Source organism: Acidimicrobiia bacterium, assembly GCA_040878325.1.
GTDB lineage: Bacteria > Actinomycetota > Acidimicrobiia > Spongiisociales > UBA11373 > JAUYIV01.
This window is the reverse complement of sequence record JBBDMM010000016.1, coordinates 69,354-124,391: the sequence shown is the minus strand read 5'-3', so window position 1 is coordinate 124,391 and position 55,038 is coordinate 69,354. Positions and strand designations below refer to the sequence as shown.

Annotated in this window: 61 protein-coding genes and 1 pseudogene (1 of these 62 cut by a window edge); 36 read left to right on the top strand and 26 right to left on the bottom strand. The window is 66.8% G+C overall.

Features of this window, described 5'->3' with window-relative positions; all coding sequences use genetic code 11:
- On the top strand, positions 1 to 443 hold the 3' end of the coding sequence (gene prfA / locus WD184_09520) for a peptide chain release factor 1 (protein MEX0826971.1). 634 nt of this gene lie to the left of the window's left edge; the window shows 443 of its 1,077 coding nt (coding positions 635-1,077); its start codon lies off the left edge, out of view; its stop codon occupies positions 441 to 443.
- A gap of 30 nt (positions 444 to 473) precedes the next feature.
- Here the strand turns inward: prfA and WD184_09515 are convergent, their stop codons facing one another.
- Both WD184_09515 and WD184_09510 read right to left on the bottom strand, forming a co-directional pair.
- A complete protein-coding gene (locus WD184_09515; GenBank protein MEX0826970.1) occupies positions 474 to 3,362 on the bottom strand; it encodes an insulinase family protein in 2,889 nt (962 codons plus the stop codon).
- A 55-nt stretch (positions 3,363 to 3,417) separates the two neighbouring features.
- Positions 3,418 to 5,319, bottom strand: coding sequence for a prolyl oligopeptidase family serine peptidase (locus WD184_09510; protein MEX0826969.1), 1,902 nt, complete (start codon positions 5,317 to 5,319; stop codon positions 3,418 to 3,420).
- A 118-nt stretch (positions 5,320 to 5,437) separates the two neighbouring features.
- Here WD184_09510 and prmC point away from each other — a divergent pair, with 118 nt between their 5' ends.
- From prmC to WD184_09495, 3 genes are all read left to right on the top strand, one after another.
- Positions 5,438 to 6,229, top strand: a complete 792-nt coding sequence (gene prmC / locus WD184_09505; GenBank protein ID MEX0826968.1) for a peptide chain release factor N(5)-glutamine methyltransferase — start codon at positions 5,438 to 5,440, stop codon at positions 6,227 to 6,229.
- 117 nt (positions 6,230 to 6,346) lie between these two features.
- Positions 6,347 to 6,922 (top strand): L-threonylcarbamoyladenylate synthase, encoded by a 576-nt coding sequence (locus tag WD184_09500; protein MEX0826967.1) that lies wholly within the window; start codon positions 6,347 to 6,349, stop codon positions 6,920 to 6,922.
- Positions 6,919 to 7,560, top strand: a complete 642-nt coding sequence (locus WD184_09495) for a hypothetical protein (protein MEX0826966.1) — start codon at positions 6,919 to 6,921, stop codon at positions 7,558 to 7,560. The genes WD184_09500 and WD184_09495 overlap by 4 nt, the downstream gene beginning before the upstream one ends.
- 76 nt (positions 7,561 to 7,636) lie before the next feature.
- Here the strand turns inward: WD184_09495 and WD184_09490 are convergent, their stop codons facing one another.
- Positions 7,637 to 8,053, bottom strand: a complete 417-nt coding sequence (locus tag WD184_09490; protein MEX0826965.1) for a DUF1761 family protein — start codon at positions 8,051 to 8,053, stop codon at positions 7,637 to 7,639.
- A gap of 122 nt (positions 8,054 to 8,175) precedes the next feature.
- Between WD184_09490 and glyA the strand changes: the two genes are divergently transcribed.
- The 12 genes and pseudogenes from glyA (at position 8,176) to WD184_09430 (ending at position 17,500) form a co-directional block, all read left to right on the top strand.
- Positions 8,176 to 9,483, top strand: coding sequence for a serine hydroxymethyltransferase (gene glyA / locus WD184_09485; GenBank protein MEX0826964.1), 1,308 nt, complete (start codon positions 8,176 to 8,178; stop codon positions 9,481 to 9,483).
- A 67-nt stretch (positions 9,484 to 9,550) separates the two neighbouring features.
- A complete protein-coding gene (locus tag WD184_09480) occupies positions 9,551 to 9,757 on the top strand; it encodes a hypothetical protein (protein MEX0826963.1) in 207 nt (68 codons plus the stop codon).
- On the top strand, positions 9,747 to 10,148 hold the full coding sequence (locus WD184_09475; GenBank protein MEX0826962.1) for a hypothetical protein: 402 nt from the start codon (positions 9,747 to 9,749) through the stop codon (positions 10,146 to 10,148). Before WD184_09480 ends, WD184_09475 begins: the two co-directional genes overlap by 11 nt.
- Before the next feature lie 31 nt (positions 10,149 to 10,179).
- Complete coding sequence (gene atpB, locus WD184_09470) at positions 10,180 to 11,211, top strand: F0F1 ATP synthase subunit A (protein ID MEX0826961.1); 1,032 nt, start codon at positions 10,180 to 10,182, stop codon at positions 11,209 to 11,211.
- Between the two features lie 15 nt (positions 11,212 to 11,226).
- Positions 11,227 to 11,439 carry an ATP synthase F0 subunit C gene (gene atpE / locus WD184_09465; GenBank protein MEX0826960.1) on the top strand — a complete coding sequence of 71 codons (213 nt, stop codon included), beginning with the start codon at positions 11,227 to 11,229 and terminating at the stop codon, positions 11,437 to 11,439.
- Between the two features lie 13 nt (positions 11,440 to 11,452).
- Positions 11,453 to 12,019, top strand: a complete 567-nt coding sequence (atpF, locus tag WD184_09460; protein ID MEX0826959.1) for a F0F1 ATP synthase subunit B — start codon at positions 11,453 to 11,455, stop codon at positions 12,017 to 12,019.
- Positions 12,019 to 12,558 (top strand): ATP synthase F1 subunit delta, encoded by a 540-nt coding sequence (gene atpH / locus WD184_09455; GenBank protein ID MEX0826958.1) that lies wholly within the window; start codon positions 12,019 to 12,021, stop codon positions 12,556 to 12,558. The genes atpF and atpH overlap by 1 nt, the downstream gene beginning before the upstream one ends.
- A gap of 10 nt (positions 12,559 to 12,568) precedes the next feature.
- Positions 12,569 to 14,071, top strand: a pseudogene (atpA, locus tag WD184_09450) (F0F1 ATP synthase subunit alpha).
- 18 nt (positions 14,072 to 14,089) lie between these two features.
- Positions 14,090 to 14,968: a F0F1 ATP synthase subunit gamma gene (locus WD184_09445; GenBank protein ID MEX0826957.1), complete on the top strand. Its 879-nt coding sequence runs from the start codon at positions 14,090 to 14,092 to the stop codon at positions 14,966 to 14,968.
- A gap of 105 nt (positions 14,969 to 15,073) precedes the next feature.
- The gene (atpD, locus tag WD184_09440) at positions 15,074 to 16,495 is read left to right on the top strand and encodes a F0F1 ATP synthase subunit beta (protein MEX0826956.1); all 1,422 of its coding nucleotides are present in this window, start codon (positions 15,074 to 15,076) and stop codon (positions 16,493 to 16,495) included.
- A gap of 143 nt (positions 16,496 to 16,638) precedes the next feature.
- The gene (locus WD184_09435) at positions 16,639 to 16,959 is read left to right on the top strand and encodes a F0F1 ATP synthase subunit epsilon (GenBank protein MEX0826955.1); all 321 of its coding nucleotides are present in this window, start codon (positions 16,639 to 16,641) and stop codon (positions 16,957 to 16,959) included.
- A 118-nt stretch (positions 16,960 to 17,077) separates the two neighbouring features.
- Entirely contained in the window at positions 17,078 to 17,500 is a 423-nt protein-coding gene (locus tag WD184_09430; protein MEX0826954.1) for a cyclic nucleotide-binding domain-containing protein, read from the top strand.
- 81 nt (positions 17,501 to 17,581) lie between these two features.
- Here WD184_09430 and WD184_09425 read toward each other — a convergent pair whose 3' ends face one another.
- The 4 genes from WD184_09425 to WD184_09410 form a co-directional block, all read right to left on the bottom strand.
- Positions 17,582 to 18,010, bottom strand: a complete 429-nt coding sequence (locus WD184_09425) for an SRPBCC family protein (GenBank protein MEX0826953.1) — start codon at positions 18,008 to 18,010, stop codon at positions 17,582 to 17,584.
- A gap of 25 nt (positions 18,011 to 18,035) precedes the next feature.
- Entirely contained in the window at positions 18,036 to 18,413 is a 378-nt protein-coding gene (locus WD184_09420) for a hypothetical protein (protein ID MEX0826952.1), read from the bottom strand.
- 174 nt (positions 18,414 to 18,587) lie between these two features.
- Positions 18,588 to 19,721, bottom strand: a complete 1,134-nt coding sequence (locus WD184_09415) for a peptidoglycan-binding protein (GenBank protein MEX0826951.1) — start codon at positions 19,719 to 19,721, stop codon at positions 18,588 to 18,590.
- A gap of 194 nt (positions 19,722 to 19,915) precedes the next feature.
- On the bottom strand, positions 19,916 to 21,007 hold the full coding sequence (locus WD184_09410) for a CapA family protein (GenBank protein ID MEX0826950.1): 1,092 nt from the start codon (positions 21,005 to 21,007) through the stop codon (positions 19,916 to 19,918).
- 80 nt (positions 21,008 to 21,087) lie between these two features.
- Between WD184_09410 and WD184_09405 the strand changes: the two genes are divergently transcribed.
- The 4 genes from WD184_09405 to WD184_09390 all read left to right on the top strand — a co-directional run bounded on the left by WD184_09405 (position 21,088) and on the right by WD184_09390 (position 24,319).
- Positions 21,088 to 21,936: a PIG-L family deacetylase gene (locus WD184_09405; protein MEX0826949.1), complete on the top strand. Its 849-nt coding sequence runs from the start codon at positions 21,088 to 21,090 to the stop codon at positions 21,934 to 21,936.
- A complete protein-coding gene (locus WD184_09400; GenBank protein MEX0826948.1) occupies positions 21,929 to 22,600 on the top strand; it encodes a hypothetical protein in 672 nt (223 codons plus the stop codon). Before WD184_09405 ends, WD184_09400 begins: the two co-directional genes overlap by 8 nt.
- 126 nt (positions 22,601 to 22,726) lie before the next feature.
- On the top strand, positions 22,727 to 23,554 hold the full coding sequence (locus WD184_09395) for a class I SAM-dependent methyltransferase (protein MEX0826947.1): 828 nt from the start codon (positions 22,727 to 22,729) through the stop codon (positions 23,552 to 23,554).
- Between the two features lie 30 nt (positions 23,555 to 23,584).
- Entirely contained in the window at positions 23,585 to 24,319 is a 735-nt protein-coding gene (locus WD184_09390; protein MEX0826946.1) for a HisA/HisF-related TIM barrel protein, read from the top strand.
- Here WD184_09390 and WD184_09385 read toward each other — a convergent pair.
- The 6 genes from WD184_09385 to WD184_09360 all read right to left on the bottom strand — a co-directional run bounded on the left by WD184_09385 (position 24,316) and on the right by WD184_09360 (position 30,941).
- A complete protein-coding gene (locus WD184_09385) occupies positions 24,316 to 24,846 on the bottom strand; it encodes a DUF402 domain-containing protein (GenBank protein MEX0826945.1) in 531 nt (176 codons plus the stop codon). The two genes, WD184_09390 and WD184_09385, sit on opposite strands and share 4 nt — an antisense overlap.
- Positions 24,847 to 24,900: 54 nt before the next feature.
- A complete protein-coding gene (locus WD184_09380; protein ID MEX0826944.1) occupies positions 24,901 to 25,923 on the bottom strand; it encodes a 2-oxoacid:ferredoxin oxidoreductase subunit beta in 1,023 nt (340 codons plus the stop codon).
- The gene (locus WD184_09375) at positions 25,920 to 27,770 is read right to left on the bottom strand and encodes a 2-oxoacid:acceptor oxidoreductase subunit alpha (protein ID MEX0826943.1); all 1,851 of its coding nucleotides are present in this window, start codon (positions 27,768 to 27,770) and stop codon (positions 25,920 to 25,922) included. Before WD184_09375 ends, WD184_09380 begins: the two co-directional genes overlap by 4 nt.
- A gap of 236 nt (positions 27,771 to 28,006) precedes the next feature.
- Positions 28,007 to 29,386, bottom strand: a complete 1,380-nt coding sequence (locus WD184_09370) for an amidase (GenBank protein ID MEX0826942.1) — start codon at positions 29,384 to 29,386, stop codon at positions 28,007 to 28,009.
- The gene (locus WD184_09365) at positions 29,383 to 30,495 is read right to left on the bottom strand and encodes a DUF3048 domain-containing protein (protein ID MEX0826941.1); all 1,113 of its coding nucleotides are present in this window, start codon (positions 30,493 to 30,495) and stop codon (positions 29,383 to 29,385) included. The genes WD184_09370 and WD184_09365 overlap by 4 nt, the downstream gene beginning before the upstream one ends.
- Positions 30,496 to 30,569: 74 nt before the next feature.
- On the bottom strand, positions 30,570 to 30,941 hold the full coding sequence (locus tag WD184_09360; protein ID MEX0826940.1) for a S26 family signal peptidase: 372 nt from the start codon (positions 30,939 to 30,941) through the stop codon (positions 30,570 to 30,572).
- 70 nt (positions 30,942 to 31,011) lie between these two features.
- Between WD184_09360 and sodN the strand changes: the two genes are divergently transcribed.
- A complete protein-coding gene (sodN, locus tag WD184_09355) occupies positions 31,012 to 31,398 on the top strand; it encodes a superoxide dismutase, Ni (protein MEX0826939.1) in 387 nt (128 codons plus the stop codon).
- A 173-nt stretch (positions 31,399 to 31,571) separates the two neighbouring features.
- Here the strand turns inward: sodN and murJ are convergent, their stop codons facing one another.
- The 6 genes from murJ to WD184_09325 form a co-directional block, all read right to left on the bottom strand.
- The gene (gene murJ, locus WD184_09350) at positions 31,572 to 33,185 is read right to left on the bottom strand and encodes a murein biosynthesis integral membrane protein MurJ (GenBank protein ID MEX0826938.1); all 1,614 of its coding nucleotides are present in this window, start codon (positions 33,183 to 33,185) and stop codon (positions 31,572 to 31,574) included.
- Between the two features lie 37 nt (positions 33,186 to 33,222).
- Positions 33,223 to 33,984 carry an ABC transporter permease gene (locus tag WD184_09345; GenBank protein MEX0826937.1) on the bottom strand — a complete coding sequence of 254 codons (762 nt, stop codon included), beginning with the start codon at positions 33,982 to 33,984 and terminating at the stop codon, positions 33,223 to 33,225.
- A complete protein-coding gene (locus WD184_09340) occupies positions 33,981 to 34,919 on the bottom strand; it encodes an ABC transporter ATP-binding protein (protein MEX0826936.1) in 939 nt (312 codons plus the stop codon). The genes WD184_09345 and WD184_09340 overlap by 4 nt, the downstream gene beginning before the upstream one ends.
- The gene (locus tag WD184_09335) at positions 34,916 to 35,779 is read right to left on the bottom strand and encodes a hypothetical protein (protein MEX0826935.1); all 864 of its coding nucleotides are present in this window, start codon (positions 35,777 to 35,779) and stop codon (positions 34,916 to 34,918) included. The genes WD184_09340 and WD184_09335 overlap by 4 nt, the downstream gene beginning before the upstream one ends.
- Positions 35,772 to 36,683 (bottom strand): ABC transporter ATP-binding protein, encoded by a 912-nt coding sequence (locus WD184_09330; protein MEX0826934.1) that lies wholly within the window; start codon positions 36,681 to 36,683, stop codon positions 35,772 to 35,774. Before WD184_09330 ends, WD184_09335 begins: the two co-directional genes overlap by 8 nt.
- Positions 36,684 to 36,755: 72 nt before the next feature.
- Positions 36,756 to 37,388: a helix-turn-helix domain-containing protein gene (locus WD184_09325; GenBank protein ID MEX0826933.1), complete on the bottom strand. Its 633-nt coding sequence runs from the start codon at positions 37,386 to 37,388 to the stop codon at positions 36,756 to 36,758.
- 155 nt (positions 37,389 to 37,543) lie between these two features.
- On the opposite strand from WD184_09325, the gene rpiB (WD184_09320) reads away from it, so the two are divergent.
- The 10 genes from rpiB (WD184_09320) to WD184_09275 all read left to right on the top strand — a co-directional run bounded on the left by rpiB (WD184_09320) (position 37,544) and on the right by WD184_09275 (position 43,400).
- Positions 37,544 to 38,104: a ribose 5-phosphate isomerase B gene (gene rpiB, locus WD184_09320; GenBank protein ID MEX0826932.1), complete on the top strand. Its 561-nt coding sequence runs from the start codon at positions 37,544 to 37,546 to the stop codon at positions 38,102 to 38,104.
- A gap of 179 nt (positions 38,105 to 38,283) precedes the next feature.
- Positions 38,284 to 38,958 (top strand): deoxyribose-phosphate aldolase, encoded by a 675-nt coding sequence (gene deoC, locus WD184_09315; GenBank protein ID MEX0826931.1) that lies wholly within the window; start codon positions 38,284 to 38,286, stop codon positions 38,956 to 38,958.
- Positions 38,945 to 39,571, top strand: a complete 627-nt coding sequence (locus WD184_09310; GenBank protein MEX0826930.1) for a hypothetical protein — start codon at positions 38,945 to 38,947, stop codon at positions 39,569 to 39,571. The genes deoC and WD184_09310 overlap by 14 nt, the downstream gene beginning before the upstream one ends.
- Positions 39,572 to 39,605: 34 nt before the next feature.
- Entirely contained in the window at positions 39,606 to 39,908 is a 303-nt protein-coding gene (locus WD184_09305; protein MEX0826929.1) for a BMC domain-containing protein, read from the top strand.
- An 18-nt stretch (positions 39,909 to 39,926) separates the two neighbouring features.
- Positions 39,927 to 40,214 (top strand): EutN/CcmL family microcompartment protein, encoded by a 288-nt coding sequence (locus tag WD184_09300; protein MEX0826928.1) that lies wholly within the window; start codon positions 39,927 to 39,929, stop codon positions 40,212 to 40,214.
- Positions 40,211 to 41,662 carry an aldehyde dehydrogenase family protein gene (locus tag WD184_09295; GenBank protein MEX0826927.1) on the top strand — a complete coding sequence of 484 codons (1,452 nt, stop codon included), beginning with the start codon at positions 40,211 to 40,213 and terminating at the stop codon, positions 41,660 to 41,662. Before WD184_09300 ends, WD184_09295 begins: the two co-directional genes overlap by 4 nt.
- Before the next feature lie 2 nt (positions 41,663 to 41,664).
- The gene (locus WD184_09290) at positions 41,665 to 42,258 is read left to right on the top strand and encodes a BMC domain-containing protein (GenBank protein MEX0826926.1); all 594 of its coding nucleotides are present in this window, start codon (positions 41,665 to 41,667) and stop codon (positions 42,256 to 42,258) included.
- Positions 42,245 to 42,517 carry a EutN/CcmL family microcompartment protein gene (locus tag WD184_09285; protein MEX0826925.1) on the top strand — a complete coding sequence of 91 codons (273 nt, stop codon included), beginning with the start codon at positions 42,245 to 42,247 and terminating at the stop codon, positions 42,515 to 42,517. The genes WD184_09290 and WD184_09285 overlap by 14 nt, the downstream gene beginning before the upstream one ends.
- The gene (locus WD184_09280; GenBank protein ID MEX0826924.1) at positions 42,514 to 42,801 is read left to right on the top strand and encodes a EutN/CcmL family microcompartment protein; all 288 of its coding nucleotides are present in this window, start codon (positions 42,514 to 42,516) and stop codon (positions 42,799 to 42,801) included. Before WD184_09285 ends, WD184_09280 begins: the two co-directional genes overlap by 4 nt.
- 209 nt (positions 42,802 to 43,010) lie before the next feature.
- Positions 43,011 to 43,400 carry a hypothetical protein gene (locus tag WD184_09275; GenBank protein ID MEX0826923.1) on the top strand — a complete coding sequence of 130 codons (390 nt, stop codon included), beginning with the start codon at positions 43,011 to 43,013 and terminating at the stop codon, positions 43,398 to 43,400.
- A gap of 8 nt (positions 43,401 to 43,408) precedes the next feature.
- On the opposite strand, the gene pgl is transcribed toward WD184_09275, so the two are convergent.
- The gene (gene pgl, locus WD184_09270) at positions 43,409 to 44,104 is read right to left on the bottom strand and encodes a 6-phosphogluconolactonase (GenBank protein ID MEX0826922.1); all 696 of its coding nucleotides are present in this window, start codon (positions 44,102 to 44,104) and stop codon (positions 43,409 to 43,411) included.
- Positions 44,105 to 44,172: 68 nt separating this feature from the next.
- Here pgl and WD184_09265 point away from each other — a divergent pair, with 68 nt between their 5' ends.
- Together WD184_09265 and WD184_09260 are read left to right on the top strand one after the other, a co-directional pair.
- On the top strand, positions 44,173 to 45,861 hold the full coding sequence (locus WD184_09265) for an AMP-binding protein (protein MEX0826921.1): 1,689 nt from the start codon (positions 44,173 to 44,175) through the stop codon (positions 45,859 to 45,861).
- Entirely contained in the window at positions 45,855 to 46,517 is a 663-nt protein-coding gene (locus tag WD184_09260; protein ID MEX0826920.1) for an alpha/beta family hydrolase, read from the top strand. Before WD184_09265 ends, WD184_09260 begins: the two co-directional genes overlap by 7 nt.
- Here the strand turns inward: WD184_09260 and WD184_09255 are convergent.
- Genes WD184_09255 through rpiB (WD184_09245) form a run of 3 tightly spaced genes read right to left on the bottom strand, consistent with a single transcriptional unit; the run spans position 46,496 to position 49,937 of the window.
- A complete protein-coding gene (locus WD184_09255; protein MEX0826919.1) occupies positions 46,496 to 46,951 on the bottom strand; it encodes a phosphoglycerate mutase family protein in 456 nt (151 codons plus the stop codon). The genes WD184_09260 and WD184_09255 overlap by 22 nt on opposite strands.
- On the bottom strand, positions 46,948 to 49,431 hold the full coding sequence (gene ppk1 / locus WD184_09250; GenBank protein ID MEX0826918.1) for a polyphosphate kinase 1: 2,484 nt from the start codon (positions 49,429 to 49,431) through the stop codon (positions 46,948 to 46,950). The genes WD184_09255 and ppk1 overlap by 4 nt, the downstream gene beginning before the upstream one ends.
- 35 nt (positions 49,432 to 49,466) lie before the next feature.
- Positions 49,467 to 49,937, bottom strand: coding sequence for a ribose 5-phosphate isomerase B (gene rpiB / locus WD184_09245; protein ID MEX0826917.1), 471 nt, complete (start codon positions 49,935 to 49,937; stop codon positions 49,467 to 49,469).
- 65 nt (positions 49,938 to 50,002) lie between these two features.
- Here rpiB (WD184_09245) and murA point away from each other — a divergent pair, with 65 nt between their 5' ends.
- Entirely contained in the window at positions 50,003 to 51,259 is a 1,257-nt protein-coding gene (gene murA / locus WD184_09240; GenBank protein ID MEX0826916.1) for a UDP-N-acetylglucosamine 1-carboxyvinyltransferase, read from the top strand.
- Between the two features lie 116 nt (positions 51,260 to 51,375).
- Here murA and WD184_09235 read toward each other — a convergent pair whose 3' ends face one another.
- The gene (locus tag WD184_09235; GenBank protein MEX0826915.1) at positions 51,376 to 51,642 is read right to left on the bottom strand and encodes a NifU family protein; all 267 of its coding nucleotides are present in this window, start codon (positions 51,640 to 51,642) and stop codon (positions 51,376 to 51,378) included.
- Between the two features lie 192 nt (positions 51,643 to 51,834).
- Here WD184_09235 and meaB point away from each other — a divergent pair, with 192 nt between their 5' ends.
- A complete protein-coding gene (meaB, locus tag WD184_09230) occupies positions 51,835 to 52,773 on the top strand; it encodes a methylmalonyl Co-A mutase-associated GTPase MeaB (GenBank protein ID MEX0826914.1) in 939 nt (312 codons plus the stop codon).
- A gap of 80 nt (positions 52,774 to 52,853) precedes the next feature.
- A complete protein-coding gene (locus tag WD184_09225; protein ID MEX0826913.1) occupies positions 52,854 to 53,624 on the top strand; it encodes an enoyl-CoA hydratase-related protein in 771 nt (256 codons plus the stop codon).
- Here WD184_09225 and WD184_09220 read toward each other — a convergent pair.
- Positions 53,611 to 54,048, bottom strand: a complete 438-nt coding sequence (locus WD184_09220; protein MEX0826912.1) for an SRPBCC family protein — start codon at positions 54,046 to 54,048, stop codon at positions 53,611 to 53,613. The two genes, WD184_09225 and WD184_09220, sit on opposite strands and share 14 nt — an antisense overlap.
- Positions 54,045 to 55,004: a prolyl oligopeptidase family serine peptidase gene (locus WD184_09215; GenBank protein ID MEX0826911.1), complete on the bottom strand. Its 960-nt coding sequence runs from the start codon at positions 55,002 to 55,004 to the stop codon at positions 54,045 to 54,047. Before WD184_09215 ends, WD184_09220 begins: the two co-directional genes overlap by 4 nt.
- Positions 55,005 to 55,038: the final 34 nt, after the last annotated feature.

Below are 55,038 nucleotides of genomic sequence, written 5' to 3'. Positions count from 1 at the left end.
TGGCGGACGTCGAGATCCATGTGGACGAGAACGACCTGCAGATCGATGTGTTCCGATCATCCGGGCCCGGGGGCCAGTCGGTGAACACCACGGACTCGGCGGTGCGGATCACCCACAAGCCCACCGGGCTGGTGGTCATCTGCCAGGACGAGAAATCCCAGCTGCAGAACAAGGCCAAGGCGCTCAGGGTGCTCCGAGCGCGCCTCTATCAGATCGAGTTGGATCGGCAGCACGCCGAGTTGGCGGCGGATCGCAAAGGCCAGGTGGGGTCGGGTGACCGCTCGGAGAAGATCCGCACCTACAACTACAAGGACAACCGGGTTACCGACCACCGAATCGGGTTGAGCATCAAGCGGCTCCCCGAGGTCCTCGAAGGCGACCTCGACGACTTCATCGACGCCCTCGTCCTGGATGAGGAGGCGCGCAGGCTATCCGCGGGTTAGCTGGTGGCTGGTGGCTGGGATTTGCCGGCGTCAGCCGGTAAATCCCACGGGCACCAGCCGCAGTTCGATGTAGTCGTCGAGCGTGATCAGTTGGCCGGCCAGCGTGCGGACTGCATCGATCTCCATGGCCGCGACCCGATCGATCCGGCCGATGATCTCGCTGTAGAACTCGCCGGGGTTGAAGGCCGAGAAGATGATGGCTTGCGCCAATGAGGCGTTGTTGATCAGCTCGTAGTTGCGCAGCACCTGTTCCCTGCCCACCGTGAACTCCTCGTCGGTTGGTCCTTCGACTGCGAGATCGGTCAGGGTCTCGAGCACTGCCTCCGCGACGAGCCCGAGGTTCTCGGGATCGCCGTCGACTCTGATGATGATGTCGACCAGGTCTTCCGGATCCTCGACGACGGCGATCCGGACGGACGGCGAGTAGGAGGCCGAGAGTTCCTCACGGATCTTGGTGGTGAGGCGGTCCTGGATGATCGCTTCGAGGATGGCGGCAGCCACTCTCACATCCGGATCGAGTGTCAGCGGTGTGCTGAACAGGTAGACGATCCCGCCTCTCACTCCGGTGCCGGCCTCGACCACTTCCTCGACGACCCCGGCTGGGGACGCAGGGCGCACGTTCGTCTGGTCCTCGCGGCCCGGGGCCGCGGGCAGGGTGCCGATGTAGCGCCTGACCAGGTCTTCTGCCTCGGGCACCTGGAAGTCACCGACCAGGGCAAAGACGAAGTCCCCCGCGTTGCCGAAGCGGTCGGCGAACGCCGCGCGCACCTCCTCGAGATCGAGCGCGGCGAGCTCTTCGGGGCTCACCAGGTGTCCGAACCGCTGATCACCGGGGAATCGAATCTCCGCCAGTGCCACCGCCACGGCCCGATCGGGCACCGCGTATGGGTCGCTCACGATCGGTGCCCACCGCTTCTGCACGATGTCGATCGCGATCGGATCGAACCGGGGAGCACTCATCTGGAGGTGCAGCAACTGCATCAGGGTTTCGAGATCCTTGGTGGCCGCCTCACCAAAGAAGCCTTCCTCCACCTCGGACACGTAGGGCACGAGCGAGACGGTCTCGCCCTCGAGATGCCGTTCGAGGGCGACGGCGTCGAGGTCGGCGATGCCGCTCACCCCGATTATCGAGTCGATCAGCTTTGCCTCGGCGACCGCGCTCTCTGCCAGGGCGGCCCATCCGCCCGGGCTGCTGGCCAGCAGCGTGAGGTGGCCGGCATGGATCGTCGTCGGAAAGAGCACGACCGTCGCACCGTTCTCGAGCACGATCATCGGCAGGCCGGTATCGGAGAAAGTGCCGCGCGAAGTTGTCTCGGCGGGCTCCGGTCGAGCCATCAGCGGCCCTACCTCGATCACCTCGTCTGCACGGGGGAGGGCGGGGGTGGAGGCCACTTGTTCGATCAAGGCGAGGAGCTCCGCCTCACTGGGGAAGAGGTGTGCCGCGGACTCGGGTCCGGCGAGGATGACGAGCGGGTGCGTGCTCTCCACGGTGCCGGCGTACGCGGTCCAGACCTGGTCGACCGTCATCTCGTCGAGGATGCGCAGTTGGATGTCTCGCCACGCCTCCGCCGTCGGCGCGGGATGGTTGCCAAGGAAGTGCTCGGTGTAGGCCGCGGCATGCTGGCGGTCCTGGGTGGAATCGCGCTGGTCGTACTCGGCTTCGACGAGCGCCCGGTAGCGCTCGACGGCCCGGGAGACCTCGTCCTCGGTGAAACCGAGGGCACGAGCCCGCTCCACCTCGATCAGCAGCCACTCCGTCGTCGCGCCCAGGTCGGCGGGGTTGGTGTATGCCGCCACTCCAGGGCTCGCCTGGGTCCGCACCAGCGGGTTGGCAGCGAAGGAAGGGTCGAAAAATGGGGTGACGGTGCCCAAGGTGTCCTCATGGAGCCTCGTTGCGAGGATGTCGAAGGCGAGTTGGGAGGCCACCTCGCGGCGCACGGACCCGACGGTGCTCGGATCCCCGGCCACGGGCACCGGGTAGTTGAGTTCCACGAATGTCTCTGGCGACTCGGGATCGGCCATTATCAAGAAGGCAGGCTCGGTGAATGCCTCGGTCGGAACGATGGGCACGGGATCGAGGCCGCCTCGTGGCACCAGGTCGCCGAACCGGTCCTCGATAAGCACCTGGATGTCGTCCGCGTCGAAATCACCGACCGCGATGATCGCCATGTTGTCGGGCCGGTACCACCGGTCGTAGAAATCACGAAGGCCTTCGACTGTCGTCGTGTCGAGGAGTGCCGGTCCCGCTAGCGGATTGCGCTCGGCGTAAAGGGTGCCGGCGAGAAGGCGTTCGGTGACGCCCACGAAGTAACGGCCCCAGAACCCCTGGTCGCGGATGCGCCACTCCTCGAGGAGAACACCGCGCTCTAGATCCACCTCGCCTGGGTCGAGCGTCGCGGCGGAGGCCCACTCGAAGAGGACATCGAACCCCGCCTCGATCGTCGCCGGATCGTCGGTGGGGAGATCGAGGAAATAGACCGTCTCCTCATAGCTGGTGTACGCGTTGATATCGGCCCCGAATTCCGAGCCGAAACGCTGCAACACGCGAATCAGTTCGTTGGCCGGATAGCGCTCGGTTCCGTTGAACATCATGTGTTCGAGGTAGTGGGCGACTCCCCGCTGGTCTGCCGTCTCCTGCACCGACCCGGCCTTGACCGCAAGCCTCAGTTGGGCTCGCGCACCTGGCGCGGTGTTCTCACGGATGTAATAGGTGAGGCCGTTGCCAAGGACGCCCCGGCGGACCTCATCGTCGAGGGCGAGGAGTTCCTCGTCGCCGGGAAACTCGCCGTCCGGCGGAGGGATCGTCGGTGCGGTGGTGGTCCCTGGCCCGGCGGTGGTGCTGGAGCCGTCCGTCGCAGTGCCGCCGCAGGCCCCGCTCACGGCAGCGATGGTGAGGAGCAAGGCAAGGGTGCGCCGCATAGGCACGGGACTCTACGCCCTCACCGGTTGTCGGCATTTCGATCGTGGACCCGGGTCATACGGAGCCGCCGTCGTCTGTTCGGTCGTGGGGGTCGAAGCCGAGCACCCGGCCAAAGAACGCCAATTCCGCCTCGAGCGCACCGATGCGGGCCGAAGCCCCTCGGAAGCCGTGGGCCTCGCCGGTAAACTCGATGTATTCGACGTGTACGCCGTTGGCGAGCAACCGATCACGCATCGCATGGGCCTGGGAGGGTGGCACCACCTTGTCCTCGGAGCCCTGGAGCAGCAGTACCGGGGCGGTGATTCTGTCGCAATGGGTGACAGGGGAGCGCTCGATGTACCGGTCGCGGGTGGCCGGGTACGGTCCGACGAGGGTGTCGAGGTAGCGCGATTCGAACTTGTGGGTGTCGGCGGCGAGCGTCTCCAGATCAGTGACGGCGTATCTGGCCGCACCTCCGGCGAACTCGTGCCGATGAGCGAGCGCTGCCAGGACGGTGAACCCGCCAGCGCTCCCACCGCGAATCACCAGGCGCGAGGCGTCGGCAAGACCCCTTCGGGCGCACTCGGCCGCCGCCAGGGCGCAGTCGCGGACGTCGACGACACCCCATTGGCCACGGAGCCGCTCGCGGTACGCCCTTCCGTGGCCCGTCGACCCTCCGTGGTCGACGTCGATGATGGCGAAACCCCTGCTGGTCCAGAAGAGACGCTCGGGGTCGAGCCCCATCGAGAGACGTGAAGTCGGCCCGCCGTGGATGTTCACGATCGCCGGTGGCGCCGCATCCTCCGGACCGGTGTGGCTCGGATGCTGTGGTGGATAGCAGAGGGCATGGGCCGGGCCGTCGGGGGTGTCGAAGACGATCTGCTCGGGGATACTCGTGAATCCAGGGTCGATCGGCTGGCCGTCGGGGCTTCGGATCACCTCGACTTCACCCGTGTCCACATCGATTCTCACCACCGATGTGGGGCGATCGAATGCCGCCGCAACCGCGAAGACCGAAGAGCCTCGCGTCGCGATCGACGTGCCCAAGGACTGAAACGGCAAGTCGAGCTCCCGCGGCTGTGGCTCGACGACCACCAACCGGTCCCCGTCCACCGCCTCCTTGGCGACCACGAGTCGTCCGTCGCCGAGGAAGGCAAAGCGTCGTAGACCGAGATTCCACATTTCCTGGCTGTACTCGGCCTCGTCGATCAACACCGGCGTGACCGTCGAGTCGAACCTATAGAGGTTCCACCACCCGGTGCGGTCCGAAGCGAAGTACAGCGCACCGTCCGGTCCCCACTCGGGCTGCAGGACCGACTCGGCCGACCCGCCGGCGACATGAGTTGGTGCTCCGATTTCGAGTCCGGTGGCATCGATGTCCGCGACCCACAAGTCGGTGCCATCCCAGGGCATGTTCGGGTGATCCCACGTGAGCCAGGCAATGCGCCGTTGATCGGGCGAGAGCCGCGGAGTCGCGAAGAAGTCGTGGCCGGAGGCCACGACCGCGGGCGCACCCCCCCCGAGGTCGATCCGGGCAAGCGAATTCTCCGGCTCCCCTTCCGGCGAATGCCGCTCCTGAACCCCGATCGCCCATCCGGCCCCCACAGTGAGATCGGCGAATCGTGGTCCGGGCTCCTCTGGGGGAGTGATGGCGTCGGCGCGATCTTCCTCGAGGCGATACCAACGCTGATCGTCGAACCGGGCGGCATACACCACACCCCCAAAGGGGATGTAGGCCGCCCCGCCGTATTCGTGGACACGGCTCCGGGCGTCGAAGTCGGCGGGCCCGAAGTCGGCGATCGTGCCTGCGCCGTCGCGGCGCACCAACGCCGACCGGCCGCCCTCGTGTGGCCGGCTCTCGACCCAATAGAGATCGGCGCCGTCGACCCTGATGGCGTCCGTAAAACGGATACCGCTCCGGGTGGCCGCGTCGGCCGAGATCGGCGAAGGCCAGGAGCCGTAGGGGAGAGAGGGCATCCGGTGAAGATAGGCGATGCGCAAGGCGCAATGCGCAATGCGCAATGCGCAATGCGCAATGCGCGAAGTGATGGCGGGCAGCTGGCAGCGGCAGCGGTCAGCGGGATACCCTTTGTTTATGACCCTGCCTGCGCACGAGCTCGCCCGCCTTTGGGCTGCGGTCAGCGGCCGATCCGCGTCGGCGCTTGCCGTCGACTCCGGCTTGACCGTCGATGAGGCCCGACGATTGGACCGCCTGATCGCCCGTCGTGAGGCGGGCGAGCCTCTCCAGTACCTGGAGGGGACGGTCGACTTCGGGCCGCTCACCCTGAAGATCGACCCGCGGGCCTTGATCCCCCGCCCCGAGACCGAGCGGTTGTGGGAGGAGGCGGTGCGCTCGCTCGGCCGGGCTGGCCCCGGGACGGTGATCGCCGACCTGGGGACCGGGTCAGGGTGCCTGGCGCTGGCGTTGAAGCATGCGTTTCCGGAGGCGAGGGTCTTCGCCACCGACATCAGTGAGGGCGCGTTGTCGCTCGCCAAGGAGAACGCCGCGATCACCGGTCTCGAGGTCACCTTTCTGCATGGCGACCTCTTCGAGCCCCTACCGGACGAACTGCACGGCCGGATCGATTTGGTGGTGTCCAATCCGCCCTACGTGGCATCGGGCGACCACCTCCCCGCAGAAATCCGCGATCACGAACCGCACCAGGCCTTGTTCTCCGGTCCCCGCGGAACCGAGATCCTCGCCCGCATTGCCGACGATGCCCTTTGGGCGGTCGGAATCGGTGGGTGGGTCCTGTGCGAGATCGGCGACGGGCAGTCCGAAGAGGCAATGCAACTCTTCTCGGCGTTCGACCGAGAGATTCGCCAGGACCTCGCCGGCCGCGATCGAATCCTGGTCGCCCGCAAAGGAGCCAGCTGCTGTGGGTGAAACCCCGCGATGCGCAATGCGCAGTGCGCTACCCGATACGAGCTTGGCCCGTCAGCGCATAGCGCATCGCGCTTTGCGCTCCTCCTCCGCCTCGCTCGATGCGGCTTCGGGGGCCAAGTGACACGAGACGCGATCGCCGATGCACTCGATGCGCTTCAGCGGGGGCTTCTGGTCGGGGTGCCGACCGATACGGTCTACGGGGTCGGGGCGGATCCCTTCAACCGCGAGGCGGTAGCGCGCCTCTACGAGGTCAAGCAGCGGGATGCCGCAACGCCGATACCGGTGCTCGGGGCTGACGCCGACGCGTTCGCCGGGATCGCCGATCTCAGCGGTTTGGGAGCGGTCGACGCGGTGGGTCACTGGCCGGGCGCTCTCACGGTCGTGGTGCCGAAATCACCGGATGCTCCGGCGTGGATCGGCGACGACCGCGGGACCGTCGCGATCAGAGTGCCCGACCACCCTGTCGCCCTCGAGCTGCTCAAGGCGGCGGGTCCGCTTGCGGTGACGAGCGCCAATCGGAGCGGGGAGCCCCCGGCACGCACAGCCGACGAGGCGAGGTTCGCTCTCGGATACGGCGTGGCGGTGTACCTCGAAGGAGTCGCCCGGCTGGGAGAGGCCTCGACGGTGGTCGACCTGTCGGGGCCCGACCCCGTCGTACTCCGCCAGGGGCCGATACGGTTGAACCCGAAATGAGCCGCCAGAAGGGTTCGCGTCGGCCTCCGAAAGCCGAACGCGAGGCCTACATCGCCCGATACACCCGCGACAAGTCCGAACGCATCGTGGCCCGCGCCGAGCGGTTCCGTGACCCCAACGCCCGGCCGCGCCGGTGGCCGGCGATCGCATGGGCGACGGTGCTCCTTCTCTTCGCGTACTTCTCGGCGATCGGGGCGGCATTCGCGTTCGAGGACGGCGACAGCCGTAACGCCTGGGCCGGGGTGGCGACCGCGCTGATCATTGCTCCGCTATCGCTGGTGGTGCTCGGCCGCGTGTCCCGGGCGCCTACGCCGATCAAGACGGGCCTGGTGCTAGCTCCGGCTGCAATCGGGAGCTTCGTGCTGTTCTCGGTGTTGACCAGCGACCCCGGCAGCGCGGTCGTGCTCTGTTTCGGGGTCGCCGGCGCGCTGGCGCTCCGGGTCGATCCCGGAGTCCACTCGGTCTGGCGGCGGATCGGGACCGTCGGGTTCTTCCTCCTGGCCACGTTCCTCTTCGGTCTGCTCTCGGTCGACGGATCGGCGACGATCGCCCCCCTGTTCGCCTACACCGCCAGCGGCATCACCGACATGATCACCGAGCGAGAAGCGAGGCGACAGGTCCCCGGGAGGCCGGGCTAAGCGGATCGACCGCCAGCTCCCGGCCGTGACGCGGATGTGCTGGCCCGCGCGGGCCAGCACATCAAGACCTCACCGGTCAGGCGAACAGTCCCTGGACGTAGCCGCCCACTGCGAAGGCGCCGAAGATGTATGTGGTGTCGATCAGGGCCGTGGTCTTCGATCCCTTCGCCCATATGACGTCCCCGTACCTCACGGGCACGACGACGAACAGCGTCACGACGAGCGCGGTCACCAGCGAGTGCTCGATGTCGTCGAGGGCACCCAGGTAGGCGACGCCGATCTGGATGAGCAGGGCCAGGAGGAATCCCGGCAGATAGCGCTTGTCGACCTTCATGCTGAAGGGAACCCCGGCCGCCGTGGCCCACTTCTTGCCGATCGGCGTCGGGCCGTAGAAGATCGTGCCCACAGTCACGCCCACGACCACGACGGCCACGATGATGGCGAGCCAGTCGAGATTCCCGAAAGTCTCGAAGAACCCGTCGAAGGTTCCCATTTCCATCCTCCTTCGCTATGGGGTGCGCACCGGACGATAGTTTGCGAGCCACCAGCCTGCCGGCAGCAGGTCGACCGCCGGCCCCGCCCCCCGCCGGCGCCGGCCGGGGACGGGCGATGCGGGTGACCCACTACCCTCGGAGCCCCAACACCAGGACTCCGATGTTCGGCTCCCCGCTCCACGAAGTCGATCCAGAGATGGAAGCGTTGATCCAGAAGGACGCCGAACGGCAGCGCACCCACATCCAACTGATCGCCTCGGAGAACTTCGTGTCCCGGGCCGTCATGCAGGCATCCGGGTCGGTCTTCACGAACAAGTACTCGGAGGGCTATCCCGGGAAGCGCTACTACGAGGGCTGTGAGGTCGTCGACGAGATGGAATCTCTGGCGATCGAGCGAGCCAAGGGGCTGTTCGGGGCCGAGCACGCCAACGTCCAGGCGCACAGCGGCGCCCAGGCGAACATGGCGGTCTACTACGGCCTGCTGGAGCCCGGGGACAAGATCCTGGGGATGCGCCTCGATCAGGGCGGGCACCTCACCCACGGCTCGCCGGTGAACTTCTCGGGGATCCTGTTCGACTTCGCCGCCTACGGGGTCGACCCGCAGTCGGAGACCGTCGACATGGACGAGGTGCGCGCCGTGGCGCGGCGGGAGCGCCCCAAGCTGATCGTCGCCGGATATTCGGCGTACTCGCGGTTTCTCGATTGGCGGGCATTCCGCGAGATCGCCGACGAGGTAGGGGCGATCCTGATGGTCGACGCCGCCCATATCATCGGTTTGATCGCCGGAGGCGCCCATCCGAGCCCGGTGCCTTACGCCCACGTCGTCACCGCCACCACCCACAAGGCGATGCGGGGGCCGCGCGGGGGGTTGATCCTCTCGATTTCCGATCACGCGGCAGCGATCGACAAGGGAGTCTTTCCGAACGCTCAGGGCGGTCCCATCAACAACCACATCGCCGCCAAGGCGGTGTGCTTTTACGAGGCCGCCGGCGAGGACTACCGGACCTATGCGCGTCAGATCGTCGCCAATGCGGCGGCCATGGCCGAGGCCGTGGCGGGGGAGGGGGTGCGGGTGGTGTCCGGGGGCACGGACAACCACCTGTTCCTCATCGACCTCCGTTCGGTGGACGAGGACCTGACCGGCAAGGACGCTGCCCGTGCGGTCTACAAGGCGGGCATCACCCTGAACTTCAACACGATCCCCTTCGACCCCCGGCCGCCCTACCGGGCGTCGGGGCTGCGGATCGGGCTCCCCGCCGCCACCACCTGCGGGATGAAGGAAGACGAGGTGGCCGAAGTCGGGCGACTCCTCGCCGCTGCCCTCCATGGCCGTGACGACAAGGCGGCGATCTCGAAGGTACGGTCCCGGGTCGCCGCGCTCGCAGCAGAATTCCCTGCCTATCCGGCAGAATTTCCGGGGCACGTGTGATAACCGGTTGCGGGGGTGCCGGCCGCGCGGTAGATTGTGAAGGAATTCACAAGCGGTCGAGGGGGACATGAGCCGGCTGGAAGATCGGGGCCTCACCGCCCGCAGCGCCAACGACTCGATGGCGTTCTTCGGGTCGATCATGGCGGGCCTCCTCTTGGGTGCCATCGCCGACCGCCTCTTCGACACCTATCCGGTGCTGGTGGTGATCGGGATCATCGCCGGTTCGATCGTCGGTTTTGGGAGGATGTGGACGATTGCCAACCGTGACCAGTGACGTCGAGGCGGTCCTGGCGCGCCATACGGTGCGGCGGGCAGTGGTCGTGGGCCCCGCGGCCGTGCTTGCCATGTGGGCGGTCCGCGGGAGCGACGGTGCGGTTGCCGCCGCGATCGGGGTGACCATCGTGGTGGTCAACTTCCTGTTGTCGGGCCTCGTTCTTTCGGCGGCGGCACGGATCTCGCTCGGTCTCTATCATGCGGCCGCGCTGTTCGGCTTCGTGCTGCGACTTCTGCTGATCACGGTGGTGATGATGGTGGTTGCGCGGCAGTTCGACATCGATCGGCTCGCATTCGGGGTGGCCGCGGTGGCCGCATACCTGGTGTTGCTGGTACTGGAGGCGGTCGCGGTCGCCCGCGGCAAAGAGAAGGACCTGGAGTTGACGGCTTGAGGTACGGCAGACTCGTGAATGCGGAGAACCGATGACCTGGCGCGGCCGGATCATCATGCTTGCTCTGGCGGCGTTCGCCGTCGGGGTTGCGATCTATTCGACCTCGATTCCCGAGAGCCACCATTGCGACACTGCCGCCGAAATCATCTGCGCCCCGACGAACGTCGTCGAGTTGTTCGAGTTCAAAGAGGCGTTGTTCTCGATCGGGCCGTTCGACTTCACCCGGACGGTCTTCCTGATCTTCCTCGGCACCGCAGCAGTCGTCGCCGCCCTCTACTTCGCATTTCGCACTCCGAAGATCGTCCCCGGGAAGTTCGGCGTCGTGATGGAGTCGCTGGTGTCCTTCGTACGCGACGATGTCGCCAAGGGGACGATCGGCCCCGACGGCGGCAAGTACGCCCCATACCTGCTGGCGGTCTTCCTATTCGTGCTGGTCGGCAACATCTTCGAACTAGTGCCGCTCATCAACTTCCCCATCACCTCGCGGATGGCGCTTCCTCTGATGCTGGCGGTGTTCACCTGGGTCATCTTCATGTTCGTCGGCTTCGCCAAGAATGGGTTCTCGTACGTAGGGGCCATCATCTGGCCCAAGAGCGTTCCTGTTGGCCTCCGCTGGCTCGTCGGCCTCATCGAGTTCGTCTCGACATTCCTCTTGAGGCCGATCACCCTGGCGGTCCGGCTGTTCGCCAACCTCGTCGCCGGCCACCTCATGTTGACTCTGCTGTTGGGGAGCGGCTATCTGTTCATCACGCACACGGGCGGCGACCCCAACGAGACAATCGCCATGGCATCGCTGGCGGTAGTGGGCCTCGCGGTCGCGGGAACCGTCTTCCTGCTGACGAAGCGAAAGAAGCGGCTCGCCATGTACATGGCGCTGGTCGCCCTCGTTGCCTTCGTGGTCTATGGCGCCCAGTACGACTTCAGGCCCGTGATCGGAGCCCCCTGGCTCATCTTCGGGCTGGGGATCTTCGCCTTCGAGTTCGTGGTGATCGTGCTTCAGGCATATATCTTCACGCTCTTGTCGGCGGTGTACATCCAGACATCGGTGCATCCGGAGCACTGAGGAGGAAAGAGAGATATGGAAGAGATCAAAGGAGCCATAGCGCTCATCGGATATGGACTTGCCGCGATCGGTCCCGGCGTCGGGATCGGCATCATCGTGGGCAACGCCATTCAGGCGATGGCCCGGCAGCCCGAGGCTGCAGGCCAGGCCCGGACCACGATGTTCCTGGGCATCGCCTTCACCGAGGCGCTGGCGCTGATCGGATTCGTTCTGTTCTTCATCGCCTGAGGAGGGTGTAAACGTGTTGCAACTCACTGCAGCGATGCGGTTCTTCGGCGAGGTCGCCGAAGAACACGACGAGCCCAGCGGCATCGACCTGCTGCTCCCGGCGAGCTCTGAGTTGATCGCGGGCCTGATCGCCTTCGGGATCATCTTCGTGTTCGTGTGGAAATGGGTGCTGCCCATGGTCGACAAACGGCTCGAAGCGCGACAGGCGGCCATCATCGGCCAGCTCACCGCCGCCGAGAACACCAAGCACGAGGCCGAGAGCCTGCTCGCCGACTACAAGCAACAACTGGCCATGGCCCGTGACGAAGCCAACAAGATCGTCGAAGAGGCGAGGAAGTCCGCCGACGCCTTGCGGACCGACATGGTCGGCAAGGCCGAGACCGAGGCGCAGTTGATCGTTCGCAAGGCCAGGGAGTCGGCTGCATCCGAGCGCGAGCGCGCCGCGGCGTCGATTCGCGATGAAGTGGCCTCGCTGTCGCTCGACCTCGCCCGCCGTGTCGTGTCGGACTCGGTCGACGCGTCCGTGCAGAAGAAGCTGGTGGATCGATACATCGCCGAACTGGAAGAGCTGAAGGCCTGATGGCTGCCGACGACCGCATCGACGGCTACGCCGCCGCCATTCTCGAACTGGCCAAGGCCGAGGGCGAACTCGAGCGCATCGGCGACGAGCTTTTCCGGATCGCCCGTGCCTTCGAGTCATCGAACGAGCTTCGTGCCGCGTTGACGGATCCTCGCCTGCCCGTCGATCGCAAGAAGGCCGTCATCGACGACCTGCTCGGGGAGAAGACGTCGCCCCTGGCGATGAATCTCGTCAACTTCGTGGTCGGGCTGGGGCGTGGCGGCGACCTGCCAGCGATCGCCGATCGCCTCGCCGAGCGTGCCGCCGCGGGGCGCAACAAGGTGATCGCCGAGGTGCGTTCCGCCGGCGAGTTGGATAAGAAGACGATCGCCCGTCTGGCCGTGTCGCTCAGCAAGGCGACCGGCAGGGACGTGGAGGTCAAGACCGTCGTCGATCCGTCGGTGATCGGCGGCGTGGTTGCACGGGTGGGTGACGTCGTCATCGACGGCACGGTCAGCCACCGGCTGGAAGAGATTCGCGAAACGCTGATCAGGCGCTGAGGAGACCGTAATGGCCGAACTGACCATCAATGCCCACGAGATCGCCGAGGCGCTTCGGCGGAACCTCGACGGTTGGGAGCCGTCGCTCGAGGCGGCCACTGTCGGGTATGTGACTTCGATCGGCGACGGCGTCGCCCGTGTCGAAGGGCTTCCCAACGCCATGTCGAGTGAGCTGCTGGAGTTCCCCGGCGGTCTTCTCGGAGTGGCGCTGAACCTCGACGAGGACTCGATCGGCGCCGTGCTCATGGGAGAGGCTTCACACGTCCAAGAAGGCGATCCCGTCAGCCAGACCGGCCGGGTGCTCTCGGTCCCGGTGGGCGACGCTCTGCTCGGGCGAGTGATTGACCCCCTCGGCAACCCGATCGACGGTAAGGGGCCGATCCACACCACCGAGCGCCGCTTCCTCGAAGTACAGGCCCCATCGGTTGTCGAGCGCCAGCCGGTCCACGAGCCGCTCCAGACTGGAATCAAGGCGATCGACGCGATGACGCCGATCGGTCGGGGTCAGCGGCAGTTGATCATCGGCGACCGCGGCACCGGCAAGACCGCGGTGGTGGTCGACACCATCCTGAGTCAGAAGGACTCGGGCGTGAAGTGTGTCTATGTGGCCATCGGCCAAAAGGCCTCGACCGTTGCCGAAGTCGTCGAGGTCCTCGAGCGGCACGGGGCGATGGCGTACACGGTGGTTGTCAACGCGCCGGCTTCGGTCGCACCCGCTCTGCAGATGTATGCCCCCTACTCCGGCTCGGCCATCGGCCAGTACTACATGTACAAGGGAGAGCACTCCCTGGTGATTTTCGACGACCTGTCGAAGCAGGCAGTGGCCTATCGGGAGATCTCGTTGCTTCTCCGTCGGCCTCCGGGTCGTGAGGCCTACCCCGGCGACGTGTTCTACCTCCACAGCAGGCTCCTCGAGCGTTGCGCCAAGCTCTCCGACGAATTGGGGGGCGGGTCGATGACCGGACTCCCGATCGTCGAAACCAAGGCGAACGACGTGTCGGCCTACATCCCGACGAATGTGATCTCGATCACCGATGGCCAGATCTACCTCGAGACCGACCTCTTCTATTCCGGAGTCCGCCCGGCGATCAACGCCGGTATCTCGGTGTCGCGGGTGGGTGGCAACGCGCAGATCAAGGCGATGAAGAGCGTCGCCGGGCAGCTGCGCATCAATTTGGCGCAGTTTCGCGAGTTGGAGGCTTTTGCCGAGTTCGGCTCGGAGCTCGACTCAGCCTCGCAGGCCCAGCTCGCCAGAGGCCGCCGCGTCGTCGAAGTCCTCAAGCAGCCCCAGTTCCGGCCGGTGGCGGTCGAGGATCAGGTACTCGTCATCTACGCAGTGAGCAACGGGCTGATGGATCGGATACCGCCCGAGGATGTCCCCCGGTTCGAAACTGGGCTCATCGAGCACATGCGCACCCGGCACACGGCGATGCTGGACTCGATCGCATCGTCCGGGAAGCTGCCCGAGGGCGACGGGCTCAAGCAGGCGATCGAGGGGTACGTCGAGTCGTTCCTCGGCGGGTGAGGTTCCATGGCGAGCGCTGAGCTTCGGCACATCCAACGGCGGATCAAGAGCGTCGAATCGACGATGAAGATCACGCGCGCCATGGAGCTCATCGCCGCTTCGCGAATCGCCAAGGCGCAGCAGCGAGTCGCGGCCGCGCAGCCGTACAACCGCAAGATGGAGGAGGTCATCCGCAACGTCGCCGCCGCCTCTGGTGGCGCTCGCCACCCCCTCCTCGAGGCCCGGCCGGTGCGATCGGCGGGGGCGCTCGTGTTGACCAGCGACCGCGGCCTGGCGGGGGCTTACAACTCGAACGTGTTGAGGATGGCCGAAGCCCGCCTCATCGAACTCAAGCGGGCGGGGGCCGATCCGCGGCTCTTCGTCGTCGGCAAGAAGGCGCAGTCGTACTTTCGCTACCGGGGCTACCAGATCGAGCGAGCCTTTTTGGGGGTCACCGATACTCCGGGCTACGGCGATGCCCGCGCCATCGCCAATGTGATCATGAACGAATATGCCGAGCTGAAGGTCGACTCGGTCGAGGTATTCACCACCCTCTACGTCTCGGCTCTGACCCAACGGGCGAGCACCAGGCGGCTGTTGCCGATCGAACCGCCGGAGCGGTTGGACGACTCGGCGGTGCCGATCGGGTACGAGTACGAGCCGTCGGCCGAAGCGATCCTCGACCGGCTGCTTCCCCGCTATGTAGAGGCGTCGGTCTTCGGGTACTTGCTCGACGCGTCCGCATCGGAGCACGCCGCACGGCGCCGGGCGATGAAGGCGGCTACCGAGAACGGCGAGGAGTTGACCCGGCTTCTGAGCCGGGAGGCCAACCAGGCACGGCAGGCCGAGATCACTACCGAGATCTCGGAGATCGTCGGCGGCGCGGAGGCAATGACCCGTGGATAGCCAGCCCCAGCCCCCGCTCCAGCCCCAGCCCGAAGCGGAACGAACTGCGAGGCGTGGATTGCCAATCGCAGCCAGAACAAGATTCCCGAACAGGAGAGCGTTTCAATGAGCGAGATAGTCAGCACCGGAAGAATTGTGCGGGTGGCCGGACCTGTGGTCGACGTGGAGTTCCCGCCCGACGGGTTGCCGGAGATCCACGATGCCATCGAATTCGATGTGACGATGGGGGGCGAGACCCACACGATCGTGGCCGAAGTCGCCCAGCACCTCGGCGACGGCCGGGTCCGGGCTATCGCCATGAAGGCCACCGACGGACTCGTCCGCGGCGCGCCATCTCGCAACACCGGCGGCCCGATTTCGGTCCCGGTCGGTCCGAAGACGCTGGGGCACATCTTCAACGTGCTTGGCGAACTGCTCGACGTGGAGGCTGGTTCGATCGAGTTCGACACCTACTGGCCGATCCACCGGCCCGCGCCGGCATTCGAGGACATCGGATCGCAGCGTGAGATGTTCGAGACCGGTATCAAGGTCATTGACCTGCTAGAGCCGTATGTCCAGGGCGGCAAGATCGGCATGCTCGGCGGCGCCGGCGTGGGCAAGACCGTGATCATCCAGGAGATGATCCACCGGGTGGCCACCCTCCATGGTGGCGTTTCGGTGTTCGCCGGCGTCGGCGAGCGCACTCGTGAGGGGAACGACCTGTTCCGGGAGATGAAGGAATCCGGCGTAATCGACAAGGCGGCGCTGGTGTTCGGTCAGATGGACGAACCGCCGGGGGTGAGGCTCCGGGTCGGGCTTTCGGCCTTGACGATGGCCGAGTATTTCCGTGACGAGATGGGCCAGGACGTGCTCTTGTTCATCGACAACATCTTCCGGTTCTCCCAGGCAGGTTCCGAGGTGTCGACTCTCCTCGGCCGGATGCCGTCGGCCGTGGGATATCAGCCCACCCTCGCCAACGAGATGGGGGCGTTGCAGGAGCGGATCACTTCGGTGAAGGGGCGGTCGATCACATCGCTGCAGGCCATCTATGTGCCCGCAGACGACCTCACCGACCCGGCACCGGCGACGACGTTCGCCCACCTCGACGCGACCACCGTGCTTTCCCGGAAGATCTCAGAGCTGGGGATCTACCCGGCGGTGGACCCGCTCGACTCGACTTCGCGGATTCTCGACCCCCGGGTCGTGGGTGAGGAGCACTACGGCACGGCGCGGCAGGTGCAGCAGATCCTGCAGCGGTACAAGGACCTTCAGGACATCATCGCCATCCTCGGCATCGACGAGCTCTCGGAAGACGACAAGCTGATCGTGGGGCGGGCGCGGCGAATCCAGCGATTCCTCTCCCAGCCGTTCTACGTGGCCGAGCAGTTCACCGGCATCCCCGGCAAGACGGTCTCGCTGGAGGAAACGATCCGCTCTTTCAAGATGATCGTGGAGGGCGAGGTCGACCACCTCCCCGAGCAGGCCTTCTACATGCAGGGCGGCATCGAAGACGTCCTGGCCAAGGCGAAGGAGTTGGCCTCCGTATGAAGCTTCGCAGCCTCCAGCCTCCAGCCTCCAGCCTCCAGCCAGCAAGAACAGGAAGACCTGCTGCTCGCGGTAGGCAGGCCGCTCATGGCTTGCTGGCGGCTGGCGGCTGGCGGCTGGCGGCGACCGACCGGAGGTCGGTCTAAATGGCGAAGAGTTTCCGCCTCGATGTGGTCTCCCCCGAATCCATTGTGTGGTCGGGGGAGGCCACGATGCTCATCACCCGCACTACGGAGGGGGAGATCGGCATCCTCGCCGACCACGAACCGATGATGGCCGCCCTCGCCACCGGGTCGTCGGAGATTCAGGCCGCCGACGGGCGGAGGATCACCCTGGCGATTCACGGCGGGTTTCTCCAGGTGTTCCGGAACGAGGTGACCCTGCTCACCGACCGGGCCGAGATCGCCGAAGGTGATCGCGCCCAGGCCGGCAAGCTCGCCCAAGCCCTGGCGGAATCGGAAACCTAAGCCCTTCGGGTTCCGGTTCCCCTTCTGCTCCTGCTTGCGGAATGGCTGGGGGCGCCCTTCTGGCAGGAGCCGGGGCCGGGGCTGGGGCCGGCGTTAGCATCTTCCGCCGGAGGTGAAGGTGGACAAGAAGAAGCAACTAGGGCTGCTCGAGGTGGTGCCCTTGTTCCATGGCCTCAGCCCCAAAGAGATGACCCGGGTAGCCCGGGTTGCCGAGGAGGTCTCGCTGCCGGCCGGTTCGGTCATTGCCGAGGAGGGCCAGCCGGGCGATGCCTTCTACCTCCTCGCGGACGGCGCCGCCCTCGTGCGCCGCAACGGCAAGAAGATCGCCTCTCTCGGTACCGGAGACTTCTTCGGCGAGATGTCGTTGCTCGACGAGGGTCCGCGGTCGGCGACCGTGGAGCTGGTCAGGGACAGCACGCTCCTCGTGATGCGTCACCAGGACTTCACGGGAATCCTCTCCGACTTCCCCGGAGTCGCCCAGAAGATGCTGAAGGGTCTCGCCGCCCGGCTCCGCGAAGCCGACCGCAAGATTGTTGTGTAGGGGCCTCGCGGAGGGGCCTCGCTTCGCTCGGCCCGCAATTGGCAATTGGCGATTGGCAAGAAGGACCTCGCTTCGCTCGGTCTAATCGCTAATCGCTAATCCGCTCGCGAACGCCTCTACCTGGGCGGGTAGGCCGGACTGGAGAGCTCTTCGCACCGTCCCCCAGAAGATCGTCGCTAGCGGGCCTCTTGGCTCGGCGTCCATGGAGACCGTGATCTCCCCGGCGCCGATATCGACGGTGATCCCTCCGTGGATCTCGGGAGATTCGAGGGCCAGTTGCATCCGGTGCTCGCGGACCGACTCGAGGGTGGTCGCCACGCCCTTCCAGGTACGTCCGGCGGCGCGGGCCGACCATCGATAGCCCTCGAGCGAGCCGTCCTCGGCATGGGTGGCGTCCCACACCTCCTCGATCGGCCCGATGTTCTTCCAGGTCTCGGCCCGTTGCAGGGCGGCCCAGACCGCGGCTTTGGGCGCGGCGACCAGGGCGGTGTGGGTGAACGTATCGGGCACGGAGTCGGGACGATAGCCCGCGGAGTCAGCAGGCCAGGGAGACGATGTACCCGAGGCCTTCTGCCTGTCGCCTGACTGCGTCACAGGCACTGGTGACCCGCTCGGCCAGCGCATCGATCCCATTGGAGGCAAGCAGGGCCTCGCTAAACGACTCGGGCGTCAACCCGGCCGTTTCTGCGAGAAAGGCTTCTCCTGCTGCGACCAATTCCTTTAGCGCGGCGATCAGCACGAGGTGCTCGGGTTCGAGTTCGTCAGGGGGAGCGAGTGCCGCGATCGCGGCCAGCGCCGTCCGTCGGGCGTCGACCACCTCAACGACCTGTTCGTGGGTGGGTGCCGCCCCCGGGGGCAGCGCCTCGAAGGAGGCGCGGGTCATCTGCACGGTGATTCCCGACAGATCGTTCAAATAGTCCTCAGCGGAAGCCGGCGACCCACAAGCGCTCAGGACAAGAAGCGTTAGACCGAGAGCAATGCGCGATGCGCAATGCGCAACGCGAGAGATATCAGACACCTTCGCTAGCCCTCAATCCGTCTTTCGAATCGCCAATCGCCAATCGCGGCCGAGCGAAGCGAGGACTCCTCAGCCGCACGCCGACAGGGCCTGGACACCGAGGTAGTCGGCCAGGGCTCTGCGGGTGCTCGGCCCGAGCTTGCCGTCGACGGTGAGGCCCCCGTATTCCTTCTGGAACTCGGCGAGCGCCTCCTGGGTCTTCGGTCCGAACACACCGTCGGTGGGGCCCGGCTCTAAGCCTGCGATCGAGAGCAGTTCCTGGAGGTACTTGACGTCCTGACCGCGGTACCCGGGTCGGATGATCCGGCCGCCTGGGTCGAGCGCCGGCAGCGATCCCAGCATCTCCGACACCGTCTCGACCGCTCTACGGGTCTGTGGGCCGACGACTCCATCAGGGGTGATTCCGCGGCTTCTCTGGAACGCCTTCAGACTGCTTTCGGTGAGCGGGCCCAGGACGCCATCGGCCGATCCGGGGTTGTAGCCGGCGGCGGCGAGGAACCGCTGCAGCTGGCGTACCGCCTGCCCCTCGTCGCCGCGGCGGAGGAACTCCTTGCGGGCGAACAGGGCATCGAGCGACCCGGACTCGGGCGGAGCGCAATTGGATGGTGCCTTGCCTTCGCCGCCCCTTAGGGCCTGGTAGGGGTTCACCGCGGTGCCATGGTTGTCGTAGAGCTCGAAGTGGAGGTGAGGCGAGGTGCCCTCGGCGTTGCCGCTGTCGCCGACATACCCGACGATCTGGCCGGCGGCGACCCGGGTTCCCAGCTCGATGCCCGGGGCGATCCCCCAACCCTGGCCGTCGTCGGTGCCGGGGGTGTCGTTGTTGAGGTGGATGTAGACGGTTTCCCAACCATCGGTGTGGCGGATCGCCAGTGTGCAGCACCGGCCCTTGTAGCTGGCGTAGCTGGAGCCGTTGACCCGGACAACGGTGCCGTCGTGAGCGGCGAGCACCGGGACCATCTTGGCGGCCATGATGTCGGCGGCGTGGTGGATCCCGGTTCCGCGGCGGGCAAAGAACGTGTCGCCGTAGCGGTTGGTGCCGGCGACCGGGAAGGTGAGGTTGTAGTCGACCATGTCGCCGTAGTCGTGGCTGGGCCCGTTGCGTGGAGTCTCGTGGTTGGCACCGGCCACGGGGGCGAGCAAGGTCATTCCCATTGCCGCCAGAAGGCCCACCACTCCCAGTCGGGTCGATCTGTTCGGTCGCATGTCGTTCCCGTCTTCGGCCGGTGTCGACTTCGACTTGTGTCGAAAAGAGTCCGCAACGCTAACCCAAGATCGCGAAAACCGAAAGTGCGGTTACAGACGCGATCTATGCCGACGCCGGTCAGCCTGGCACAGTCAAAAACTTAGGCGAGTCTCAACCCAGGGTCATTGGACTCTGCTGGGGATCTCTGGATGGGTCATTCCACGGCAGACCGGTCGGGGAGGAGGCTGGGGTCGGGCGAGCCCCGCAGCTCCGGATGCCCGTGGGTGACGATGTACGCCGGAATCAGGCGGCCCACCACCGAGCCGTCGGGTTCGATCACGATCTCGGCCACTCCGGTGGTGGCGATGATCGGGCCGAGACTGGGCCACACGAAGTTTCCCATGCTCCAGAACACGGGGACCCCATCGACGACTTCGAGGGGCTGGAGCCGGTGGGGGTGGTGGCCGACGATGGCATCCGCCCCGGCGTCGATCATCGCCTGGGCGCGCATCCGGTCGCCCGAAGTGGGTTGCGCGGTGAGCTCGACCCCCCAGTGGACCGTGACGATCACCACATCCGCCTGGGCGGCCGCGGCGGCGATCGCCGCGGTGACATTGTCGGCGGTGGCCGGGGCGACGCCGGGGCGGCCGGGGCCGGCGAACCAGGCTCCTCCCCCGGAGATGCCTGAGAACCCGACCACCGCCACCCGCCACCCTTCGATCTCGAAGATGGCAGGGAGGTTCGCCTCGACCAGATCGCTCCCCGCCCCCACCGGGTGGATGCCGTAGGCCGACAGGTTCTCCCGACCGTCGACGAGCGCCGCCCTCCCCATGTCACCGGCGTGGTTGTTGGCGAGGCTCGCCACGTCCACTCCGGCAGCCCGCATCGGAGCCAATGCGGCGAGGGGGCAGCGGAACTGCCACTCCTTCTCGATCGGGCTCCCGAGCGTTGACGGGCTGCATTCGAGGTTGACGATCGTCAGGTGGTCGCGCTGGAAGATCCCGCGTAGTCCGGCCCACGGCGATTCATATCCGGTGTGCCCGAAGATGGCGTTGTGGCCCGGATCGAAGTTGACGTCCCCCACGGCGTGGATCACCAGCCGCCCCCGCTCCGGAGGTGATGGCACCGTGACCCCAATGGTGGTGGTGGTGGTGGTCGCGGGCGTGGTGACGGTGGTCGGTGGCGCGAGCGTCGTCGGCGTGGACGAAGTGGTGCTCGGGGCGAGCGTGGTCGATGCCGGCTCTGCCGCCGCCTGCCCACAGGCGCCGAGCAGCGCCGTCGTGGCGACGAAGGTGGCAACGCGCAATGGGACCCCCGATCGCCCCGGAATCTAATGTCGCCGAGTCAGCGCTTCGCGACCTTCCACGGGCTGTACCCTCCTTCGCCATGTCCGGTCTGCTCGCCTTTCACGCCCACCCCGACGACGAGTCGATCTCGATGGGCGGCACCCTGGCCGAATATATATCGCGTGGCGTGCCGGTCACCGTGGTGACGGCGACCCGGGGGGAGGCCGGCGAGATCCACAACCGGGACGACGCGGATGAGGTCCGTCCTGTGCTGGGCGATATCAGAGAGGCTGAGGAACGCGCCGCATGCCGGGTGCTCGGGGTAGAGGACATCGAGTTCCTCGGCTACCGGGACTCGGGGATGATGGGCACCGAGGAAAATGCCCACGCCGACTCTTTTTGGGGCGCCGATTTCTCCGAGGCCGTCGGCCGTTTGGTCAGGGTCATTCGGGCCCGGCGCCCGCAAGTCGTGACCGCCTACGACCCCTTCGGGGGGTACGGCCACCCGGACCACATCCAGGTACATCGTGTCGGCACCGCGGCGTTCTTTGCGTCCGCCGACATCGGTCGATATCCCCTTCTTCCGGGCGAGGAGCCCTGGCAGGCCCCTCGCCTCTACTGGGCGACCTGGTCGCGTGAGCGGATGCGGCGCATCCGGCGTGAGATGTCGACCGACCTGGGTGCCGACGGCGAGCCGGAGGAACCCAGTTCCGGAACACTCCCGGAGCACATCACGACCCGGCGCGACGTCTCGGCATGGCTTCACCTCAAGCAGGACGCCCTGCTCTGCCACGACAGCCAGTTCGCGGCGGACTCCTGGATCCGCACGCTGCCCGAGGGGCGGATGAGTGAGTTTCTCGCCGAAGAGGTATTCGTCCGCGCATTTTCCACGGTTCCCGGCGACCCCGCCGACCCGGATCTTCTCGTGGGGCTCCCGGCCAATGGCTGATTCCGCCGCGACTCATGAGCGCGCCAGTGGCCCCTCGCTGCCGGCCCGCCTCGGAGTGCTCCTCGTTCTCGCCGGAGTGGCGGCTGCGCTGACTCTCGTCTTCCTCTCGATGCGGAGCGTCATGGAGATCGGCGGCGCCTGTGCGTCGGGCGGGCCGTTCGTGCCGATCCGCCCCTGTCCCCGCGGAGTGCCCGGCCTCTTGATGGGCGGCATCTGGGGCGGGATGATCCTCGCATTCGTCTATATCGGTCTCTCGATCCGCCACCGGGTCCCGAGCTTCGCGGGCCTTCTCTGGCCCGCCCTCTTCATCTCCCTCGGATGGAACTTTCTCGAATATGGCATCCGTCCACCCTTTGGTGACGGCCTCGCGTGGGGATGGCTGGTGTGCGGAGTGCTGTTCATGCTCATGGGCGGCATCCCGCTCTGGCTATGGGTCGGTGTAGTGCGTCGGCAGGGGATGACGCGGGCGGCCTCACGGATCCCACTGCGGCTGCGGCCGGTGGCGGGCATCCCCCAGAGGGTGTCGTGGACGCCCGCTGACAGTGACGGGGCCGAAGATCTCGCATCTGTTCTTGAACGACTCGATACATTGCACCGGAGTGGCGCGCTGGACGATTCGGAATACAGGGCGGCGAAGCGTCGCGCGATTGCGGGTGGGTCGTGACGGGCACGTGGGGTTGGATCGTCGCTCAGTCGGCCGCGGTCGCCGGCGGCATCTGGTTCGGTATCTGGTTGTTCGAAGCGGTCACTCGCTGAGGCGACCCCCGGCGCGTCGACATACCATCAGCTGATGCGTATTGAAGCGCGGGAGGCCTGGCGCCGGGCACTCGACTCGTGGGCGCTCCCCGAGCGGCTTCTGGACGGCGTCGACGACTCCCCGTTCTCGTGGTCGGCGCACCTCTACGAGCGGATGATCGGCCTGGACTCGGAATCGCCCGTGGTGGCCATGGCCGCCGGCCTGGTGGTCGAGGGAGGGAGCATCCTCGACGTCGGGGCCGGCGCCGGCCGCTTGGCCATCCCGCTGGCGGAGCGCGGCTACCGGGTCACCGCGGTCGAGCGCGATGAAGGCATGGCGCGTGCGTTGGGCGACGCGGCGCGGCGGGTAGGCCTCGATGTCACCCGGATAGTCGGGCCATGGCCGCAGGTCGCCGGGAACGCCGGGGTGCACGACCTTTGCCTCTCCGGGCACGTCGTCTACGACGTGCCCGCTATCGGCCCGTTCCTCGAGGCGATGAATCGGGCGGCGCGGCGCGCCGTGATCGTCGAGATGACCCCGCGTCACCCGTGGTCGGGCCTCAAGTGCTACTACCGGGCGCTTCATGACATCGACCGGCCGACTCGCCCCACGGTCGACGACTTCGTCCGGGTGGTCGAGGAGGTGGTGGGGGTGGTCCCCGAAGTCGAATGGTGGACGACTTCACCGGCCTTCCGCTTCGCCGATACGCAGGAGTTGCTCGAGTTCTATCGTCGCCGGCTGCTCGTGCCTCCGGCGAGGTCACTCGAGGCGGCGGCGCTCCTCGAACCCGATATCCACCGACTCGACGACGGCTGGCTGGTTCTCGGCCCACCCGAGCGTGAGGTGGCGGCGGTGTGGTGGAGGACCAGCCAGCAGGGGTAGCGGGTAGCGGGCAGCGGGTAGCCTTCCCATATGGACCTCTACGCCCGGATCAATCTTCTCGACGGGCGGGCTGTGCGGCTGCCCACGGGTGACGTCCGCCAGGCGATATCACTCGATGCCGACCCGGTGGCTCGGGCGCGCAGCTGGGTGGCGCAGGGGGCTGATGGAATCCACGTGGTCGACCTCGATGCGGCCGCATTCGGGGATTACGACAACCGTCCCGTCATCCGGGAAATCATCTCCGCCCTCGACGTTCCGGTCCAGGTGGCCGGTGGCATCCGCTCTGCAGGTGAGGTGGAGCGGATATTGGGCTTCGGGGCTTTCCGGGTGGTTCTCGGCACCGCCGCGATCGAGGACCAGGTCATGGTGTGGGAGCTGTGCCGGGAGCACGCCGGGAGGATCGTGGTGAGCCTCGATGTTCGCCCGAACGAAGAGATCGCTATACGCGGGTGGCTCGTCGACAGCGGCGTGTTCCTCGAACAGGCGTTGCTCGACCTCTCGTCCGCCGGGGTCGCCGCCTTTCTCGTCGGTGAGGCAGGCCGCGATGCGCTGGTCACTCCGTCGAACTACGCGATCCTTCGCCGGGCGCTCTACCTCGCCGACGAGCCGGTGATGGCCGCCGGAGGGGCGAGGGACATGGACGACCTCGAGGCGCTGGCGGCACTCGAGGAGTCGGGAAGGCGACTCGGTGGCGTGATCGTCGGCCGCGAGATCACCGAGGGCCGGTTCACGCTCGGCGAAGCCCAGGCGGCGCTGGGCGACTAGCCGGCGGCAGGGGCGGGGAGGGCGTGCGCCCTTTCGAGCCATCCGGCGCCGATGGCGGCGAACGGTTCGCCCCCCGACTCCATCACCCGATGAACCGAGGCGGCGGCCGTCCGAGCCTGATCGACCACATGCTCCGGATAGGCCATCGCCGACCGATGTTCGATGAATTCGTCCTCATCGAGGATCTCCACACTCCCATCGGGTCTCATGGCCACATCGAGGTCGAGGTCCACCGCGGTGACCGTCGAACCCTCCCAAACGGCCGGTGTGCAGATGTCGACGTAGGCGATGTATCCGAAGGGGGAGGCGGCGCCTCCGGAGTTGAATGTCGCCATCCACCATTGGCGTGGGGGGATCAGCAGAGCAAAGGCGGGTGAGATGATCGGTGGCTCGGCTCCCCGCTTCACCGGGGTGTCGTCGGGGCCTCCGAGCCACAGCCCGTGGATGTCCTCACCGAGCCGGACGACATCGAAGTGCCAGTGAAGACTGTCGTCCCACTTGCGGAACTCGACGCGGATCAGGTTCACGCGAGGATTTTGGCATCAAAGGCGGTGCCTCTCCGGCTCCCTGCCGCCTGCCGCCTACCCCTTCACGTCCCAGGTTCCGGTGGAGGCAATGAGTCTTGCCAGGTCGCCGGGACCGCGGGACGCCTGGGAGTCGTGGATCTGCTGCTGCAACGTGGTCTCGTAGGTCGTGCGAGGGCGCCGGCGGAACACCCCGACCGGGGTCGGGCCGACGGGATTGTGATTGAGGCGGCTGAGGGCAAAGGCGGCTGCCGGGCTGTCCGCAGTTGCATCGTGGACATGGATCTTGTCGATGCCGACTGCCGAGACGTCGACGACCCGGGCGGTGCCCCCCTCCATCACTACGCCCCACTGGTCATCGGGGCCGAAGACGACCGGCTTGCCGTGCTCCAGATCGATGCGGTTGATCTCCCGCTCGTCACGCCCGGTCAGCTTGATGAATGCCTTGTCGTTGAACACATTGCAGTTCTGGTAGATCTCGACGAAGGCCGAGCCCTTGTGCTCGTATGCCTGCTGGAGCATGTCCTGGGTGTGTGCCCGGTCCATGTCGACCGTGCGGGCGACGAATGTTGCTTCGGCACCGAGCGCCAGGCTCACCGGGTTGAAGGGGAAGTCGATGGATCCCCACGGACTGGAAGTGGTCTTCTTCCCCTGCTCGCTGGTCGGGGAGTACTGGCCCTTGGTGAGACCGTAGATCTGGTTGTTGAACAGCAGGATCTTGATGTTGATGTTGCGGCGGAGGGTATGGATCAGGTGATTGCCGCCGATCGATAGGGCGTCGCCGTCGCCCGTGACGACCCACACGGACAGGTCCGGGCGGGCGACCGCGAGGCCGCTGGCGATCGCGGGAGCCCGTCCGTGGATGCTGTGCATTCCATAGGTGTTCATGTAATAGGGGAACCGGGAGGCGCAGCCGATGCCGGAAACGAAGACGACCTCCTCACGCTTCACGTCGAGGTCGGCCATGAAATTCTGTACCGCGGCGAGGATCGTGTAGTCGCCGCACCCCGGGCACCAGCGGACCTCCTGGTCGCTCTGCCAGTCCTGACGGCTGTGTTCGGTGGCGGTGGTGTCTGTCATGACTCGATCGTCTCCATCAGCTTCGCTTCTATCTCGGAGGCCTTGAACGGCTGTCCCTGCACCTTGCTGTATCGGATGGCGTCGACCAGGAAGTCCGCTCGCAGCATCCGCCACAGATGTCCGCGGTTCAGTTCGGGTACGAGGACCTTGCGGTACCCACTCACGATCTCTCCGAGGTTCTTGGGGAACGGGTTCAGGTAGCGAAGATGCACGCGGGCGACCTTCATTCCCCGGCCCCGCACCCGCCGCACTCCGGCGAGGATCGCCCCGTAACACGAGCCCCACCCGATGACCAGCACGTCGGCTCCCTCGTCGCTGTCGACCACGATCTCAGGGATGTCATCGGCGATGCGGGCGATCTTCTGCTCGCGCAGCATCGTCATCTTTTCGTGGTTGGCCGGGTTGTAGGAGACGTTGCCGGTGCCGTCTTCCTTCTCCAGTCCCCCGATGCGGTGCTCGAGGCCGGCGGTGCCTGGCACCGCCCACGGCCGTGCCAGTGTCTTCTCGTCGCGCAGGTAGGGCAGGAACTCACCGTTGGCATTGGTCTCAGTGGCGAACCTGACCGAAATGTCGGGGAGCTGCTCCAGGTCGGGCAGCCGCCACGGCTCCGCGCTGGTCCCGATGTAACCGTCGGACATCAGCATGACGGGGGTCATGTACTTCAGGGCGAGCCGGACGGCTTCGATGGTCGTCTCGAAGGCGTCCGACGGGGATGCGATCGCCACGATGGGCAGGGGCGCCTCACCGTGCCGACCATGCATCGCCATCAGGAGGTCGGCCTGTTCGGTCTTGGTGGGGAGACCGGTCGAAGGCCCCCCGCGCTGAACGTCGATGACGAGCAACGGCAGCTCCATCATCACCCCGAGGCTGATCGTCTCGCTCTTCAAGGCGACGCCGGGGCCGCTGGTCCCGGTGACCCCGAGGTGGCCACCGAATGACGCCCCGAGCGCCGCTCCGACCGCGGCGATCTCGTCCTCTGCCTGGAGGGTGCGGACGCCGAAGTTCCGATGCCTGGCGAGTTCGTGGAGGATGTCGGATGCCGGGGTGATCGGGTACGAGGCGTACATCACAGGGAGGCGGGCTGCCTGACCGGCGGCGATGATGCCCCAGGCCAACGCCTGGTTGCCGGTCACGTTCGTATATGTGCCCGCCGGAAGCTTGGCGGGCTGTACCGCGTAGGTGTGGCGAAACATCTCGGTGGTTTCGCCGAGGTGATATCCCGCCCGGAAGGCCATCTCGTTGGCGGCTCTGACCTCTTCGTCGCGGCCGAACTTCTTGTCGATCCACTCGAGGGTCGGATCGAGCGGGCGGTTGAACATCCATGCCATCAACCCGAGTGCGAAGAAGTTCTTCGACCGCAGGACGCCGCGACCCTTGAGGCCCGACTTCTCCACCGCGGTCTTGGTCAGTTCCTCCATCGGCACGGAGAGCAACCGGTAGGCGTCGAGTGAGCCGTCCTCGAGGGGGTTGGTGTCGTACCCGGCCTTTTCGAGATTGCGATCGATGAAGGCGTCCGAGTTGGCGACGATCGTGCCGGCCGGAGCCAGGTCGGACAGGTTCGCCTTGAGCGCCGCGGGGTTCATGACCACCAGCACATCGGGTTGGTCACCCGGGGTGAGGATGTCGCGGTCGGCGATGTGCACCTGGAAGGAGGAGACGCCCGGCAGGGTGCCGGCAGGGGCGCGAATCTCGGCGGGGAAGTTGGGGAAGGTGCTGAGATCGTTGCCGAAGATGGCGGAGGCGTCCGTGAACCGTGCCCCCACCACCTGCATTCCGTCACCCGAGTCGCCGGCGAACCTGATCGCCGCCGTATGGACGGTCTCTACCTGGTTGTCGGTGGGGTCGATGGTGGACTTTTCGGACACGATTGGATCACTCCTGAACGTGCGACGGAAATGGAGGAGCGGCGAGGGGGCAAGCCAGCATGGTCGACCTCACCGGGTCGTAGATGATCGTTCCTCCGGAATCGCGACTTCGTTCATTGTAAGTCGCTGAGGGAATAGGTTCGCCGGCTTCATCAGGTCTCGGCTAGCCACAAGCCGAGACCTGATCCCGGGGCGAGCCTATTCCCACAGCGAGTCGCTTACGTCGCTGGTTGTTCCGTGGGAACTCGTGCCGGGCTGGTGATTCCCGCGTCGGTCATGGCCCACCCGATGGCGAGCAAATTGGCCTCTTGCCACCAGGGCGCGATCAGCTGGATCGACGGGGGCGGGGCACCTCCGCCGGCGGCGGGCAGTGACAGCGCGGGGATGCCGATCTGATTGGCGAATGTGCTGAACCATGAGAGCGCGGTTCGGTACGGCTCGGGGTCGGCACCTCCATCTACCGTCGCGCTGCCGATGATTTTCGATCTGGCGGCGGTGGTCGGGGTGACCAGCACCTGGACGTGGCTGAAGGCGCGCTCTGCAGCCTGCCGTAGTGCCGCCTGCCACTCCCGCCCCCGGGCGATGTCTTCTGCCGAGTGGAGCATTTCTCGCTCGAGGCGGTCCCGAGTTTCGAGGCCGTAGCGCTCGGGGTCCTCCGTGAACCACTCACGATGAACCGTGGCGATCTCCGCATAGGTGGCCCGGGGGAGTTGCTCCGGGTCGAAGATGGGGTCGCGGATCTCGCTGATCTCCGCACCGGCCGACTCGAGGCCCGCAAGTGTCGCGGCGTAGGCAGCTGCGATTTCGGTCTCGAGAGGGCGCTCGGTCCAGGGCAGGGGGATCCCCACCCGGAGGCCGCGGAGGTCGGCAGGACGGTCGGTGATCTCCACCGGTTGATTCGCCGACCAGGGATCCTCGGAGTGGTAACCCGCCATCACCGCATAGGCGATCGCCGCGTCGCCGACAGAACGAGTCAGTGGACCTACGGTGTCGAGCGACGGTGCCAACGGGAACACGCCGGTGAGCGGGACTCGCCCATGAGTCACCTTCAGCCCGATGATGCCGCACATGGCCGCCGGCACCCGGACCGATCCTCCGGTGTCGGTGCCGATGCCCAACGGGACCACACCCGCGGCGACCGCCGCCGCGGAGCCCCCGGATGAGCCGCCGGGGGAGGTGTTCAGATTCCACGGGTTGCGGACCGGCCCCCACCAGTCGTTTTCCGACGAGAAGCCGTAAGCGAACTCGTGGAGCCCCGTTCGCCCGATGACGACCGCCCCGGCCGCCTCCAGCCGGTCGACGACGGGAGCGGACCGCTTGGGGACCTCTCTGTAGAACGATGACCCGCACGTCGTCGTCCGGCCGGCGTGATCGATGATGTCCTTGAGTGCCACGGGGACGCCGGCGAGTGGACCGGGGTCGCCGCCGGCGGCAACGGTCGCATCGATCGTGGCTGCCCGGGCGAGGGCCGCTTCTGCGTCGATCGAGGTGAATGCGTTGAGTGCCTCGGTCGCGGCGGCCGCTGCTAGGGCCCCAGCGGCTATCTCTCTTGCCGAGCGCTCCTGGGCTCTGACGGCCCGGGCGATCGACTCGATCATCCCGAGGTGTTGATCGACCGGCCGGCCGGGAACACCGAGGTCCAGGAGAGCCCGGCGGGTACGACCGCGGTGGTCCCGTCGGCCGAGACCAGCGTGAAAGGATCAGACATGTTGTCCCGCTCCCAGGTCCCCTGCCACATCCGTCCGCGGGCGAACACCCACGCGTCGCCGCTCCCCAACGTGTCGAGGGCGGGAACCGATTGTCCCTCCCCGGTGGGGGAGGCGGTGTGGAGGCGGCTCTCGAGGATCACCAGGACATCGACGGCGATCTGAGTCAAGTTCCGATCCTCGTCCTGCACGTTGTGCACGAGGTTGTTCATGGTGCGGAGGTAGGTCCGCGTCTCGGCGTCGTATGTCCAGATCACATTGGTTGTGCCCGACCACGAGAGGCGGATCTCGGTGGCCGTCGCCTCGGGATAGGCCCAGTGGTCGATGGCGAAGATGTGCTGCACCGGATTGTCCGTGTAACCCCGCGCATCCGCCCGCGCCCGCAGCGTCTCGGTGTTGCCATACAGGTTGTGGGGCGCCGCGTGCAGCGACCTGCGGAACATCCCGGCGCTCTCGCCCAGCAGCCGCACCCCGCGGGACGCCGTGAGGGCCTGGACCCAGGCCTGGCCGCCTGACATGAAGAGCGGTGCACCGGTCGGCAGGACGAGGGTCGAGTCGGTAGGCCGCAACGAACGGATCGGACCGAGCAACTCGGTCTCGTTGTCGTGGAATAGGGCGATGAAACGGGTGAACCCGCCCTCGACCAGTGTCTCGATCATTGCGTCGGCATCCAGGAGGCCGGACTGCGGGATGGCTCCGGGGTGATTGTCGACCTTGACCGCTATGACGCTTCGGTCGAGCCTGAGGGTGTCGTCCGCCGGGAGCCCGTTGAGAGGCGAAGCGAAGCCGACGGGGAACGTGGTGACGGTGGTCTCAGGCCCTGCGGTCGTGGTGGTCGGGGCGGTGGAGGTGGTGGTCGTGGGGGCAGTGGTCGTCGGTGCGACCGTCGTGGTGGGCGCCGTTGTCGTGGTGGTGGTTGCCGGGGCGGCATCGCCCCCGCACGCCGTAGCCACCAGGGCGAAGGTCATCAGGAGCATCGAGAACTTGGAGAGTCGGGTCATCGCGTCGGGCACAGTAGTGACCATCCGGGCTTGCGAGGCCGGCCGCCGGGCGAGGGGCGGCATTCACGCCGCGGCTACGGCCGGCCCACGGCGGCCAGTGGCCGGGGGTGGTAGCGGAGGAGCAGTCGGGCGATCACCCGGTCGTGGGGGATGGCCCCCAGCGACCTGCTGTCGACGCTGCCCGCATCCGGGTCGTCGCCGAGGAGCCACAACCCGGCAGAGCCCGGCGGAGGATTCGCCACCCGTTTGACCACCTCGAACCCCGGCCGCATCTCGAAGACCACGACGTCTCCCACCCGGATTCTCCGCGGTCGCTTGACCGCGAACACCCAGTCGCCGGGCATCAGCGCAGGGGTCATCGACTCTTCGGCGATCTCGAACCGGGTGAGCCGCAGGCTCACTGTGGCGAGCACGGTGGCGCCGGCCGCTCGAAGGATTGAGGACACGCGGGGCCTTCTGTAGCGCGCCGGGGCGAGTGTAGGGTGAGGTTTCGCGAGAAACAGGAGACGAGCAAGGATGTCGTTGCTGAAGCCGAAGCGCATCGCCCATGCCCACTGCGATCTGATGTGTGGGGTGTACGACCCGGCCCAGGCCCGGATCGAGGCCGAGTCGGTGAAGGCAATCGCCCAGAAGTATCAGGACTCCGACGATGAGGTCTTCCGCCAGCGCTGCGTGATCATCAAGGAGAAGCACGCCGAACTGGTCAAGCACCATCTTTGGGTGCTGTGGACCGACTACTTCAAGCCCCCCCATGTGGAACAGTTCCCCCAGCTCCACGATCTGTTCTGGAGGGCCACCAAGAAGGCGGGCGACGCCAAGAAGTCGATGGACCCCGCAGTCGGCGACGAGCTGCTGGCCCTGATCGCCGAGATCGCCGAGATCTTCGCCGAGTCGAAGAAGTAGCGGCCGGCCTTTGGGCCTTCCGCCTTCCGCCATCCGCAGGACTCGGGCTAGCGGGGAGCCGGCAGCGGGAAGCGGGAAGCGGTATATTCGCCCGGCTAGCCGCACGAAGGCTCGTGCAACCCTGAAGGGGAGCGGCGCTCTGGAGCCGCTCCTTCTTCGTTCGGCCGGACCCCTCAGAGATCGGACAGGGGTCCTTCTTCGGTGCTGGTCGGGGGTTGGAGGCGGGCTGCAGGCCGACCGACGAGGTCGCGACGCACCGGCCGGGGCAATAGCGCTATGGCCAGCAGTACCACCCCCCCGATGGCCACTGCGACGGCGTTGTTGAAGAAGCCGTCCATCCCGAGGGTGTCGAGCACCCAGCGTGCGACCAGCCATGCAGCCCCGCCGCCGGCGGCGGCCAGCGGGAGGTTGCCGGCAAGGGTCTTCACCACTGGCCACAACTCACGGGTGCCGGTCCGTCGATACCAGACGATGGCGAGCCCGATCGTGTAGAGGGTGATCGCCAGGCTCGACGCGAGGGCGAGTCCCTCGATGCCCATCGAGTCGTTCAGAGCCCAGTAGATCGGTACTGCCGCCACGGTTGCCGCGGTGCCGATCACCACCGGAGCCCACATCTCTTCCCGGGCATAGAAGCCGCGTGCGAGGATCTGTTGGATACCCCACATCGGGACCCCGATAGCGAACACGACCACGGTTGCAGCAGTGGCGAGGGTGTCGGCCGGCTCGAAGGAGCCACGCTCGTACAGTGCACGCACCAGCGGGATCGACATCGCCATCAGGCCGGCTGCCGCGGCAAGGCTGAGCACGATCACGAAGCGCACCGCTCGCCCGACGGCTGCGGCCAGCTCCCGATGCTTCCCTTCCGCCGCGAGACGGGCGAGGAACGGGTAGGCGGCGACGCCGGCCGCCTGGGCGATCACCCCCACCGGTACCAGCATCGTCTGCCGACCGAAGGTGAGCCAGGAGATGCCACCGTTGGCGGTGAGCGATCCGAACGCTCGTCCCAGCTGCTCGTCGAGCACGACGAGGGACTGGCCGAGCATGAGGGGAATCGCCAGCGCGAAGTAGCGCCGCACCGCCGGGTGCCTGCCGAGTCGGCCCGAGGGGAGCCGCAAGCCCTGACGGTGAGCCCCCCACCATTGGAGTACGAAGATCCCGAAGAACGCTCCGCCGAGGGCTCCCCAGGCGAATCCATCCGCTCCCGGATCCTCCTGGCCAAGCGCGCCGAGGAGGCCCCCCGCGATGATCCCGAGGTTGTAGACGATCGGACCGAGGGTCGGTATCACGAACTTCTCTCGGGCGAACTGCCACGCGGTGAACAGTTGGCCGAGGATGAAGAACACCTGCGCTGGCAAGACGATGCGAGTGAGCCGGGCAGCCTCGGCCACCTGAGCCTCGGTGAAGCCTGGTTCGATGGCCCGCAGCACCGGCTCCACGAATGGCATGGCGATCAGCACCAGCCCCCCGATCGCCAGAGTCAGGGGCCGGGCGATTGCCCAGAACGCGTGGCGGGCGTCGTCCTCGTCGCCCGCGGCGAACCGTCTCGACAACAGGGGGATCAGGGTGATCGCCATGTATGCCCCGGCCAGTAGGTAGTTGAGGAGGTCGGGGATGATGAAGGCGACGAAGTACTCGTCACCGGTTGCCCCCGCCCCGAGGAGCCAGGCGAAGATGACCTGTCGCACCAGGCCGAGGATCCGGGAGAGGAGGACGCCGCCAGCGACGATCGCGGCGGCGATCCCCATGCGCCGGTAGAGCCCGCGGGGCGCCGGCCCGTCGACGGTCATGTCGGTGACGCTAGCCCGGGTGGGGCGCCCCGGGAGTTCACTCGCCCGTGGCGTCCATCCGTTTGAGGAGCACTGCCCCCATGGTGATGCAGACGATCGAGATTCCGACAGCCTTGGCCACTGCACCCCCGGCTCCGGGGACGAGCAGTCCGAGGACTTCGTCGAGCGGGGCCACCCCGGGCGTTCCCGCGGGCACCAGCCCCACGTAGGCGGTGAGGCCGATGCGGAACAGCGACACGTTGGCGAGTGCCGGCGCCGCAAAGCTGATTCCGGACTCCCAGACGAATAGATACACGAGGCCGACGAGCACGGCCCGCGACGTGATGTGCCCCAACACCAGGAAGACCGCCGTGTAGCAGGCCGCACTGACGGCGACTCCGACCACAGTTGGCACGAGTGTCACCCAGGTTCCCGCACGGGCGGCCAATGCGGCGCTGGCGAGGATCCCGGCGACGCTGGAGATCGCGGTGGCGGCCAGCCACGACGCGGTGAACTTCGCCGCGACGATGGACCATCGCGGAATCGGCCGCAGCAGCAGGAACGACAGGGTGCCGTCGCGCCGCTCGTCACCCAGGGCGCTGGAGCCGAGCACCAGGGCGACAAGGGGCAGGACGATGATGAAGAGGATCACGAGGGGGGCGTCGTGATACCGGCCGATCGAGTTCGCCTCGTTGAGGTTGGCAGACGAGAGCCACATCACGATGGCGGAGAGCAGGGCAACCAGTCCGAGGATGATCCACCGCCGCCCGCCGATCACTTGACGCAGGGTGACCCGAACCATCGACAGGAACGCTCTCACTTGCGTCTCCGGACGAGGTAGCGAAACACGCTCTCGAGGGACTCATCCTCCGGCTCGAACGCCGTCAGCCGAACCCCCAGGTCTTTGGTGATCCTTGGAACGCGGAGGCCGAGGTCCGGAAGATTGGACGTCTCGATCCGGAGAGCGTTGCCTGAGATCGTCACCGAGGTGATGCTCTCCGACGCCATCAGGCTGGCGGCGACGCCGCGGGGGTCATCGACGTCGATGCGAATTCGATAAGGGGTGTCGGCCATTGCTTCCCTGATGGCGTGCACTCCACCGGCGGCAGCCAGGCGTCCGTCGACGATGGCGATGACCCGGTCTGCCATCCGCTCCACCTCGGCGAGGACGTGCGACGACACGATCACCGTCTTGCCGCCGGCGGCGAGGCGCTTGAAGGTCTCGATGAGGTGGGCGCGCTGCACCGGGTCGGTGCCATTCAGAGGTTCGTCCAGGATCAGCACCTGCGGGTCGGTGACCAGTGCCGCGGCGACCTTCGCCCGTTGACGCATGCCTTTGCTGAACCCGGCAATGGGGCGGTCGGCGGCAGAACCGAGATCCACTGCTTCGATCGCCCGTTCGACCCCCTCCCGTGGTGCTCCTGCCAGGTCGGCGGCGTAGGTCACGAATGCCCGGGCAGTGAGTTGGCCGTACACCGCGTCTTCCTCGGGGACCAGCGCCATTCGCCCGTAGACCTTGTGGTCGCGCCGTGGGTTGGACCCGAGGATCGAGACGGCACCGTCGGACGGGGCGAGCAGGCCGCAGATCAATCGGAGCAAGGTCGTCTTTCCGGCGCCGTTGGGTCCGAGGAGGCCGGTGAGGCCGGGTCCGAACGAGCAGGTGACGTCTGACACCGCCACCTTCTGGCCGAACCACTTCGACACGTCGTTCACTTCGACCGTGGCGTCCTCAACCGTGGCAGGTGAAGTCGTCATCCCGCCCGCTTCTGGCGCGCCGGCACGGCGATGCTCGACAACGCCGCCACTACTACGACCACCAACAACGACACGGCCGGATCGAAGCCGGCATCTTCGGGAATCCACTGGTGGGTGTCCGAACCCATGATCCAATCCTTCACGTAGCCAGGGTGGTGCTGGAAGGCGAAGAGCCCCATGAAGTCGATACCGGCCTCGATCAACCCGCGAGTGGCAGCACTGGAGATGGTGACGACTCCCAGAAACACTCCGGCCGCGAGCGATGAGCGCTTCGAGAACGCTGCCACCAGGAATCCGAGTGGGGCAAACGCGAGGAAGTAGACGGCCGATGCCAGCGCGGTCTGCCCGAGCACCTCGAAGTTCTCGGTGACGTAGGAGCCGAACCCCTCCACCCAGGCGCGGCCGAGAAACAGCACGACATGTGGCAGCCACAGGAAACCGAATACGACTGTCGCCAGCGACGCTGCCCGCATCGACACGTAGTCGGCGGTCGTCAGTGGTCGGGACGCGTACACCGACAGCGTTCCGTTGACGCGGTCGGGAATCAGCAGTTCGCTGGCGGCGAGCGCGGTGAAGATGAGCACCAACGCTCCGGTGAGGTCGAAGTACTCGCTATGGCCGAAGAAGGTTGCGCTGGCGTCGAATTCGCCTGCGATGACGCTGAGGGCTACGAAGAAGAGCGATGGGAGTATCGCGATGCTGAGCATCGCGATGGGGAACACTTTGCGGCGTGCCCGACGGCGGAGCCCGAGCACGCGACGCAGCCCGTCGCGGTAGATGGCGCGGCGTGCTCCGGCTCGCCCCAGGCGCGGTCCGTCATGCGGCCGCCATCCCAGATCGAATACGACGCCTTCAGCCATTCGAACCCTCCCCCATGAATACGTCCTCGAGGGTGGTCCGTTTGGCGGCGAGCCTTCGCAGCGGGGCCCCGACTTCCGCCAGGGCATCTCTGGCGATCTCGAAGGCGTCCCGATCGGTGGCAGTCAGGTGGAGCACCGAGCCCACCAGCTCGACCGTCGCCCCCAACCGCTGGGCAACGGCAACCACTGCGGCGCTGTCGCCGATGACCTCCAATTCGACTTCATCGGTGGTCGACAAATCGGTCAGCGGCCCGGATCGCAGCACCTTGCCGCCGTCGAGCATGATGACCCACTCGCAAGTCCGTTCAATGTCGGTCAACACATGCGAGGAGATGACCGCATTGATCCCGAAGTCCTCCAGCCGGGTGACGAGATCGAGCATCTCCTCCCGTCCTTCGGGGTCGAGGCCGGCAGTGGGCTCGTCGAGGAGGACCAGCTGCGGGTCGTGGACGATCGCCTGGGCCAACTTGGCGCGTTGTTTCATGCCGGTGGAGAACTCGCCGATGAAACGGAAGCGCTCCTCGTGGAGGCCGACCAGGCCGAGCACGTCGCTAGCGCGCTGCCGCGCCGCTCGTACCGGCAGCCCACCCAGTTCGGCGGCGTACCCGAGGAAGTCGGCGGCAGTCTGGTCGGGAGGCATGCAGTTTCCCTCCGGCATCCACCCGACCCGGGCGCGGACATCGAGCTGCCGGGTGGCGACGTCGTGCCCGAGCACTGCGACCTGGCCGGAAGCCGCCGGCAGTACCCCAAGCAGGATCTTGAGCAGGGTTGTCTTGCCGGCGCCGTTGGCGCCCACCAAACCGATACGGCCGGGGGGGATCTCGAGGCTTACTCCGTCGATGGCGACGATGTTGCCGTAGGCGAACCGCAGGTCCGTGACGGAGATGATCGGAGGGCGGTCCATGCGGTGATGACGGTAGTGGCGGGGAAAACAGTCAAGATTCGAGAGTCAAGAGTCAAGAGTCAAGATCTCTTGTCAGCCTTGACCGCCGCGCCACCAGCGCTTGGCCATGTCCCACGCGGTGGGCCTCCGGGTTGGGGCCGCCGGAGCCGTTCGAGGGGCCGGCGTCACCGTCGGCTGGGGTATCTCCCTGGTCCTGGTCGCCGCCCTGAGCTCGTCGCGTTCGGTGCGGATCTCGCCGAGACGTTCGCGGAGGAACTCGGCTTCGGTTTCGGCGCGGGCGGCCCGTTCGCGTGCCTCGGACAGCATCAGGCCTGCTTCGTGGATGTTCCCCAATTGGTCCATCAGGCGGTCCCAGGCGTCGCGGGGTACCAGCATCGCCGTCCCGTCGGCCGTCGGGCCGGTGGCCCCCTCTCGAGGAGCGGGCGGGGGGCTTCCCGCACGATGAGAAATCCGATGGGCCACCGACTCGGCGGTGATCATCCATTGGCGGCCGTTCGGCCCGTCGGCCTTGACCGCGTCGACCGCCCCATCGCGGGCCCACGAGCGCAGCGTGCCCACCGAAACTCCGAACCGGTGCTCGGCCTCCTTGAGCGTGATCCGGCCGCCGAGCGGCGGCGCCGGCTCGGCCGGCACCTCGTGGCGGGTCTTCCGCTTCTGCTCGCTCGGGCCCGGCCGTCGATCCCAGGTGAAGGCAGGGTCGGACATGCCGAGAGGTTACGCAAGAGAATCGAGAGTCAAGAGCCAAGAGCCAGAAAGATTCTTGATTCTTGATTCTTGACTCCTGCCCCTCATCCCGCTTCCCCCGCGGCGGCGTGGGATAATCGAATGTGCCCGGCCGCCAACTTCCAAGCGAAGAGGACGTGCGCGCTCTCGTGACGCGCGTCGTCGATTCGGTCGCCTCCTCCAACCAGCCCGCTGCCGCGCCCTCGGCAGAGAGTGGCGCGGGCGTATCGGTCGCCGGCAAGATCGCCATCGGGGCCGACCACGGGGGCTTCCGCCTCAAAGAGCGGATCGGGTTCCGGTTGCGCGAAACCGGCCGCGAGGTGGTCGACTGCGGCACGGATTCGTCCGAGGCGGTCGACTATCCCGACTTTGCGTTGGCGGTCGCCGAAAAAGTGGCTTCCGGGGAATGCGTTGCCGGCATCGTGATCGACGGGGCCGGCATCGGGTCGGCGATGGTCGCCAACAAGGTGGCGGGGGTGAGGGCGGCGCTCTGTTACGACCTGTCCTCGGCGCGCAACAGCCGGGAACACAATCACGCCAATGTGCTCACGCTCGGCGCCGGGCTGATCGGGGAGACGCTGGCGTGGCAGATCGTCGAGGAGTGGCTCGCCACGCCCTGGGGCGAGGGGCGCCATGCTCGCCGGGTGGCGATGATCGAGGCCCTCGATGCCCGCCGGCGCATGGGGGAGGCGGTATGAGCGAGCGCGACGAGCTGATCGAGGCGATCACGCGGGAAGTGCTGGCCGCGGTGGCCGGCGAGTCCTGGGATGACTGCCTTGCCTGTGTCGGTGACTGCGTCGCCCACTCTGCCGACAAAGTGCGGTCGGTGCTGGCTGCCGGTGCCACCCGGGTGTCGTTCAACGGACTCGGGGCCGACGTGCCAACCGACCTGGCGGGATTCATCGACCACACGCTTCTCCGCCCCGATGCCACCACCGCCGAGATCGACCGCATGTGCACCGAGGCGCGGGAGTATGGGTTCGCTTCCGTCTGCGTCAATCCGTACTGGGTCAAACGGGTCGCCGACAATCTCAAGGGCTCCGATGTGGTGGCGTGTGCCGTGGTGGGCTTCCCGTTCGGGGCATCTATGCCGGAGATCAAGGCCATGGAGGCCCGCCGGGCGATCCGCGACGGCGCCCGTGAAATCGATATGGTCATCAACGTGGGTGCGCTCAAGTCGCAAGACCACTCTCTCGTCGAGCGCGACGTCGCCGGGGTGGCCGAGGCCTGCCGCGAGGCCGGAGCGGTGTGCAAGGTGATACTCGAAACTGCCATGCTCACCGACGAAGAGAAGGTGATCGGATCGCGATTGGCCGTGAAAGCCAAGGCAGACTTCGTGAAGACCTCGACCGGTTTCGGGGGCGGTGGCGCCACGGTGTACGACGTGGCGTTGATGAGGGAGGCAGTAGGCCCCAAGGTCGGGGTCAAGGCGTCGGGCGGAATCCGCAACGCCGACGACGTCCGGCAGATGATTGCTGCCGGAGCGACGAGGATCGGTGCATCGGCAGGAGTTCAGATCGTGACGGGAGGGACAACGAGTGAGCGGTATTGACCTCCGGGGCTATTCGTTCCTGGACAGCCTGCAGCCCCAGTACGCGGCGTTCCTGGGCACGGTGGCCCAGGGCTTTCTCCCGCTGGCGGGGGACGCTTCTCTCTACATCGAGATCTCTCCGGGCATCGAGATCAACCGGGTTACCGACGTCGCCCTGAAGTCGACGCAGGTGAAGCCCGGGATGCAGATCGTCGAGCGATTTTTCGGCCTTCTCGAGATCCATTCACCGTCGCAGGCCGAGGTGCGGGCGGCGGGAGCGGCGATCCTCGAGGACATTGGGGCATCGGAGAGTGACCGGATCAAACCCCGTATTGCCTCGAGCCAGATCATCCGCCGGGTCGACGATCACCAGGCGCAGTTGATCAACAGGATGAGGCACGGCCAGATGCTCATCCCTGGTCAGACGCTCTATGTGCTCGAGATGGAACCTGCCTCCTATGCCCCGTTGGCCGCCAACGAGGCAGAGAAGGCGGCGAACATCAACGTGCTCGAGGTGCGGTCGTTCGGATCGCTAGGGCGCGTCTATCTCGGGGGCGAGGAGAGCGACATCGATGTCGGGTGGCGCGCGGCGGTCGGGGCGCTCGAGGGCCTCGAGGGCCGCGAAGCCACTTGATCGGTTCAAGGAAAGAAAGGAACAGCGAAAGCCCATGGCTGAAGCACTCGGAATGATCGAGACCCGCGGTTTTGCCGCGATGGTCGAGGCGGCGGACGCGATGGTGAAGGCCGCCAAGGTCGAACTCGTGTCGTACGAGAAGACCGGCGGCGGCTACGTGACTGCCGTCGTGCGCGGGGACGTTGCCGCCGTCAAGGCGGCGATCGATGCCGGGGTTCGTGGTGCGGAGAAGGTCGGCGAAGTGGTTTCCACTCACGTCATCGCCCGCCCCCACGTCAACATCGACATGATCCTCCCGCTCGGCCGGGCCGACGAGGCCGCGGCGGAGTCTTCCTAGAAAGGCGGGGAGCACCTCGTGCTACTCGGCCGCGTCGCGGGGACACTCGTCGCCAGCGAGAAAGAGCCCACGATGGAGGGGCTCAAATTCCTCGTGATCAAACAAGTCGACGTCGAAGGTGACGACTCCGGCGGGTACGTGATCGCGGCGGACGCGGTGGGCGCGGGTGTCGGTGAGGTCGTCATGTTCGCCACCGGATCCTCCGCCCGGCAGACCGAGGCGACCAGGGACCGGCCCTGCGATGCCGTGGTGATGGCGATCGTCGACACCTGGGAGGTCGGCGGCGAAGTGAAGTTCACCAAGTGACAAAGTTCAGCGAGCAAGAGGTCCAGGCGGTCATCGCCCGGGTGCGCGAGCGTCTCGGCGGCACGCCGGATCGGCTACCGACCAACCCCCGGATTCCCGCGGCGATCCCGGACGCGGCCCTCGGTGAGGGCATCTTCGGCACGATCGACGAGGCGGTGAATGCCGCCGAGGCCGCTCAGCGAACGTATGCCGCCGCCGGCACGGATCTGCACGAGGCCGTCATCGCGTCGATCCGCAAGTCGATGGTGGAGAAGGCCGAGTATCTCGCCGAGGCGGCTCACGCCGAGACCGGTCTGGGCAGGGTCGAGGACAAGATCCGCAAGAACATCCTGGTGGCGACCCGCACCCCCGGTCCGGAGGATCTCGCACCGCTGATCGAGACTGGATCAAGCGGCATGATGGTCACCGAGCACGCCCCCTTCGGACTCATCGGGGCGGTCACTCCCACCACCAATCCCACCTCGACGATCATCAACAACACGATTGCAGTACTCAGCGGCGGCAACGGCGTCGTCTTCAACGTCCATCCCAACGCAAAGCGGGTGTCCGCCGAGAACATCCGCCTCATAAACCGGGCGATCCTCGCCGCCGGGGGTCCGAGCAACCTGGTCACGGCCATCCCCGAGCCGACCATCGAGAGCGCCCAGGCGCTGATGCAGCATCCCCAGGTCCGGGTGCTGCTTGTCACCGGAGGGCCGGCGGTGGTTCGTGAGGCCCTGAAAACGGACAAGCGGGCGATCACCGCCGGACCGGGCAATCCACCTGCCGTGGTCGATGAGACCGCCGACATCGAGAAGGCCGCCCGCGACATCGTCGCCGGGGCATCTTTCGACAACAACGTCATCTGCACTGACGAGAAGACGGTCATCGCGGTGCGGGCCATCGCCGACGACCTGGTGCGGGCGATGGGACGCCAAGGCGCGTACGTGCTCAAGGAACATGAACTCCGCAAGGTGGAGCGGGTGATCTTCGAGACGATGGGCCCCGCCGGGAAGCCGGGGGTGATCAACCGGTCGTGGATCGGGAAGAACGCCCGCGACATCGCTGCTGCGGCCGGGGTCGATGTCGACGGGGACCCGCGGTTGCTGGTCGCAGAGGTCCCCAACGAGCACAGCCTCGTTTGGACCGAGCAGATGATGCCCGTCCTGCCCGTTACCCGGGTGCCCGACGTAGGTGCCGCCATCGAGCTGGCGATCGCCTCAGAGCACCGCTTCCGCCATACCGCCTCGATCCACTCGACCAATGTGTCGACGATCACCCGGATGGCGCGTTCGATCAATGTGTCGATCTTCATCGCCAACGGGCCCAACTATGCCGGGCTCGGTCAGGGCGGTGAGGGGTTCACCTCGTTCTCGATCGCCAGCCCGAGCGGTGACGGCATGACCCGTCCGATCACCTTCACCCGGGAGCGTCGGATCTCGGTGGTCGGCGCCCTGAGGATCGTCTGACCGTGAACCCGGCAATCGGGCTTCTCGAATTCGGATCGGTGGCAGCAGGTATCCGAGCCGGCGACGCCATGGTCAAACGCGGTGCGGTGGCCGAACTCGTTGCGGGCACGGTGCATCCGGGCAACTACCTCGTCCTCGTGACCGGCGAGGTCGCCGACGTCGAGGAGGCGATGGCTGCCGGCAGGGCATCCTCCCCGGCGTCGCTGCTGGACGAGGTACTGCTCACCGACGTTCACCCCGCCGTCATCGAAGCGGTGCGAGGCGTCCGGGTCCCGGGGTCGGGCGAGTCCCTCGGCGTGATCGAGACACGAACCGTTGCCGCGACCATCGAGGCATCCGACGCCGCCGTCAAGGGCGCCGGCGTCTTCTTGATGGAGCTTCACCTCGCCGACGGGCTGGGCGGCAAGGCCTACTCCCTTTTCTGTGGTGCCCTCTCCGACGTCGAGGCCGCAGTGGCGGCGGGGGCCGGACGGATCGCGGCGGAGTCACTGGTCGCGGCGTTGGTGATTCCTCAGCTCCACAGTGAGATGGGGAACAACCTCTTGGCAGGGCGGCACTTCAGTGATCGCCTGGGGAGGGATGATGCAGCTCGCTGAGGTGATCGGCACGGTCGTGGCGACCGTCAAGTACGAGGGGCTCGACGGCGTTCGGTTCCTGCTCGTTCAACCGCTCGACCGGGAGCAGGAGCCCGATGGCCAGCCGGTGGTCGCCGCCGACGCGGTGGCGATGGCCGGCCCTGGCGAGCTGGTCTACATCGTGAGCAGCCGCGAGGCGGCGTTGGCGATGCCGGTGCAGTTCGTGCCCGTGGACCACGCCATCGTGGGCATCGTCGACCACGTGGAGCGGTCCTCGTGAAGCTCGGAAGGGTCGCGGGGAATGTCGTCTCGACGATCAACCACCCGATCTTCGACAACCGCCGCCTGCTGATCTGTGACTTGCTCGACGCCGGTGGGGCCGACACCGGGGGATACCTGATCTGCGTCGACACCGTCGGGGCCGGCGCCGGGGAGATGGTGCTCATCGTGGATGAAGGAAACTCGGCGCGGCAAGTGGTCGGTAACACCACCGCGCCGATCCGTTCGGTGATCGTCGGAATAGTCGATGAGTTGCAGGTGGATGGGGAGTCGGTCGAGGTCTGACAGCCGCCCGCCGGGCGTCCTCCCCTGCCGTCGGCGGGGGAGGTGCCGAGCGAAGCGAGGCGGAGGGGGCAGCGGAGACAGCGTGCGGTCTCACGACTTCTTAAGACCCGGCTCCAGTCCTGCTCGCAGGGTCAGCTGCCCCCTCCCCCCTTCGGGGTACTCCCCCGGAGGCCGGGGGGAGACGCCAATTTCCTTCCTACGCTCTGATCGTGAAGCGTGCTGCTCTTCTGCTTGTCGTCCTCGTCGCTGCTTGCGACTCGGGGACCGTCGCGCCACCCACTACCGCACCGCCGGGTCCGACTACGACGACCACGATTGTCGATGACACCTGCGACCGGCTGGCCGAAGACATGGCGGGCTGGTTCGAGATCTTGATCGAAGTGCTCGACGACACTCCCGCCGCGACGGTGGCCGATCCGGAGACATGGCCCGAGCCCCTGGTCGCCCTCCACCAGCAAGGCGATGCCCTCGACGCGCGGGCAGTGGCGTTGGAGTGCGAACTCGGGGCCCTGCAAGCGGAGGCCTTCCGCCGTGCCGATCTCGATCCGGACAGCGCGGTGTCCCGCTACCTGATCGGACTGCTTGGCTTGGCGGAGTAGAGCCGGCGTCAGGAGTAGTCGTGGAGCCGCGAGGCTGCGGCGGCATCCAGCAGCCACATTGCGTCGCGGCTCGCCTGGGAAACCCGGGCGGCGGGAAGGTCGCTCGTGCCTTCGAGGATCTCGGCGACGATGTCCGCCTTCGCGGCCCCCGATACGAGGAACAAGGTCCGCCGTGCCCGCGCCAGCATCGGGATCGTCGCAGTGAACCGCCAGCCCCGGCCGGGAACCTCGATGGCGACGAAGTCACGTTCCACCTCCTCGAGCACGGGGGACCCCGGGAACAGCGAAGCGGTGTGGCCGTCGTCGCCGACTCCGAGCAGCACCAGGCCGGGCTGGGGACGCCCATTCGGTCCCGCTGGCAGGACCTGTCGCAGGGTTGACTCGTAGCTGGCGGCGGCATCGGGCGCCTCGTCCCAGGGAATTTCATGGAGCGTTGCCGGCACCTGATCGAACAGGGCACGGCGGATCATTCCGGCGTTGCTGTCCTCGTGGTTGCGGGGGACATGGCGCTCGTCGGTGAGCCATCCGTCGATGTCCGACCATCCGAGGCGGCGGGTGGCCAGTAGCTCATAGGTGCGGCGGGGCGTATTGCCACCGGCGAGACCAATGGTTCGGGGATCGGCAACGATGCGGAGCCACGCCTCCACCTCGTCGGCGGCGGCGTCGGCGAGGGCCTCGGCGCTGTTGAATACCCGGATTCGCATGAGTGGAGGGAATGGTACGGGGCTGGCGCGTCGTCACCGCCGCGGGCTGCCGGGATACTCTCGCACCCGTGTCAGCGATCAAGGCAGTGCTCGAAGAACTGACCGCGTCGGGCGGCGACTACGAGATCGTGGTCGAAGACGTGCACGGGTTCCCGGTGCGCACCTTCGCCTCCAGGCCTCGCCACCTCACCGAGTTCATCGCCATGGGTGAGAAGCACGGCGATGCCGAGTTTCTCGTCCAGGGAGACCGGCGCCTCTCCTATCGCGAGACGTTCGCTCGTGCGCGCCGGCTGGCGGCCGGCCTACGGGCGCGGTATCAGGTGGAGGCCGGCGATCGAGTGGCGATTCTGGGCGCAAACCACGTCGACTGGGTGGTCGGGTTCTGGGCAGCCGCGGCCCTGGACGCGGTAGTGGTTCCCCTCAACGCCTGGTGGACTGCGGCGGAGCTGGCATTCGCCCTCGAGGATGCCGGGATATCGGTCGTTCTCGCCGATGCCGCTCGCGCTCGATCGACCATCGACGCTGGGCACCCGGCGGAGCGGACCGTCGCCTGGGGCCATCCGCTGCCTCACGGCGTGGTGCAGCTTGCTGACGCGTTGGCCGAGTCACCCGACCCGCTTCCGGGTGTGGACCGCCGGGGCGAGGACGAAGCCGCGGTGTTGTTCTACACGTCGGGGACCACCGGCCGTCCGAAGGGGGCCCCGCTGACTCACCGCAACATCGGGTCGGGTTTTCTCAACTCGGTCGCGATGACGGCTGCTGCCCGAATCGCGAGTGATGAGGCGGTGGGGTCGGGGCGCCAGGTGGATCTCACGGTCATCCCGTTGTTCCATGCGACCGCGACCCTGGCATTGATGGTGCCATTCGTGGCCGGGGGTCACGCGATGGTGTTCCTTCCGCCGGGACGGTTCGATCCCGAGATGGCCGGTCTGGTGATCGAACGGGAAGGGGTCACCAGGTTTGGGGGAGTGCCCACGATCGTCACGCGGATTCTGGACAGCGAAGTGTGGAAGCGGCGCGATTTCTCACGCGTCAGCCGAATCTCATTCGGGGGTGCGCCGGCCGCCCCGGGTTTGATCGACCGGATCGCCGCGGCCTTCCCGAATCTGAAGGATCGGCTGATCCAGGGCTATGGGTTGACCGAGACGACGGCGATTTCCGCCCTCAACATCGGGGCCGACTACCTGAGCCATCCCGACTCGGTGGGGATCCCTGCCCCAACGGCTGAGATCAGGATCATCGACGCGTTCGGTGGATTGGTACCGGTGGGGAAGACCGGTGAGATCGCGATTCGGGGGGCGAACGTCATGCCTCGCTACTGGAATCGCCCGGACGCCGATGCCGCGGCGTTCCAAGATGGGTTCTTCCGCACCGGTGACATCGGGCGCCTCGATGAGGACGGCTTCCTCTACGTCACCGACCGATTGAAGGATGTCGTGATCCGCGGCGGGGAGAACGTCTACTCGGTGGAAGTGGAACGGGCGCTCGAGACCCATCCGGCGGTTGTGGAGGCCGCGGTGATCGGGGTGCCCGATGACGACCTCGGTGAGCGGGTGAAGGCGGTCGTGGTGGTGCGCAACGACGTGACGGGCGACGAGTTGGCCCGGCATCTCATTGGACAGATTGCGTCATTCAAGGTGCCCGAAGCCTGGGAACTCAGGCGTACCCCGCTTCCGCGTAACCCGTCCGGCAAGGTGCTCAAGTGGTCGCTGCGGACGGGTGGCCCTTCGCCCGCTTCTGAGGACTCGGCGTGGTGACACGCCATTGGGATCTGGAGTGGTCGCCAGGGCGCACCATTCCTCTCGTCACAGAAGGTGTGGGCTCGACCGCGGTGGTGCTTGCCCATGGCGCGGGCGCCGGCCAGGCGCACGCCTTCATGGCGGGGATGAGGCAGCGCCTTGCCGCGGGATTGACCGTGACGACCTTCGACTATCCCTACAAAGCGGCAGGACGGCGCGCTCCAGATCGGATGGAGATCCTGCTCGAGTGTCATCAGGCCGTCGCCGTCGCGGTGGCCGCCGAGGCCGACCGGCTGGTGCTCGGCGGCAAGTCGATGGGTGGGCGGATGGCGTCGCACCTCGTTGAACCGCCGGCGGCCGCGCGCTTCTTCCTGGGCTACCCGCTGATGCCCATCGGTAAGACCGTGCCCCGGGAGACTTCTCACCTCGACCAAATCACCACGCCGATGTTGTTCGTGCAGGGCGAGCGGGACCGGCTCGGCCCGCCTGCTGCTCTGGCCCCGATCATCGCCCGCCTTGGAACCGCCTCGATGGTCGTGGTTCCCGACGCGGACCACTCCTACAGCGTTCCGAAGAAGTCGGGGATCTCAGCCGAGCAGATGCTCGATCACGTCGCCGGGATCGTCGTCGCCTGGCTCGCCAAAGCCGTGGATCAGCGCTCAGGCGGCTCGTAGCGCGCCGAGACGATCCGACCTCCGTCACGTTCGAGGCGGAGCACCGCCCCCTTTTCGAACTGCAGCGAAGCGCCCAGGGGCGCCCCTCCGGCGACGAGAAGGCCCATCAGGGCGTGCAGGACGTCGCCGTGGCTGCAGATAACGGTGCCATCGGCGGCGGTCGCGACCAGACGAGCGGCTCCGGTTCCGCCGGCGCCCTCGACCAGATCGTCCGATTCCACGACGTCGATACCGAGCATCGACGCCAGCGGACTCACCGTCTGCACGCACCGCAGGTAAGGGCTCGAGAAGACCGTGGTGGCCCCGTCGGCGAACAGTGCCTCGGCGATCCGCTTGGCCTGCAATTGGCCACGGTCGCTCAGCGGGCGCTCGTTGTCGGGGCCATGCCAGTTGGCGGCGCTCCCCGCATGGGCGTGACGCAGGACGAAGATCATTTCGTCAACGCCAGGGATGTCCGCAGCACGGCCCGGTCTCGTTCGTAAGTGAGCAACTCGAGGGCTTCGTCGAGAGTCACCCAGATGACCTCGTCGACCTCGTCGTTGGGCTCGAACGCCCCGCCTTCCACCGTCATCGCCCAGTAATCGACGATCTTGGGCCTGGCGTACCGGTCGGCGTATTCGACAGCACCCACATGCTGTCCCAGCTCGGCGCTGTACCCCGTCTCTTCGAGTACCTCGCGCAGGGCAGCTTCGGCCGCGGTCTCGCCCGTATCGACCTTGCCCTTGGGGAAGGACCAGTCTCCGTACCGGGGACGGTGCACGAGCAGGACTCGTGGTTCGCCGTCCGCCGAGTCCGTGACGATGCCGCCAGCAGCGGCCACCATCTCGGGGACGTCCAACGCCCGCGCCGGATCGGGGACGGCGCCTTGTGACCGGGCGAGAGCCAGTGCCTGGAATCGCCGGTGTGCCTCGAGTCCGAGCACGGTGGGCACTTTTGACCACCCGTCGTCGATCAGTTCCCACGCCAGGCGGTCGTCGGCGAGGCACACCCGCAACAGCTCTTCGAGCCTCTTGCGCAGTCGGGGGTGGTAGATGGGGGTCAGGGCCTCCACCCGCCCGTCGAGGTTCCGGGTCATCATGTCGGCAGAACCAATCAGGTACTCGGCGTCGTCGCCGCGTCCGAAACGGAACACCCGGCTGTGCTCCAGATATCGGCCGACGATCGACCTGACCCTGATGGTCTCGGAGAGCCCGGACACACCCGGTCGGAGGCAACACATCCCTCTCACCACCAGATCGATTGGCGTTCCAGCGGCCGAGGCCGCGTACAGCTCGTCGATCATTCTGGGGTCGACCAGGTGGTTCAGCTTCATCACGATGCTGCCTTTGGCCCCGCGCGCCGCTTGGGTCTTGATCCTCGAGGTGATCGCCTCGCGCAATCCGGTGGGGGCGACGATGATCCGGCGGTAGTCGTGCTTCTGTCCGTATCCGGTCAGAACGTTGAACAACTCTGACAGGTCGGCACCGATGTCGTCGTCCGCGGTGAGGAGCCCTAGATCCTCGTAGAGGCGTGCGGTGTTCGGGTTGTAGTTCCCGGTGCCGATGTGCGAGTACCGCTTGAGGTTGTCCCCTTCGCGTCGTACCACCAGGGCGATCTTGGCGTGGGTCTTGAGTCCGGCCACGCCATAGACAACATGGACGCCCGCCTCTTCCAGAATTCGAGCCCAGGAGATGTTGGCTTCCTCGTCGAAGCGGGCCTTCAGTTCGACCAGCACCACCACCTGCTTGCCGCGCCGGGCGGCAGCGATGAGCGACTTGACGATCGACTGCTCACCTCCCAGGGCCGGGTCTTCCGGGTCAGAGGTCCGGTAGAGCGTCTGCTTGATCGCCACGACGTTCGGATCGCGCGAAGCGGCCGCGATGAATGCCCCAACCGAGGTTCCGAACGCCTCGTAGGGAAGGTGCACCAGCACGTCTCGTTCGGCCAACCGATCGATGACGCTGTCGCCTGGCCCGAGTTTCGACAGGATCGGCTGGGTGGTCGGAGCCCATACTGCTGGCTTGAGGTCGGGGTGATCGAGTCCGCTCACCGTCGAAAACCCGGCCAGGGCGAGCAACCCGTGGTTGATGTACACCTCGGATGGTTCGATCCTCATCTCGCTCATCAGCAGATCGAGCATGTCGTCGGGCATCGTTCTGTCGACCACGAGGCGCACCAGGCGACTGAACCGGTGGCGGGTTTGGAGCAGTTCCTCCATCGCTTCGAGCAGGTCTTCGGCTTCTCCCTCCTCGATTGCCTGATCTGCGCTCCGGGTGACGCGGAAGGGATGGCTGCCAATGACCTCCTGGCCAGGGAAGAGGGTGTCGAGTTGCGACGCCAGCAACTGTTCGACCGGAACCAGGATCGTCCCTCCCTGCACCGACACGAGGCGGGGGAGTAGTGGCGGGACTTTGACCCGGGCGAAGTGGTCTTGCCCGGTCGCGGGGTCGCGCACCGTGACCGCGAGATTCAGCGAGAGGTTGGAGATATAGGGAAAAGGATGCTGCGGGTCGACGGCCAGTGGGGTGAGCATCGGGTAGATCTCGCGTTCGTACATCGAGATCAGTTCCTTGCGATGCTTCTTCTTGAGATCGCCCCAACCCACGATGAGGATGCCGTGGTCGGCGAGGGCGGGGATCAGCTCATTGGCGAGAAGTCGCTCTGATCGGGTGTCGAGCGATACGACTCTGGGGCGGATCGCGTCGAGCTGCTCCTGCGGCTTCGCGGAGTCGGGACCCGCCTCGACTCCTGTGGAAACCTGCTCACGGAGCCCGGCGACTCGCACCTGGAAGAACTCGTCGAGATTGCCGGCGACGATCGAAACGAACCGAACCCGCTCGAGAATCGGAAGGTTCGGGTCCTCGGCCAGTGCCAGCACCCGATCCTGAAAGTCGAGCAGGCTCAACTCGCGGTTGTAATACCGGGGAACGGTCACGGGGGGAGGGTATCAAGGGAGCCAAGAGTCAAGAGTCAAGAGTCTTGGCTCTTGATTCTTGACTCTTGATCTTCGAGGGCGGTGATCTTCGCCACCCTTCGTACATGGCGTTCGGCGCCGCTGAAGCGCGATTCGAGGAACGCTTTGACCAGCTCCTCGGCGAGGCTCTCGCCGACCACGCGGCTGCCGAGGGCGAGCACGTTCACGTCGTCGTGCTCGACGCTCTGGTGAGCGGTGTAGGTGTCGTGGGCGACGGCGGCCCGAATGCCGGGGATCTTGTTCGCCACGATGGCTGCCCCCGCACCCGATCCGCACACCACGATGCCGCGGTCTACCCGACCCGACACCACGGCCCGACCCACGGCCGCGGCGTAGTCGGGGTAGTCGACGGGGTCGGGCGAATGGGTGCCGAGATCGGTGACTGCGTGGCCCGCGTCGGCGACCAGTCGCGCCAGGTGCTCCTTCAGTTCGTACCCGGCGTGGTCGGCGGCGATGGCGATGCGCATGGCGGCAGGCTAGTGACAGGGCGTCCGCCGACGCCCAACTTCGCGCCCTCCGTAGAATCGCCGCCGTGGATCAACTCGTCGTTGCCGGGGGCGCTCGCCTCGAGGGTTCCGTGGAGGTGCTCGGCGCCAAGAACGCGGTTCTCAAGCACCTGGTCGCCACCTTGCTGGCACCGGGCAGCCACCGCATCGACAACGTCCCCGCCATCCTCGATGTTCGGCTGATGTGCGATGTCGTCCAGCACATCGGGGCATCCACCCGGTTCGAGGGCTCGACGGTCTTCGTCGACGTTCCCGAACTGCTCAACCCCGAGGCGCCGATCGACCTGGTGCGGCGGATGCGGGCATCGATTCTGGTGCTCGGCGCGCTTCTCGCCCGATGCGGAGAGGCCCGGGTGGCCCTACCTGGCGGTGACGACTTCGGCTCGCGACCCATCGACATGCATCTCGATGGACTCGAAGCCATGGGTGCATCCTTCGAGCTGGTGCATGGGGTCCTGCACGCGACCGCACCAGATGGTCTTCACGGCGCGGAGGTCTACCTCGAGTTTCCGAGCGTCGGAGCCACCGAGAACGTGTTGCTGGCCGGGGTGATGGCCCGGGGTACGACGACGATCGGTAATGCCGCCCGTGAGCCCGAGATCCAGGACCTCGCCGAGTTCCTGGCGAAGATGGGTGCCCGCATCCGGGGGGCAGGCACCTCGACCATCGAGATCGAAGGCGTCGGCTCGCTCGACCCGGCCGAGCACCGTGCCGTGCCTGACCGGCTCGAAGCCGGCACCTACTTGATCGCCGGTGCGATCACGGGTGGGGAGGTCACCGTGACGGCTTGTGTGCCCGATCATCTGCGAATGGAGTTGCGCAAGTTGGGCGCCGCGGGTTGTGAGTACGAACTCGGCAAGGACTTCGTCACCCTGCGCGGGCCTGAACGACCGAAACCGGTCGATTTCGTCACCCTGCCGTACCCCGGCTTCCACACCGACATGCATCCGCAGATGGTTGCGCTGCTGTCGCTGGCCGGCGGCACCTCGGTGATCACCGAGAACATCTACGCGGCGCGGTTCCGTTACGTCGGTGAGCTCAACCGGATGGGGGCGGACATCCAACTCGAAGGTCAGCACGTGATCGCCCGTGGGGTCGCCGCGCTGTCAGGATGCCCGGTGGACGCGTGCGACATTCGGGCAGGCGCCGCGCTGGTGCTCGCCGGTCTCCGCGCCGAGGGCTACACGACGGTCACCGACGCCCATCACATCGACCGTGGATACTCCGACTTCGCCGGGAACCTCAGATCGCTTGGCGCGAAGATAGTCAGAGAGGTCGGCTGAGAGGCGTAGCCGATAGCCAGATCGATCGGGCTACGGCTACGGCTCCAGCCAGAGCGCGGCCGAACCCTCTTGCTGGGCCGGGCTGGGGCTGGGTGAGCGGCGGGCGAAGCCCGACGCTAAATCGCGATGACTTCCATCACTCCCGGCACTCGGTCGCGGAGGATCCGCTCGATGCCGGCGGTGAGGGTCATCGTGGACATCGGGCAACCGCCGCAGGCGCCGACCATCTGAAGGTTGACGGTGCCGCCGTCCACACCGAGGAGGATCAGGTCACCGCCGTCCGCCTGGAGGGCGGGACGGATGTACTCGAGCGTCTCTTGGAGCGCGTCGAGATCGACCTTCCCCGAGGTCTCTTCTACAACTGCGGTGGTGTCTTCAGTCATGCCTTCACTTCAACGGAAAGCGGGAATGAACATTCCCACGGAGAGCGAGGGTAATGCGTAGAGCCCCCAGTCCATAGCCCACAGTCCGCGACGAAAGGCCTGGCTTCTTCCTGCGGAGGGCGGAAGGCGGATGGCCGCTCCGTCTGGCCGGGGCTGAGGCTGGGGCCGGGGCCGGGGCGGTACTCTCCCCCCGTGCCCGCTCTTCCGACCCCGGCCGCGCTCGTCGACGCCGTCGCGGCTGGGGATCGTCGGGCCCTGGCCCGCCTGATCTCGATTCTGGAGGATCGGCGGGCGGGCTACGACGCGATTCTCCCGATCGCGTTCGCGGCGGCAATGCCGTCGCATCGGATCGGGATCACCGGAGCCCCGGGGTCGGGGAAATCCACCCTCACGGATGGTCTGATCCGCCTGGCCCGGGCGGGAGGAGACGAGATCGCCGTATTGGCAGTCGACCCCACCAGTCCTTTCTCGGGTGGAGCTGTCCTCGGCGATCGGGTTCGGATGCAGGACCACATCCTCGATCAGGGGGTCTACATCCGATCGATGGCCACTCGAGGGCACCTCGGCGGCTTGTCGGCTGCCGCCCCCAAAGCACTGCTCGCATTGGAGGTCGCGCAATTTCCCTGGGTGGTCGTCGAGACCGTCGGCGTCGGCCAGGACGAGGTCGAGATCGCCGCCGCGGCGGACACCGTGATCGTGGTGGTCACCTCGGGATGGGGTGACGGCATCCAGGCGGCCAAGGCAGGGATCCTCGAGATCGGCGACGTGTTCGTCGTGAACAAGGCAGATCGGCCCGGGGCGCAGGACGCGGCCTCCGAGTTGCGGGCGATGCTGGCGCTCGGCGAGGCGACGGGGTGGGATCCACCGATCATCCAGACCGTGGGCACGACCGGCGCGGGTGTCGACCAGGTGTGGGCGGCCGTCGCCGCCCACCGCGAGCATCTCGGGTCGGAGGGCCTTGATGCCGACCGGGGCCGCCGCCGTCGCGTCGAACTCGAGACGGCTCTAGTGGAGTTCCTCAGGGACCGGGCTATCGACCTCGCCGCGAAGGGGGGCGAGGTGACGAGTGCTGTGGTGGCGGGTGATCTCGATCCTTGGACCGCCGCCCGGAGACTGGCGGATGGCGCCTGAGCATCGGCTCGGGACCGGGCGGACATCTGACATCCGACCTTGCAGCGGTCACAATCACCGCACCCGATCGGGAGAAGCAGATGTCATTGGTTCGCTACCAGGCGGACGGCGCAGTCGCGGTCATCACCCTCGACCGTCCTCCGGTGAATGCTCTGTCAGGGCAATTGGTCGCCGATCTGGAGGCGGCAATCGATCGATCATCCGCGGGGGCCGTGCGGGCGGTGGTCGTCACCGGTTCCCCCCACTTCGCCGCAGGGGCCGACATCGCCGAGTTCAAGGCGGCGATGGACTCAGGCGGTAGTGGAGCGAGTCTCGGTGTCGAACTGGGGCAGGCCCTCAACACCCTCGCCGCGCTTCCCAAGCCAGTGATCGCTGCAGTCCGCGGGTTCGCCCTGGGTGGCGGTCTCGAGTTGGCGATGGCGTGCGACCTTCGCGTGCTGTCCGAGGGCGCGAGGGTTGGACAGCCGGAGATCAAGCTCGGGGTGATCCCCGGCGCCGGCGGCACCCAGCGCCTCACCCGCCTGGTGGGGGTCGGCCGGGCCAAAGACCTGGTGTTGACCGGGCGGATGATCGATGCCCCCACCGCCCTGGCGTGGGGACTGGCCGATCGAGTGGTGCCGGAAGAGGAGCTCGACGCCGCGGCGCGGGCGCTGGCCGACGAGTTGGCGGCAGGAGCCACGGTGGCGATGGCGATCGCGAAGGACGTGATCGACGACGGGTTCTCGATGCGCCTCGGCGACGGTCTCGCTATCGAGGCAGCCGGCTTCCGCAAGGCGTTCGAGACCGAGGATGCACGGGAGGGGGTGGCAGCCTTTCTCGAAAAGCGGCCTCCGACTTTCAAGGGTCGGTGAGCCGGGACTGCAGCCTGCGGAGATTGCCTCTCCAGACCCGTGTCAGGACGGGTCGGGCGGCCCATGCTCCGATCGGCCCACCGAGGAACCAGGGAAACCGGACGGTCTCGGTCCAGGTGAATCGGGTGCCCCGGTCGATGGGTTCGAGGCTGAACCGGCCGGTCCCCTTGAAGAGTCCCTGGTGAGTGACGCCCATCGCCACCGGGCTATCCCACTCGGTGAACTCCATCACATCGGTGGTGCGCAGCGGTCCGATCCTGGTGGCGACCCGAATGCGGGTTCCGACGCCGCGACGGCGCTCGTCCTCGAACTCGACGGCGATTGCATCGGCCATCCACCGAGGATGGTCTTCGAGGCGCTCCAGTTCCGCCCATACCGTCTCCGGCGGGAGGGGTACCTCCACGGCCACGCGGATCGGTCTCATGGCGCGTCGTCGGCGCCGGTCGCCTGTGACACTTGCTCGAGGAATCGACTCAGCGTGCCTTCATAAGCCTCTGGGTCCACATTCCACGCCTCACCGTGGCCGGCGCCGGGCACCTCGACCAGGCGGGCCAGGTCCCCCAGGACCTCGGCGAACTGCCGGCTCGCTTCGATGGGCGCTTCCTCATCGTCCACGCCATGGAACACGAGCACCGGGACTGTGATGTCCTGAGCGAACTCGAGTTGGTCGAGGGCACCCCAGTCGATGCCGAACCGGAACGTGGCGACCGCGCGCGCCCAGCCGACGAGGAGACGCGGTGCCCGGTCGTCCGCCGCGAGGCGGTCGACGACCATCGCGACATCGAGCACCGGAGCGTCGAGCACCAGACCGGAGATCGCAGTCGCCAGCGATGACTCGCGCATGAACACCGAGATGATCGAGCCCCCTGACCCGTACCCCACGAGCACGACTCGCCTGGCTCCCTCGTCGCGCGCAAACTCCACGGCGGCGTGGAGGTCGGACCATTCGTTGCGGCCGTAGCCGTGGCGGCCACTGCTGCTGGGCGGCGCAGCGGCATCGTTGCGATAAGTGATGGTGAGCGTCGGCAATCCCAGGGCGGTCGCGGTCGGAAGCGCCCGCAACGCCTCACGCCGATCGGTACCTCTGCCGTGGACGAACACCACCCAGGTACCAGAATCGCCGGCCGTCGCCCATGCAGCCAGCGGCCCGAGCGGGCCTTCGATCATCACCGGTGAGTACTCGACTCCGCGCGCCTCCGGTGTCGAGAACGCCATGCGATCGGCGATCCCGGCATCCGGCTCGGACTGGTCGAGGGCGAAAACCTGACGGGCGATCTCGCCCGAGTAGTACCAGCTGGCGGCGAACAAGCCGATCACGATGACCACCAGGGCGATCGTCGCCCCCCGGGTCAACCACATCCGTCCCCGCTTGGTGACCATTGGTGGAAGCGTAGGGGGGCTCGCTTCGCGAGCC

What these genes read in the sequence shown, in the direction of transcription:
- WD184_09515 (MEX0826970.1), bottom strand. Translation starts at nt 3,362, where the DNA reads ATGCGGCGCACCCTTGCCTTGCTCCTCACCATCGCTGCCGTGAGCGGG.
- WD184_09510 (MEX0826969.1), bottom strand. Translation starts at nt 5,319, where the DNA reads ATGCCCTCTCTCCCCTACGGCTCCTGGCCTTCGCCGATCTCGGCCGAC.
- prmC (MEX0826968.1), top strand. Translation starts at nt 5,438, where the DNA reads ATGACCCTGCCTGCGCACGAGCTCGCCCGCCTTTGGGCTGCGGTCAGC.
- WD184_09495 (MEX0826966.1), top strand. Translation starts at nt 6,919, where the DNA reads ATGAGCCGCCAGAAGGGTTCGCGTCGGCCTCCGAAAGCCGAACGCGAG.
- WD184_09490 (MEX0826965.1), bottom strand. Translation starts at nt 8,053, where the DNA reads ATGGGAACCTTCGACGGGTTCTTCGAGACTTTCGGGAATCTCGACTGG.
- WD184_09480 (MEX0826963.1), top strand. Translation starts at nt 9,551, where the DNA reads ATGAGCCGGCTGGAAGATCGGGGCCTCACCGCCCGCAGCGCCAACGAC.
- atpB (MEX0826961.1), top strand. Translation starts at nt 10,180, where the DNA reads ATGACCTGGCGCGGCCGGATCATCATGCTTGCTCTGGCGGCGTTCGCC.
- atpE (MEX0826960.1), top strand. Translation starts at nt 11,227, where the DNA reads ATGGAAGAGATCAAAGGAGCCATAGCGCTCATCGGATATGGACTTGCC.
- atpH (MEX0826958.1), top strand. Translation starts at nt 12,019, where the DNA reads ATGGCTGCCGACGACCGCATCGACGGCTACGCCGCCGCCATTCTCGAA.
- WD184_09445 (MEX0826957.1), top strand. Translation starts at nt 14,090, where the DNA reads ATGGCGAGCGCTGAGCTTCGGCACATCCAACGGCGGATCAAGAGCGTC.
- atpD (MEX0826956.1), top strand. Translation starts at nt 15,074, where the DNA reads ATGAGCGAGATAGTCAGCACCGGAAGAATTGTGCGGGTGGCCGGACCT.
- WD184_09435 (MEX0826955.1), top strand. Translation starts at nt 16,639, where the DNA reads ATGGCGAAGAGTTTCCGCCTCGATGTGGTCTCCCCCGAATCCATTGTG.
- WD184_09415 (MEX0826951.1), bottom strand. Translation starts at nt 19,721, where the DNA reads ATGCGACCGAACAGATCGACCCGACTGGGAGTGGTGGGCCTTCTGGCG.
- WD184_09405 (MEX0826949.1), top strand. Translation starts at nt 21,088, where the DNA reads ATGTCCGGTCTGCTCGCCTTTCACGCCCACCCCGACGACGAGTCGATC.
- WD184_09400 (MEX0826948.1), top strand. Translation starts at nt 21,929, where the DNA reads ATGGCTGATTCCGCCGCGACTCATGAGCGCGCCAGTGGCCCCTCGCTG.
- WD184_09395 (MEX0826947.1), top strand. Translation starts at nt 22,727, where the DNA reads ATGCGTATTGAAGCGCGGGAGGCCTGGCGCCGGGCACTCGACTCGTGG.
- WD184_09390 (MEX0826946.1), top strand. Translation starts at nt 23,585, where the DNA reads ATGGACCTCTACGCCCGGATCAATCTTCTCGACGGGCGGGCTGTGCGG.
- WD184_09380 (MEX0826944.1), bottom strand. Translation starts at nt 25,923, where the DNA reads ATGACAGACACCACCGCCACCGAACACAGCCGTCAGGACTGGCAGAGC.
- WD184_09370 (MEX0826942.1), bottom strand. Translation starts at nt 29,386, where the DNA reads ATGATCGAGTCGATCGCCCGGGCCGTCAGAGCCCAGGAGCGCTCGGCA.
- WD184_09365 (MEX0826941.1), bottom strand. Translation starts at nt 30,495, where the DNA reads ATGACCCGACTCTCCAAGTTCTCGATGCTCCTGATGACCTTCGCCCTG.
- sodN (MEX0826939.1), top strand. Translation starts at nt 31,012, where the DNA reads ATGTCGTTGCTGAAGCCGAAGCGCATCGCCCATGCCCACTGCGATCTG.
- murJ (MEX0826938.1), bottom strand. Translation starts at nt 33,185, where the DNA reads ATGACCGTCGACGGGCCGGCGCCCCGCGGGCTCTACCGGCGCATGGGG.
- WD184_09340 (MEX0826936.1), bottom strand. Translation starts at nt 34,919, where the DNA reads ATGACGACTTCACCTGCCACGGTTGAGGACGCCACGGTCGAAGTGAAC.
- WD184_09335 (MEX0826935.1), bottom strand. Translation starts at nt 35,779, where the DNA reads ATGGCTGAAGGCGTCGTATTCGATCTGGGATGGCGGCCGCATGACGGA.
- WD184_09330 (MEX0826934.1), bottom strand. Translation starts at nt 36,683, where the DNA reads ATGGACCGCCCTCCGATCATCTCCGTCACGGACCTGCGGTTCGCCTAC.
- WD184_09325 (MEX0826933.1), bottom strand. Translation starts at nt 37,388, where the DNA reads ATGTCCGACCCTGCCTTCACCTGGGATCGACGGCCGGGCCCGAGCGAG.
- WD184_09305 (MEX0826929.1), top strand. Translation starts at nt 39,606, where the DNA reads ATGGCTGAAGCACTCGGAATGATCGAGACCCGCGGTTTTGCCGCGATG.
- WD184_09285 (MEX0826925.1), top strand. Translation starts at nt 42,245, where the DNA reads ATGCAGCTCGCTGAGGTGATCGGCACGGTCGTGGCGACCGTCAAGTAC.
- pgl (MEX0826922.1), bottom strand. Translation starts at nt 44,104, where the DNA reads ATGCGAATCCGGGTATTCAACAGCGCCGAGGCCCTCGCCGACGCCGCC.
- WD184_09255 (MEX0826919.1), bottom strand. Translation starts at nt 46,951, where the DNA reads ATGATCTTCGTCCTGCGTCACGCCCATGCGGGGAGCGCCGCCAACTGG.
- rpiB (MEX0826917.1), bottom strand. Translation starts at nt 49,937, where the DNA reads ATGCGCATCGCCATCGCCGCCGACCACGCCGGGTACGAACTGAAGGAG.
- WD184_09235 (MEX0826915.1), bottom strand. Translation starts at nt 51,642, where the DNA reads ATGACTGAAGACACCACCGCAGTTGTAGAAGAGACCTCGGGGAAGGTC.
- WD184_09225 (MEX0826913.1), top strand. Translation starts at nt 52,854, where the DNA reads ATGTCATTGGTTCGCTACCAGGCGGACGGCGCAGTCGCGGTCATCACC.
- WD184_09220 (MEX0826912.1), bottom strand. Translation starts at nt 54,048, where the DNA reads ATGAGACCGATCCGCGTGGCCGTGGAGGTACCCCTCCCGCCGGAGACG.
- WD184_09215 (MEX0826911.1), bottom strand. Translation starts at nt 55,004, where the DNA reads ATGGTCACCAAGCGGGGACGGATGTGGTTGACCCGGGGGGCGACGATC.